Annotated in this window: 27 protein-coding genes and 6 pseudogenes; 15 read left to right on the top strand and 18 right to left on the bottom strand. The window is 63.8% G+C overall.

Annotated elements, in window-relative coordinates:
* A partial coding sequence (locus XAXN_RS22695; RefSeq protein ID WP_209018937.1) for a hypothetical protein occupies positions 1-188 on the top strand: 188 nt, incomplete at its 5' end.
* A 191-nt stretch (positions 189-379) separates the two neighbouring features.
* On the opposite strand, the pseudogene XAXN_RS06615 reads toward XAXN_RS22695, so the two are convergent.
* The 7 genes and pseudogenes from XAXN_RS06615 to XAXN_RS06580 form a co-directional block, all read right to left on the bottom strand.
* Positions 380-856 (bottom strand): annotated as a pseudogene (locus XAXN_RS06615) (endo-1,4-beta-xylanase); the annotation flags it as partial.
* A gap of 417 nt (positions 857-1,273) precedes the next feature.
* Positions 1,274-2,329, bottom strand: a complete 1,056-nt coding sequence (locus tag XAXN_RS06610; RefSeq protein WP_054318963.1) for a hypothetical protein — start codon at positions 2,327-2,329, stop codon at positions 1,274-1,276.
* A 398-nt stretch (positions 2,330-2,727) separates the two neighbouring features.
* Positions 2,728-3,773 (bottom strand): annotated as a pseudogene (locus tag XAXN_RS06600) (hypothetical protein).
* Positions 3,774-4,025: 252 nt separating this feature from the next.
* A pseudogene (gene uxaC / locus XAXN_RS06595) lies at positions 4,026-5,444 on the bottom strand (glucuronate isomerase).
* A gap of 40 nt (positions 5,445-5,484) precedes the next feature.
* Positions 5,485-6,462: an endo-1,4-beta-xylanase gene (locus XAXN_RS06590; protein WP_054318961.1), complete on the bottom strand. Its 978-nt coding sequence runs from the start codon at positions 6,460-6,462 to the stop codon at positions 5,485-5,487.
* 490 nt (positions 6,463-6,952) lie between these two features.
* Positions 6,953-7,944, bottom strand: a pseudogene (locus tag XAXN_RS06585) (endo-1,4-beta-xylanase).
* Between the two features lie 9 nt (positions 7,945-7,953).
* Positions 7,954-9,269 (bottom strand): annotated as a pseudogene (locus XAXN_RS06580) (MFS transporter).
* Between the two features lie 457 nt (positions 9,270-9,726).
* On the opposite strand from XAXN_RS06580, the gene XAXN_RS06575 reads away from it, so the two are divergent.
* The 4 genes from XAXN_RS06575 to XAXN_RS06560 all read left to right on the top strand — a co-directional run bounded on the left by XAXN_RS06575 (position 9,727) and on the right by XAXN_RS06560 (position 16,180).
* Entirely contained in the window at positions 9,727-12,651 is a 2,925-nt protein-coding gene (locus XAXN_RS06575) for a TonB-dependent receptor (RefSeq protein ID WP_054318960.1), read from the top strand.
* Positions 12,652-12,749: 98 nt separating this feature from the next.
* Positions 12,750-14,237 (top strand): MFS transporter, encoded by a 1,488-nt coding sequence (locus XAXN_RS06570; RefSeq protein ID WP_054318959.1) that lies wholly within the window; start codon positions 12,750-12,752, stop codon positions 14,235-14,237.
* Positions 14,238-14,269: 32 nt separating this feature from the next.
* Positions 14,270-15,304 (top strand): glycoside hydrolase family 43 protein, encoded by a 1,035-nt coding sequence (locus XAXN_RS06565; protein WP_054318958.1) that lies wholly within the window; start codon positions 14,270-14,272, stop codon positions 15,302-15,304.
* A gap of 342 nt (positions 15,305-15,646) precedes the next feature.
* On the top strand, positions 15,647-16,180 hold the full coding sequence (locus XAXN_RS06560; protein WP_054318957.1) for a lipocalin family protein: 534 nt from the start codon (positions 15,647-15,649) through the stop codon (positions 16,178-16,180).
* A gap of 58 nt (positions 16,181-16,238) precedes the next feature.
* On the opposite strand, the gene XAXN_RS06555 is transcribed toward XAXN_RS06560, so the two are convergent.
* Complete coding sequence (locus XAXN_RS06555) at positions 16,239-16,592, bottom strand: ribonuclease E inhibitor RraB (RefSeq protein ID WP_054318956.1); 354 nt, start codon at positions 16,590-16,592, stop codon at positions 16,239-16,241.
* A 592-nt stretch (positions 16,593-17,184) separates the two neighbouring features.
* Here XAXN_RS06555 and XAXN_RS23600 point away from each other — a divergent pair.
* Positions 17,185-17,337: an XAC0095 family protein gene (locus XAXN_RS23600; protein WP_425511773.1), complete on the top strand. Its 153-nt coding sequence runs from the start codon at positions 17,185-17,187 to the stop codon at positions 17,335-17,337.
* A gap of 116 nt (positions 17,338-17,453) precedes the next feature.
* On the opposite strand, the gene XAXN_RS20755 is transcribed toward XAXN_RS23600, so the two are convergent.
* Together XAXN_RS20755 and XAXN_RS06550 are read right to left on the bottom strand one after the other, a co-directional pair.
* Positions 17,454-17,906: a hypothetical protein gene (locus tag XAXN_RS20755; RefSeq protein WP_134980085.1), complete on the bottom strand. Its 453-nt coding sequence runs from the start codon at positions 17,904-17,906 to the stop codon at positions 17,454-17,456.
* A gap of 126 nt (positions 17,907-18,032) precedes the next feature.
* Positions 18,033-18,605, bottom strand: a complete 573-nt coding sequence (locus XAXN_RS06550; RefSeq protein WP_054318955.1) for a hypothetical protein — start codon at positions 18,603-18,605, stop codon at positions 18,033-18,035.
* 152 nt (positions 18,606-18,757) lie between these two features.
* On the opposite strand from XAXN_RS06550, the gene XAXN_RS06545 reads away from it, so the two are divergent.
* Positions 18,758-18,961 (top strand): YdcH family protein, encoded by a 204-nt coding sequence (locus XAXN_RS06545; RefSeq protein WP_042824384.1) that lies wholly within the window; start codon positions 18,758-18,760, stop codon positions 18,959-18,961.
* Positions 18,962-19,361: 400 nt separating this feature from the next.
* Here XAXN_RS06545 and XAXN_RS06540 read toward each other — a convergent pair whose 3' ends face one another.
* The 3 genes from XAXN_RS06540 to XAXN_RS06530 all read right to left on the bottom strand — a co-directional run bounded on the left by XAXN_RS06540 (position 19,362) and on the right by XAXN_RS06530 (position 24,162).
* A complete protein-coding gene (locus XAXN_RS06540) occupies positions 19,362-20,342 on the bottom strand; it encodes a zinc-binding dehydrogenase (RefSeq protein ID WP_054318954.1) in 981 nt (326 codons plus the stop codon).
* A gap of 197 nt (positions 20,343-20,539) precedes the next feature.
* A complete protein-coding gene (plsB, locus tag XAXN_RS06535) occupies positions 20,540-23,191 on the bottom strand; it encodes a glycerol-3-phosphate 1-O-acyltransferase PlsB (protein WP_054318953.1) in 2,652 nt (883 codons plus the stop codon).
* Positions 23,191-24,162 (bottom strand): hypothetical protein, encoded by a 972-nt coding sequence (locus XAXN_RS06530; RefSeq protein ID WP_054318952.1) that lies wholly within the window; start codon positions 24,160-24,162, stop codon positions 23,191-23,193. The genes plsB and XAXN_RS06530 overlap by 1 nt, the downstream gene beginning before the upstream one ends.
* A gap of 420 nt (positions 24,163-24,582) precedes the next feature.
* On the opposite strand from XAXN_RS06530, the gene XAXN_RS06525 reads away from it, so the two are divergent.
* The 4 genes and pseudogenes from XAXN_RS06525 (at position 24,583) to XAXN_RS06505 (ending at position 33,829) form a co-directional block, all read left to right on the top strand.
* The gene (locus XAXN_RS06525; protein ID WP_054318951.1) at positions 24,583-25,635 is read left to right on the top strand and encodes a LacI family DNA-binding transcriptional regulator; all 1,053 of its coding nucleotides are present in this window, start codon (positions 24,583-24,585) and stop codon (positions 25,633-25,635) included.
* A gap of 167 nt (positions 25,636-25,802) precedes the next feature.
* On the top strand, positions 25,803-28,844 hold the full coding sequence (locus XAXN_RS06520) for a TonB-dependent receptor (protein WP_054318950.1): 3,042 nt from the start codon (positions 25,803-25,805) through the stop codon (positions 28,842-28,844).
* A 323-nt stretch (positions 28,845-29,167) separates the two neighbouring features.
* Positions 29,168-32,202, top strand: a pseudogene (locus XAXN_RS06510) (TonB-dependent receptor).
* Positions 32,203-32,308: 106 nt separating this feature from the next.
* A complete protein-coding gene (locus XAXN_RS06505; protein WP_054318966.1) occupies positions 32,309-33,829 on the top strand; it encodes a tryptophan halogenase family protein in 1,521 nt (506 codons plus the stop codon).
* A 422-nt stretch (positions 33,830-34,251) separates the two neighbouring features.
* On the opposite strand, the gene pyrF is transcribed toward XAXN_RS06505, so the two are convergent.
* Together pyrF and XAXN_RS06495 are read right to left on the bottom strand one after the other, a co-directional pair.
* Positions 34,252-34,971, bottom strand: coding sequence for an orotidine-5'-phosphate decarboxylase (gene pyrF, locus XAXN_RS06500; protein ID WP_054318949.1), 720 nt, complete (start codon positions 34,969-34,971; stop codon positions 34,252-34,254).
* Entirely contained in the window at positions 34,968-35,927 is a 960-nt protein-coding gene (locus XAXN_RS06495) for a 5'-nucleotidase, lipoprotein e(P4) family (RefSeq protein ID WP_054318965.1), read from the bottom strand. Before XAXN_RS06495 ends, pyrF begins: the two co-directional genes overlap by 4 nt.
* A gap of 326 nt (positions 35,928-36,253) precedes the next feature.
* Here XAXN_RS06495 and XAXN_RS06490 point away from each other — a divergent pair, with 326 nt between their 5' ends.
* Positions 36,254-36,922 carry a YceH family protein gene (locus tag XAXN_RS06490; protein ID WP_054318948.1) on the top strand — a complete coding sequence of 223 codons (669 nt, stop codon included), beginning with the start codon at positions 36,254-36,256 and terminating at the stop codon, positions 36,920-36,922.
* A gap of 276 nt (positions 36,923-37,198) precedes the next feature.
* Here XAXN_RS06490 and XAXN_RS06485 read toward each other — a convergent pair whose 3' ends face one another.
* Positions 37,199-38,224 (bottom strand): DUF4272 domain-containing protein, encoded by a 1,026-nt coding sequence (locus XAXN_RS06485; RefSeq protein ID WP_054318947.1) that lies wholly within the window; start codon positions 38,222-38,224, stop codon positions 37,199-37,201.
* Positions 38,225-38,275: 51 nt separating this feature from the next.
* The gene (locus XAXN_RS06480) at positions 38,276-38,812 is read right to left on the bottom strand and encodes a GNAT family N-acetyltransferase (protein ID WP_134980089.1); all 537 of its coding nucleotides are present in this window, start codon (positions 38,810-38,812) and stop codon (positions 38,276-38,278) included.
* A 57-nt stretch (positions 38,813-38,869) separates the two neighbouring features.
* Here XAXN_RS06480 and XAXN_RS22415 point away from each other — a divergent pair, with 57 nt between their 5' ends.
* Complete coding sequence (locus XAXN_RS22415) at positions 38,870-39,031, top strand: hypothetical protein (protein WP_164514223.1); 162 nt, start codon at positions 38,870-38,872, stop codon at positions 39,029-39,031.
* A 342-nt stretch (positions 39,032-39,373) separates the two neighbouring features.
* On the opposite strand, the gene rep is transcribed toward XAXN_RS22415, so the two are convergent.
* Positions 39,374-41,350, bottom strand: a complete 1,977-nt coding sequence (gene rep / locus XAXN_RS06470) for a DNA helicase Rep (RefSeq protein ID WP_054318946.1) — start codon at positions 41,348-41,350, stop codon at positions 39,374-39,376.
* Between the two features lie 208 nt (positions 41,351-41,558).
* On the opposite strand from rep, the gene XAXN_RS06465 reads away from it, so the two are divergent.
* Together XAXN_RS06465 and XAXN_RS06460 are read left to right on the top strand one after the other, a co-directional pair.
* Entirely contained in the window at positions 41,559-42,188 is a 630-nt protein-coding gene (locus XAXN_RS06465; protein WP_054318945.1) for a thymidine kinase, read from the top strand.
* 63 nt (positions 42,189-42,251) lie between these two features.
* On the top strand, positions 42,252-42,436 hold a 185-nt coding region (locus XAXN_RS06460), incomplete at its 3' end, for a transposase (protein ID WP_485129894.1).

The raw sequence follows: 42,436 nt of genomic DNA, 5'->3' as shown, positions 1-42,436 counted from the left end.
TCGGCCTCGCGCAAAAAGCCAATGATTTGTTCCTCGGTAAAACGCTTCTTCACGTCCAATCTCCTTCAGGTAGGGAATTGGACTCCAAACTGGCGTGCTACTCAAAATCGGGGGGACGTCGGACGAGCCGTCAGTCCGCTCAGTTCTCGATACGAAAAGGTGGTTACGCCCTTTTCATTGAACTCTAAACTTTCAACTAGAGCATTAAGTGGAGAATCAATTGGTTTTTTAGCGAGATAACCATACAAATCAATCCTGCTCTTGAGCGGCGCAAGCTTGAAATCTGTTTCACGCGCCTGACGAGCATCCTCGCGAATAAGCTGAATCGCTTCTTCGCTTAACTTTTTCTTATTTGCCCCATCGCTCAGCCGTAGTTGCAGGCCTGCGCCTTGCCGACATAGCTTCCGGCCACCTGGGCGATATGCGCGCCCATGCGCTCCAGCTGTGCCTCCGCGGTATCGGGCCTGCCTTGCGCATCGACGAAGAACCAGTCCAGTGTCTGGTTGTGCCAAACCAGAGTGTGGCCGACCACGAACTGCCGGTGACGTTGTGCGTAAGCCACGAATGCATCGACTGCGCTGAAATCTTGCACACCACGACGCGGCGCCACCACTTCGGCCTTCATCACGTTTTCCGCGGTGACCGCGTGGAAGTGACAGGCCACCAAGACCGCGGAGGCAGCATCATGGCCGGACACGATCTCGGTATTGACGGCCGTGCCGATCAAGAAGGCATCGCCATACGCCTGCTTGAGCGTCTGCTTCGGACAGGGCGTGGCGGCAGCTGGCGATGGCGGTGATGCAGCATAGCCGCTTCCGTTTCCAACAGGGGCGCCGATCCGCGTTGAAGAACACATCTTCCGTGGTGACCTCGATCAAGCCGCGGCAGTTTGCGCATCAGTGGCAATCGCATCCGTCCGCACGACTGCATTATGTGGCACACCAATTGCTATAGCGCCTATGCGCTATCGACGGCGGAGGCGCAGCGTGGAAGGAGGCAGAGTGCCGGTTGCCAACAACACTGTCCGCACACACACGACTTGCCGCATGGTGGGCGCAGTGAATTGTGTTGTGTGAAAGCATCATGTGACGATGCCCTTCTCGAAATGGTCGAGTTGCGCAGCGTCGGGATGTTCTGTTCGAAGGTTTCGCTGAGGTTGCGTACTCAGATGGGCACTGCGCACCCGCCAACGCACGCCGCAGACAGCGATCGGTAGCCCCGGCAACAAAAAACGCCTGGGAAGACCTTGGCCTTCCCAGGCGTTGCACAGGCGTCAGTTGCTTTCGGTAAAGGTGATGGAAGGCGAGGCACCACCAGACGCGGTGCACTTGCCGAGCGTGAGGTTGTTCTGTTGCCCCGAATAACCGGCGTTGGGACCCAGGCACTTCGGAGCATTGGAGGTCCCATCTTTGACGGCCACGTTCACGGTGACATGCGAGCCCGAATTGAACAACACCAGCGGGTGGGCACTGCCGTTGCCGAATATATTGAACTCCGAGCGCCGCCAAATCCTGTTGATGTTCAGAGTGTCGGCGTTTTGACTCACGCTGTAGGCCCTGCCGTTGATCGAGAACGTCACGGTGTCCACGCCGCCCGCGGTCGCCGAAGCGCTCATCTTGATGCTGCCGATCTGCGAGATTGGAACCAGCGGCACAATCACCGCATTGCTGTTGCTATAGCACGCGTTGTAATCGAAGGTGGAGTAGGAATTCCAACCAGACGGGCAGCCCTTCGCCTCAAATTCCTCGGCATTGCCGGCATAGAACCAGTTCTCGATAAAGATGACCGGCGTGCGGCCGTTGATCGGGTCGCTGTCGTAGTCGGTGGAGTAGAAGAACTGCTGCCAGGTCCAGCACGAGGAATATCCGAACTGTGCGCAGGTGACAGCGTTCCTATCGAGATTGGTGTTGATCTGTAGCGAATAGTCCGCCACGCCAGTGGCCACGCCAGTCACGCTCGGGAATGTTCCCAACGTCGATTGGATAAGCTGGCGTGTGCCTGCAACGTAGTCGACACCGTTACCGGCGGTCAGCGCCGCATCGGTGCGCGCGGTGATGGCGCCATCCTTGTGGACAGTGATGGCCGGCGGCCTCGAGAGCAGCTTTGGCGAGGGCACGCAGGCGGTTGCCTGCCAGCCATTGTTGGGGAACGACGAACGGAAGCATCCCTCCATGGCGGGCGCGTCCTGCCGGATCGTCGTTTCCCAGGACGAGATCGCCGCGGTGCGACCCGCCGATGCGCTCGCCGCAGTTTGCCCGGTTTCCGCTGCATTAGCCGTGCTTGCGATGATGCAAGTGGCAAGCAAGAGCTTGACTCCGATATTCATCATTTGCGTTCCTGGTGATGGGTGGAGCGCTGGATCATGCTCGTCAGCGACGCGGCACGACGGCCAAGCCGGAAGCGATCTGCGCGTTGGCGAAGGCGCCGATAAGGCGGTATGTACAAGTCGGCTTCCATCACAAGCGTACTGCGATGCAGTGCAATCTGCGACCCGCTGGGTCCGGACTGCGGCACCGATATCGGAGCGATGCGGCTATCGACGGCGATAAAGGCGATAGACATGTTTCAGCAGCACCGCGCGCGAAGGCACGGCACGCGTGATCCGCAGACGTAGCGCATGCCACGGGCACAGCGCAAGCATCGCTTCATAGGGCGGCTAAAACGCATACAACGACAAACGCCCGGGAAGGCCACAGCCTTCCCGGGCGTTGAGCACGCACGCGTCCTTTAGTTGCTTTGGGTGAAGCTGATGCGCGGCGACGAACCACCCGAGGCGGTGCAGCTGCCGAGTGTCAGGTTGTTCTGCTCAGACGTGGTACCGGCGTTGCCCAGGCACGTCGGCGCATTGGTCGTGCCGTCGTTGACGGCCACGTTCACCGTGACACTCGAGCCGCGGTTGAAAGACACCACCGGATTGTCGATGCCATTGCCGAAGATATTGAACTCGGACTGCCGCCAGATCTTGTTGATGTTCAGCGTTTTGGCGTTCTGGCTGACACTGTAGGCTTGACCGTTGATCGAGAACATCACGGTGTCCACACTACCGGCGGTCGCCGAGCCGCTCAGTTGGATGCTGCCGATCTTCGAGACTGGCACCAGCGGCACCTCCACCGCATAGCTAATTGGTGTAGCAGGCGTTGTAGTCGCTGTCGGAATAGTGATTCCAGCCACCCGGGCAACCCTTTGCCTTGAATTCGGCCGCGCTGCCGGCATAGAACCAGTTCTGGATAAAGGCGATCGGCGTGCGGCCATTGCTGGGATCGGCGTCGCTATCGGTGGAATAGATGAACTGCTGCCAGGTCGCGCACGAGGTATAGCCGAACTGCACACAGGTGACGAAGTTCTTGTCGAGGTTGGTGTTGATCTGCAGCGAATAGTCCTCCACGCCGGTGGTCACGCCGTTCACCGCGGGGAACGATCCCACCGCCGAACGGGTGCGCGAGCCGGTGCGTGCGGCGTAGTCGACGCCGTTACCGACGGTCATCGTACCTTCGGTGCGCGCGGTGATGCTGCCATCCTTGCGGTGAGCGATCGCTGGCGGCCGCGAGACCACCTTCGGCGACGGCGCGCAGCGCACTGCCTGCCAACCGTTGTTTGGGAACGAAGAACGGAAGCAGCCCTCCATGGCAGGCGCGTCCTGCCGCAGCGTCGCCTCCCACGCCGACATCGCCGCCAGCGGCGTCGATCCCCGCGGACTGGGTGGCGGCCGCTGCACTGGAGACACTTCCGATAATGCATGCACCAAGCACATACTTCGATCCGAGCTTTTCCATTTGCCTGCCTCACGTGGATGGAGTGGCGAGCATCATACTCCCTGTGACAGTAACAACGCCGCCGAATCGGAAGCCGTCTCCGCCGCGGCGAAGGCACTGCTCTGACGAAAGCGCAATTCCTTTTCTCCGTCACAGTCTGATCGAACGGCTCTCGTCAGTCCCCGCACCTGCGATGGCGTGCGATGCTCCAACGCATGACGCACGCGAGCAGCGGCGAGGCAGCAACAGCGGCATGCCGTCGCTGCGCAACGCTTACAGGTTGTAGGCCTGCTTGGGTAGACGGTAAGCCAGATCGATCGCCACCTCGGTCGCCTCGTCATCTTCCAGCCGATGCTCGGCGACGAGTTTGGCGAGGAAGGCGCTATCCACGCGCCGCGCCACATCGTGGCGCGCCGGAATCGACAGGAACGCGCGGGTGTCGTCGTTGAAGCCCACAATGTTGTAGAAGCCGGCGCTGGCCAGGGTCTGCTCGCGAAAGCGCCACATGCCTTCCGGCGCATCATGGAACCACCACGCCGGGCCGAGCAGCAGGGAGGGGTAATGCCCGGCCAATGGCGCCAGCTCGCGGCTGTAGCTGGTTTCGTCCAGGGTGAAGACGATCAGGCGCAAGCGCGCATCGTTGCCATGCCGGTCCAGCAAGGGCTTCAACGCATGCACATAGTCGGTGCGCATCGGAATATCGGCGCCCTTGTCGCGTCCTTACCGCTGGAACAGCTGCCGATTGTGATTGCGAAAGCAGCCCGGATGCAGCTGCATCACCAGGCCATCGTCCAGGCTCATCGCCGCCATTTCGGTCAGCACCTGCGCACGGAACAGTTCCGCCTGCTGCGGAGTGGCCGCACCGCGCACTACCGTATCGAACAGGCGCTGCGCCTCGGCCGGCGACAGATCGGCTGTCGCGGCGCTGGGGTGCCCGTGATCGGTCGAGGTGGCGCCATGCGCGGCAAAGAACGCGCGCCGTTGCCGATGCGCACGCAGGTAGCCATGCCAGGTCAGCACGTCCTCACCGGTGAGCGCGCCGAACTGCTGCAGTGCGCCGGCAAACTGCTCGTGCTCCGGGTCCACGACCGGGTCAGGGCGATATGCCGTCACCACCCGTCCCTGCCAACCGCTGGCGGCAATGGCCGCATGATGCTGCAGCCGATCCAGCGGCGATTCGGTGGTGGCGATCACCTCGATATTGAAGCGCTCGAACAGCGCGCGCGGCAGGAAGCCCGGCGTCTGCAGCGCGGCGGTGATGTGGTCGTAATAGCGATCGGCGGTACCGGCATCGAGACGGATACGCAAATCGAAAACGTCATGGAATACATGATTGAGCCACAGCGCCGACGGCGTACCGCGCAACAACGTGTAGTGCTCGGCAAACACGCGCCATGCCGCACGCGGGTCGACTGCTGCGCGGGTTTCATCTGCACGCGGGATGCCCAGGGCATCGAGGTCGATGCCCTGGCTGTACAACATGCGGAATACATAATGGTCCGGCACCAACAACAGTTCGGTGGCGTTGGCGAACGGTGCATTGGTGGCGAACCAGGCTGGGTCGGTGTGGCCATGTGGGCTGATGATCGGCATCGTTGCAACCTGTGCGTACAGGCGGCGGGCGATCGCGCGCGTGCCGGGATCGGCCGGCAGCAAACGATCGGGATGCAAGGACAACACGGAAGAACGGATGATCGATATCAGCCCTATGGACAGTGAGCAGGAAGCCAGGTCAGGGCCTGCTGGCAACGTAGCTGCGTAGCCAGGTCAATGCCGGGCGTTCGCTGCCGTCGTAATTAATCAGATACGCACCTTCGTTGTCGCGCCACATGCCGGGACGGAAACCCCACAGGTTCACCCCACGCACGGCCGGGTGCTCCCAGAACATCGGGAAAAAGCGCTGCCAGGCTGCCAACTGCTGAGCGTCGGTACGCCCATCCAGGTCGAACTCGGTGATGTAGATCGGCAGTCCGGTGGATGCCAGCAGGTCGAGGTTGGCGCGCTGCACCAAAACTGAGGGGCCGTTGCTCGAGAGGTGCCCCTGGATACCGATCGCATCGATCAGATGTTCTTGCTGCAGCAGCTGGATGGTGTGCAGATACTGCCTGGCTTGGTCGTTGTACTCGATGACGTTGTAGTCGTTGATCATCAGCTTGGTATGCGGGAAATGCTTGCGTGCCAGGCGGAACGCCTCAAGCACCCAGTCCACGCCGGTTGCCCCGGTGCCGCCCAATGCCTGCATATAATTGCCCGAATCGCTGCGGCGATTGTCCGGCTGGTTGTGACCCGGCAGCGTCTCGTTGGCCACCTGCATCAGGTCGATGCCGGGGTAGCGCTGCGCAATCGCGGCAAACCAGTGTTCGATCGCAGCAAGCTGCTCGTTTGGCGGCAGGTTGCGCATCCACGTCGGCTGCTGCGCGCCCCAGAGACCGCAATGGAATTGAAACTGCATATGGTTGCTTTTGGCCAGCTGGTAGGCCTGGTCAAGCGGGCCCCAGTTCATCTGGCCTCGCACGGCTTCCACGCTGCCCCATTTGCCTGCATTTTCTGGAACGTCGCCATCCCAGTAATTGGTGAAATCCTTCGATTGCGACGGACTGTATTCGCTGCCCAGGACGCGCTTCTTGCCGGCAGCGATCGGCGCGGCAGCAGCGGACGCACAAGCACCCAGCAACAGCACAAGCGTGAGTGGGTAACGGAGTTTCAACATGTTTGCATCCTCGATAAGTGAGCAAAGCAGTCACGGAAAGGACGGGTGCGCTGGCGTGCGTCCGATCGACGCCAACGTGCGCAGACACCTGAAACCGCGTATAGGTCAGTTGCTCCACGCGCACCGGCTGTGTCGTGGCACCAGGCGGTGCACCACCGCCAGCGGCAGTAATGTAGGCCGCACCCACCTTGGAAAAATGTCGAAATGTAGCTGCCCATGGCCTGCAAAACGAAACCAATGAGCAGTGCGATCACCATGCCGCCCACTGCAGCAGCGATGCCGAAGACTGTTGCAGCTGCATGACAGGCAGGCAGGTCAAAACGCAGCATAAAAAGATGCGCCGACCGGCCCTGGTATGCGGCAGTAGCCGGCCCGATCAGCGCGACGACTTGCCACACGATGCAGGCGGCCGCCACGCTGAAGTGAGGGCATCGGCATAAGGTCAGGACACCGCGCAAATGTCTGTGAGCATGGCAAGCATCAGCAATTGTCATGGCGCAGTTGTACCGGGATGGGCAGCAACGTAATCGCGCAGCCACGTGAGCACGGGACGTTCGGTGCCGTCGGCGCGGATCAGATACGCAGCTTCCTTGTCGCGCCACAAGCCGGGCCGAAAGCCCCACAAGGTGATGCCGTGTACTGCCGGATGTTCCCAGAACACCAGAAACACACGCTTGTAGTCGGCCAGCTGCCGCGCATCGCTCGGGCCGTCCAGATCGAACTCGGTGATGTAGATCGGCAGGCCGGTGGCGGCCAACGCATCCAGATTGTCGCGATGCACCGACATCGCCACCTCCGACGTGATCTCAAAGGCATGCTCCTGCACGCCGATGGCATCGACCAGGTTCTCACGCTGCAGCAGCCGCAAGATCTGCAAATACTTCTGCGTTGCCTGCGCGCTGTTTGTGATGCTGTAGTCGTTGATCATCAACTTGGTGTGCGGAAAATACTGGCGCGCAAGCCGAAACGATTGCAGCACCCATTCCCAGCCGCTGTCGCCGTTGCCCCCCAGCGCCTGTAGATAATTGCCGCCGCCAGTATCGGCCTTGCTTGGCGGGTCGTTGAGCGGCTCGTTCACCACCTCCAGCAGCGCGATATCCAGGTAACGCTGCGCAACGGCGGCAAACCATTGCTCGATCTCGCGGCGCTGCTCGGCCGGCCGCAAGGTCTTGATCCATTCCGGCTGCTGGTTGCCCCACACCATGACATGCATCTGAAACGGCATCTGATTGGCCTGGGCGAACCTGTAGGCGGCATCCAGCGTGCTCCAGTCATCTGGTCGCGTACAGCCTCCACGCTGCCCCATTTGCCGCCATTTTCCGGGGTGAGCTTGTTCCAGTAGTGCGCAAATTCCGGCGCCTGCTGCGCGCCATACGCGCTTCCGAGGAACTTGGACGCCATCGCTGCGAGCGGTGCCGCATGTGCTGCCGCGGGCATGCCCGCCGCCATCAACAAGCCCAGTGTTACTGCGCGCATGTGCATAAGCTCACCTTAGGACGATGTCGGCGCTGGACCGGCAGGCAACTGCGCCGGCTCCAGCCACGGCGCCAGCGTGTGCACGACGGCCAACGCCAGCAGGTAGGCAGAGCCTGCCATCAGAAACACCGGCACATAGCTGCCGGTGGCTTGCAACAGGAAGCCAATGAAGCTGGCGATCAACATCCCGCCCACCGCACCGGCAAAGCCGCCGATGCCCACCACGGTGGCAACCGCGTGGCGTGGAAACATGTCCGAAGGCAGCGTAAACAGATTCGCCGACCAGCCCTGATGTGCGGCGGTGGCCAGCCCGATCAGCGCAACCGCCAGCCACAGGTTGTCGGCGCGCGCGGCAAAGACGATGGGCACCACCGAAATGGCGCAGATCAGCATTGCGGTCTTGCATGCGCGATTGACGCTCCAGCCACGCGCGATGAAACGCCCGGCCACCCAACCACCGGCAATGCTGCCGATGTCGGCCAGCACGAAGATCACGATCAGGGGCACGCCCAATTGCAGCAGGCTCAAGCCATATTCGGCGTGCAGGAACTTCGGCAGCCAGAACAGGAAGAACCACCAGATCGGGTCGGTGATGAACTTGCCCAGCACAAACGCCCAGGCTTGCCGATGCCGCAGCACCTGTAACCACGACAGCCGGCGCTGCACCGGCTCATGCGCATCGCTGCGGATATGCGCCAGTTCTGCGGCAGACAACTGGGGTTGTTGCTCCGGCGGGTGATAGCTGAACCACCACAACACCGCCAACCAGGTGGCACTGAGCACGCTGGTGAACAGGAACGCCGCCTGCCAGCCCCAGGCGGTGGCAATCAACGGCACCAGCAACGGCGCAACAATGGCCCCGATATTGGAGCCCGAATTGAAAATGCCGGTGGCCAACGCACGCTCACGGCGCGGGAACCATTCGGCCACCGTCTTGAGCGCTGCAGGAAAATTGCCCGATTCGCCCAGGCCCAGGAAAAACCGCGCAATCGCAAACCCCACCACGCTGGTAGCCAGGGCATGCCCCCTCGCCACCAGGCTCCAGAGCCCGATCGCCAGCGCATAGCCGAGCCGCGGCCGAAGCGGTCGATCACCGCACCGCTGCACAGCAAGCCCAGCGCATACGCTGCCTGGAACGCGCTGACGATATAGCCGTACTGGATTTCGTTCCAACCGATCTGCGTCTGCAGGAACGGCGCCAGCACGCCCAAGACCTGGCGGTCCACGTAGTTGATGGTGGTGGCGGCCAGCAGCAAGGCGCAGACCCGCCAGCGCACCCGGCCGAGCCTTGCCGATGCCGTTCCAGGCGCCGCGGTGGGCACGTCGCTCATGCGCGTTGCCTGTACAGGCGCACCAGCGCGCCGGCTTGCACGGGGTGGCTGATGTGGTGCGTGCGTGCACCTGTCAGGTGCCGGCCGGGTCCTTCGCCGCCGCGTTCTTCGGTTCGATTCATCGACCACTGCACCTGCACGAAGGTGGCCTTGCGCCGAGGATGATAGCGCTACCATTACCACGGCATCGCGATAAATCCATCGCGCAGTGCAGCACTGCGCCACCGTACGCAAGCCAGTCTGGCGCCATGACGTGGGTTGGCCCGCGGCATGCCGGCGCGTCCAGGCATCTATGCTGCCCTGCAGCGTGATGTTACGAATTTGTTAGCGCTAACATCGAAGGCATTGATTGTCCGTCTTCCCCATCGCACCATCGTCGCGCCGCGCAACGGCAGCGGCACTCCCTGCGCAGGGGCGATGCGTGGGACATCTGCTACCTGTTAGGGAAGGGATTACGGTGAAGAACAGCTACGCACGAACCGCGTTGTCCTGCGCGTTGGGATCCATCCTGCTGGGCATGTCCGGCACCGCCGCCTGGGCACAGTCCGCCGATGCCCAGGGCACGGCGCAAACCCCGCCATCTACCGCCGGCAATGCTGATGCGGTGACCCAGCTGGATACCGTCACCGTGTCCGGCTACCGACGCAGCATCCAGTTCTCCACCGACGCCAAGCGCGATTCGGTCGGCTTTGCCGACACGGTGTTTGCCGAGGACATCGGCAAGTTTCCGGACATGAATATCGCCGAGTCGCTCAACCGGATTCCCGGCGTGCAGCTGGCGCGCGACGTCAATGGCGAAGGTCTCAATATCGCCATCCGCGGCCTGGGCACCAGCTTCACCAAGACCACGCTCAACGGCGCCAGCATCGCCACCGCCTCGATCGGCCTGAATGCGCAGAACCAGAACCGCGAAGTCGATCTGAATCTGTTCCCCACCGAATTCTTCACCCAGCTCACGGTGAGCAAGACACCTACCGCGAGCATGCTCGAAGGCGGCGTTTCCGGCGTGGTGGACATGCGCAGCGCGCGCCCGTTCGACCGCCCTGGCGTGCACTTCACCTATCAAGCGCAAGCCGACTGGAACAGCACCAGCGAAAAAACCACCCCACGCGGCGCCTTCATGGGCAGCTGGACCAATGAAGCAGGCACCTTCGGCGCACTGTTTGGCGTGGCTTCGGTGCGCAGCAAGCTCGGCGTGCGCGGTTTCGAGAGCGTGGGCTGGACCAACCCCGGCCTCACCTATACCCAGTGCGGCCTCGCACCGCCGGCAGCGACGCCAGCCACCAACCAACCGGCGGCGTGCAACGTCAATGGCGGCGGCAACTGGCGCATTCCCGACACGGTGCCCGCCACTGCCGGCAGCGGCCTGACCACCGGCGAAACCATCGACGCGGCCTGGCTGCTGGCGCGCAACCCGGGCCTGAGCATCGACCAGATCAGCGACGCGCTGATCCCGCGTCTGGGCCGCAGCGTCTACATGAGTGGCGATCGCGACCGCGATGCGTCGGTGATGTCGCTGGAATGGCGCCCTTCCGACAACATGCATTTTTATCTGGACACGCTGTACTCCGAAGCCGAGCGCACCACCGAGCGGATCAGCATGAATCTGATCGGCCGCAACGGCAACATGATCCCGCTCGGGATGCAGCTGGATCAGAACAACGTGGTGACCAGCGCCACCTTCGCCAACGCGCAGTACTTCTTGGAAGCGCGCCCGTACCATGAAAAGGTGAAGTTCTGGAGCGTCAATCCCGGTGCGGAACTGCTGTTTGGCGCCGAGCAGAACATCAAGCTCAATGTGCAGGCCAATGCCACGCGTAGCTGGCTGGCGCGCGAATCGCCCAGCATCCTGGTCACCTCGCCGCTCACCACCGTGGATTACCGCAACGAAGGCGGCGACCGCCCCAGCATCACCAGCCCGCTCGATCTCAACGACCCCAATCTGGGCTGGGGCTGGACGGGCGGCCGGGTCAATATCCAGAACGAGAAGCGCCAGACCGAAACGCGTGGCGCGCGCGCCGATCTGCAGTTCGGCGAGGACAGGCGCAACGTCAAGATCGGCGCGTCCTACGACATGGCCGAGCGCACCATCCGCGGCTTCGACAACAGCACCGCCTGGGAACAGGTGGTATGCCGCGGCAACGTGTGCAATGGCGGCGCCGGCTCGGCGATCCCGAACTCGGCCCTGGCCAGCTATCTGAAACCCGGCCCAGATGGCTTCATCTCTGCCGACTTCTCCCGCTTCCTGGCCGACACCAACTACTACGCGCTGCGCGACGCCGCACCGGAGAGCAATTCGGCCAACACCGGCGCTTCGACCGGCGGCATCCGCGAAAAAAATCTGGGCTTCTACCTCGAGACCAATGCGGAAGCCGATGTCTGGAACCGCACCATGCGCTTCAACGCCGGCGTGCGCTACGTGACCACCGACCAGACCATTACCGGCCCGGTCACCATCAATGGCGTGCGCAGCGTGCAGGTGCTGGATTCGGATTACAAGGAAACCCTGCCCTCGTTCAACGTAGCCTGGGACGTGGCCGACAAGGCGGTCTTGCGCCTGTCCAGCTCGCGCACGCTGACCCGCCCCGATCCCAGCGCGATGCTGCCCAACACCAACTTCAGCGATCCCTCGGCGCAGACCGCCACGCAGGGCAATCCGAACCTCAAGCCGTATCTGTCGACCAATGTGGATTTCGGCGGCGAGTGGTACACCGGCGGCGAAGGCTATGTGGGCCTGACCCTGTTCAACAAGCGCATCACCGGCTTCACCGTCAACGGCATCCGCCGCATTCCGTTCAACGACCTGGGCGTGAACTACGACACCCTGTTGCCGATCCAGCAGGCCGGCCTGGCCCAGCGCGGCGGCCCCAATGCAGCCACCGTGGATGTGCAGACGCAGGTCAATGCCGATGGCGTGCTCAATATCCGCGGCATCGAGGCCATCTGGGTCCAGCCGCTGGACAAGCTGTTCGACGGCCTGGGCTTCAGCCTCAACTACACCCACGTCAACCAGCAGTCCGAAGGCGAAGGCGTGCCGGCGGTGGCCGGCGGTGTCGCGCCCAACCTCTGGAACGGCACCGTCTACTGGGAAAAGGATGCGGCCTCGATCCGCCTGTCCTACACCTGGAACGACGACATGGTGATCTCTGGCGCCAACCAGAACGGCATTCCGTATGCGCGCCTCAACGCCGACGCGCGCGGCCAGCTCGATATGTCGGCGAGCTACGCACTGGATTGGCTGCCGTCCAAGCCGCAGATCACGCTCAACGTCACCAACATCACCAACGAGCCGTTGCGCACGACCTTCGCCTGGCCCAACGCCACCTACGACCTGTACGAGCCCGGGCGCACCGTCATGCTCGGCATCCGCGGTACCTTTTGAGTGTTGTCGTCATCGGTCGCCGTTCTTCCCAGCGGCGACCGGTGACGCAATGCGCGCCGCGGCGTTTTCCGCAGCATTCTTCGAGTCCACCCCACCTGATGAACGATCGGTCACAGCAGCTCTCCTTGCGCGAAAAAATCGGCTACAGCCTGGGCGACCTGGCCGCCAATCTGATCTTCCAGACGCTGGTCACCTTCCTGGCGTTCTTCTACACCGATGTGTTCCGCATTCCTGCAAGCGTGGCAGCGACCTTGATCTTTGTGGTCGGCATGCTGGGCGCGTTCGTGTTTACGCCGGTCATCGGTATCCTGGCCGATCGCACCCGCACCCGCTGGGGCAAGTTCCGCCCGTGGATCCTGTGGACGGCGCTGCCCTTCGGGGCGTTGTCGCTGGCCGCCTTCAATACGCCCTCGCTCGGCGAGCAGGGCAAGATCGCCTACGCCTTTGCCACCTACACCTTGCTGATGCTGGTGTACGTGGCCAACAACCTGCCGTATTCGGCCTTGAGCGGCGTGCTTACCGGCAGCATGGAGCAGCGCAACAGCTTGTCGGCGTATCGCTTTCTGGCGGTGACCTTTGCGCAGTTCATCATCCAGGTGCTGTTGCTGCCGTTGGTCCTGATCCTGGGCAATGGCGACAAGGCGCAGGGCTTTCGCAACACCATGGCGCTGTTCGCTGCGGTCGGCACCTTGTGCTTTTTGATCACCTTTTTCACCACGCGCGAGCGGGTGCTGCCGATCAGCGAAAAACGCAACAGCGTACGCCAGGATCTGACCGATCTGGTCCGCAACAAACCCTGGCTGGTGATGCTGGCGCTCACCATCCTGGTCTTCATCAATCTGGCGATGAAGGGCGGGATGTACATCTACTACTTCAAGTACTACCTCGACGCGAATGCGTTGACGCAGTTTCTCGACCACGCAGGCTTCAACCGCTTCATCGCCGGCATCAACAGCGTACTGACTGGCGCCGGCATGAGCGCGTTGCACTGGCCACAGGACGCACCGACCTCCGCATTTAGCGTCTTCAGCGCCGGCGGCATCCTGGCGATGATCGTGGGCATCGGCTTTTCCAAACGCCTGGCCGACCGCTATGGCAAGCGCAATGTGTTCGGTGGCGCGCTGCTGATTTCCACCCTGTTTTTGCTGGCGTTCTATGTCTATCCGCCGGATGCGATCGGCTGGGTGTTCGCCTCCTACCTGTTGCACGGCTTTTTCTACGGCATCACCATCCCGTTGCTGTGGGCGATGATCGCCGATGTGGCCGATTACTCGGAGTGGAAGAACCACCGCCGCGCCACCGCGATCATCTTCTCGGCGATGTTGTGCGGCTTGAAGATCGGGCTGAGCGTAGGCGGCGCGCTGGTCGCCGGCATCCTGGCGTTTTATGGCTATGACGCCGCGCTACCGCAGCAAAGCGCAGCGGTCACCAACGGCATTCGCCTGGCCATCAGCGTGTACGCCTCGCTTCCGTTCCTGCTCGGCACCGCATTGCTGGCGCTGTACGAAATCGACAAAGCGCTGGAAACGCGCATCGAACACGAACTGGGCGTGCGCCGACATGCCGCCCCGCTCGCCACTGTCTGACCTCCCCTCCCACTTCATGCACAGGTACGGGCATGTCCGATGAACTGCAAGCCGCTAATCTGCAGGCGCTGGCGCGCACCGCCATTTCCGCACCGCTGGTGACCCACCTCTACAGCGCCGACCCGTCCGCACATGTATTTGACGGTGCGTTGTATATCTATCCCTCGCACGACCTCGATGCCGGCGTGGCCTTCAGCGACGACGGCTCGCATTTCGACATGGCCGACTACCACGTGCTGCGCATGGCGCACCCGGGTGCGGTGGTGGAAGATCTCGGGCAAGTGCTGCATGTGCGCGATGTCCCCTGGGCGCAGCGGCAGATGTGGGCACCGGATGCGGCACAACGCAGCGGCAAGACCTATCTGTACTTCCCCGCAAAACGCGCCGATGGCATGTTCCAGATCGGCGTGGCGGTGGGTGATCGCCCGGAAGGCCCGTTCGTCCCCGAGCCGCAGCCCATCGCCGGGACATACTCGATCGACCCAGCCGTGCTCGCCGCCGACGACGGCGCGCATTACCTGTACTTCGGCGGCATCTGGGGCGGCCAGCTGCAGCACTATCGCGACAATGCCTATGCGCAGACGCATCAGGAACCGGTGGGCGACGCACCCGCCCTCGGTCCACGCGTGGCGCGCCTGCACGCGCACATGATCGAACTGGCCGAACCCAGCCGCGAAGTCGTCATCCTCGACGAACACGGCGCCCCGCTGCACGCAGACGACCATGCCCGCCGCTTCTTCGAAGGTCCCTGGGTCCACCAACACGCCGGGCGGTATTACCTGTCGTATTCCACCGGCGACACCCACCAGATCTGCTACGCCACCAGCGACTCGCCCTATGGCCCGTTTACCTACCTAGGCGTGCTGCTCGCACCGGTGGTCGGCTGGACCACGCATCATTCCATCTGCTTGTTCCATGAGCAGTGGTATTTGTTCTATCACGACAGCGTACTCTCCGGCGGCCAGACGCATCTGCGCAGCATCAAGATGGCACCGCTGGAGCATGCTGCAGATGGAACGATCGCAACGATTTATCCGTATGGGGAAGAGGCGGTATCGCCTTGGTGAGTGCTGTTGGGCAACCGCCTGCCTGGACTCCAGCCAGCCCGTCATGGCGCGACCGCCGTCGCTGAACGACACGTCCTGTTACCGCTGCGCATCCAGCGCGCGTCGTAAGCGTCGCTGCGGCTGATCGTCGACCTGGCGCTCACCGCGCGGTGATCGCGTTTCCTGGCATGCGCAAGCCGTCGGCGTGGCGCTTGAACACCGCTGTGACGTACCGGACGTTACCGTCATCCCACTGGCAAGAGCCAGCGTGCGCCCAGTCCGGAACTGCATCGCATGGGGTTGCATCCAGACCCACTGCAGCGCCGTAGGCCTGTCTACGGATTCTTTCAGGCGGAGGTTGCCATGCGAGGTGGTTCGATGCTGTTGTTGCTGACCTCAGCGGTCTACGGGAGTGCAAGTGGGAGCGAGGCGCGTGCCGCCCTACCCCGCGCAGACAGCGTCGATGTACCGCGCTTCATGGGCGACTGGTACGTCATCGCACATATTCCCACCCGCCCGGAGCGCAGCGCCTACGACGCGGTGGAAAGCTACGCGCTGCGACCGGATGGCCGCATCCAGACCACCTTCACCTTTCGCAAGGGCAGCTTCCAGGCGCCGCTCAAGTCGATGCATCCGATCGGGCAGGTGGCGAAGGAGGGCAATGGCGCGCTCTGGCGCATGCAGTGCTTCTGGCCGTTCAAGGCCGAGTACGTGATTGCCTGGCGGGATGCGGGGTACACGCAGACCATCGTGGCGCGCAGCAAGCGCGACTACGTCTGGTACATGGCGCGCACCCCGCAGGTCTCGGATGCCGATTATCAGCAGGCCGTGCAACGCATCGCGGCGATGGGCTACGACGTCTCGCAGCTACGACGCGTGCCGCAGTCGGCGCGCTGATGCGCAAGCGTGCATCGGGGATCGGCACGCCGTGCGGTCCTCGAACCAGCCGAGCGCGTCAGGCGTCTTTCGCGTCCACAGAAAATTTCCATCCATCATTCAAGCCGCCCAACGGCTTGGCTTCGGTTGCCAAATCTTCCTCGAACGCCGAAATCGCCTTGTACGAGGGCACCATGGCCGGATACACCGTCACATCCATGGGAAACGCCGTATTTTCCGGGTAATGACAGCAGCGGACTTTCTGTTCGAAGCGCAGCATCTTCACCGAGAACTCAAGCGCCGATTCCTTGCTGGGGAAGACCACCGAAAAAGCGATTTCTCTAGCCTTGGAAAGATCTACCCCCTGCTGAGCGATGTGCCAAAGGGTGTCGCCATTGTCGTCTTTAGGGTACAGGTTCAGATTTCTTTGCATGGTTGGTTTGCTCCGCGACGCTTGCTGGGCCAGTGAACAAGCTTAGCGCCTCGGCTTATATGATGCCTTCCTAGTTGCGGGTATGAAGTCAAATCCCAGCTGGAAGATTTATCGCCGTAGTTTTCTGCGCTACCGATATTCATCTACGCATTAATTGAGGTATTTAATTTTCCTCCACTTCGCGGTGATCCGGAATCCATGCATCGAGACTTACACTCTTGAGGCATGGCATTGCTAACCAATAGAGCACGAAGAGTCCAGGCCTGCAGCTTGACTGCCCACATGCGTCGGTAGCACACTCCACCATGGAGCGTAGCAACTCCGCAAGCAGCGGTGCCACCCCCGTCGAGCGGTGGTTTTTTGTGCCTGATGTTCGGGCGCATGCTCGGCGTCTCCGCGCCGGGAGGGCGGCGAATACAACACCCGCAAGGGGAATAAGCCCGCCGTCTGTTTGCGGTTGCTAACCTCCCGGCATCCCGCCGCATCGTGCGGCGGGAGCCTGTCCGGAGAGTCGAGCATGGAGTAGTCATTATTCGGGTATTACCTGCTGCCGGAAGATGCGCAGCTTCGGTTACTGCAAACACGCGATCATTTGCGTTTTTTAGCGTCGCTGGTGTGCGCTAAGCACTCTGCAGACGCGTCTAGCGATCACAAGGTAACGGTGACACCGGACGCTTTGGAATTTTGCTTCGAGTTACTAGCAGAACAAATCGAAGAGGTACTGAGGCAAATCCAGCCCCCCTAATCTGCCATGCATGGAGATTGGCTCAGGTCACCAGCACAGTAAGAATCTGTTCTTACTTACGCTTTGGCGGCGGCGGCTCGTAGCCTCGAGTAGTTCTGTTGTCGTTTGCCTACCCCTTATCTCTGCGAGCTGGGGGGCGCTGGGGTTGTGGGTTGCTTGGTGGTCGGCTCGGTGGTTTTTTGTCTGTCATTTCGATTCTCTCGTTCTGTGAGGTTCGTTTTAACAAATGCTGCCATAAAGCATATTCCAAATAAAAACAAAACGGCTCCGCTCCCGTTGAGCCAACGGGTAAGCTGCGTGTAAAACCCTCCTGGTGGTTTGCAGAAAATAGTGCCATCGTCGCACTGCAATATTGCTCTGCGCAATGCAAGCCGGCTAACAAAAAAAGAACCAAGCATCGCCGACGTGCTTAGCGCCCACAATATCCAAGCTGCAACAAGCCAAGATGAGTTCTGAATCGGATTTTGGCCGACGATATCTTTGACAAATGCGAAGGAAATTCCTAACGGGCCACCAGATAAAGTAAGCACAGTCTTGTCATAGTCTTCTTGAGCTTTTTGCTCGGCCACGACAAGCCAGTGTCTGTATTCAGGATCTACCTCGTCGCGATTTGCGTCCTCTCCCGCGTTAGTCGCCATCTGTCTCACCCCAGATCGAAGTTACCTTCCTTATAAAACTTATTTGCAACTAATGCCTCACGGCACCCAGATCAGATTCATCAACTGCGGATCGGCGGTCACCTTGACCAGCTTGCCGCTGGGGCCGAACTGCACCTGGTACTCGGAGAAGCTGTCGCGCCAGTAGCGCCACAGCGAGGCGTCCAGATTGGGGTTTTCGCTGCTGATCGGGTAGCCGACCGCCATCAGCACCTGCTCGCGGGTGATGCCGCCGGTGAGCTTGCCGTCCATGATGGCATGGCGAATCTTGGGCGGATACGTGGCAAGCTTGAGCTTGGGATCGGCGGTGACGACGTAGCGGGCGGCAAAGGCGGTGTTGTCCAGGTCGCGGCTGTAGTCGTTGCCGATGGACTGCTTTTCGCCGGCAATCTTGAGGTTGACGCGGTTGCGGCCGAAGCCGGTGACGCTGACCGGGGTGCCGACCGGGAGCATGCGCTTGCCATCTTCAGCGTAGTTGCTGTCGCTGATCCAGCTGCCGTCGGTGCGCAGGTTGCAGCACAGGAAGCCGTCGTACTTGGCGACATCGGCGGCGCTGGCCAGGTTGGCGGCGGTAAACAGGCCCAGGGCCAGCAGGGAAGAATGCAGACGCATCGAAAGACTCCTTTCTCGACGGCCGTAGCCGCGCGGCAATGATGGACGGGGCGCGCCGCCGTTTCCCCGCGGCGCGCGGGCATTGTCGCAGCCCCGGGCCGCTTGGCAAGCGTGGGTGACGCGCGCAGCCCGGGGTTGTGTATGCTCGGAGGGTGGACACCCTGTCAACCGCCGAGATCGTCGAGCAGATCGCCGAGTTGCGACGCGCCCACCGCGCGTTGGACGAGGAGATTCAACGCGTGCCTGCGAACATGGACGACGAGCTGCAGATGAAGCGTTTGAAGAAGCGCAAGCTGCACCTCAAGGACTGCATTACGCGGTTGGAAATGGAACTGGTGCCCGACGAGCCGGCGTGAGGCCATGCCTGCGGTTGCGTTCGCTTGCTGGCGCCCGTGCGCTGATCGCCGCGTCTGCCTGCGCCGGGTGCCAAACCCCTGCGTAGAAGCGCACCTGGGCGCGATGAGGCGTTACCTGCAAGGCCAGGCGCGCTCAGGCGCGCTCCTACATTGGCGGTGAGCAGATTGACTGGCGGGACGGCGAACGCGTGACATGTGAGTGGCGATGGGGTGCGCGGCATGCCATGGTTGGTTGAGCAAGCGTGGCGGTGGCGTGGCGCGCACGTGAGCGCCTGACTGGGCGTCCGCAGACGTTGACCAACTGCCGCTGCGTCTGCCCCATTCGCCCTTTGGGCACCTTCCCCCGCAAGCGGGAGAAGGACGCGCCAGGGCGAGACCATCAGACTCCTACGTGCAGCGTTCAGCCGGCGCGCAACAGGATCTTGCCGCGACGTCCCGCTTCGGCACTGGTGGCCGCCGCCTTGGCGGCATCGGCCAGATCGAACACCGCTTCCACCGGCAGTGCCAGGCTGCCGTCGAGCGCGGCCTTCAACAGCTCGCCGATCATGCGGCGCTTGTCCTCGGACTTGGTGGCCTGCATGACCTTGCTGCCCCAGAAGCCGCGCACGGTGGCCTGCTTGAAGATCACATCGCCACTGGCAATCTCCAGCGGTTCCCCAGTCATCGAGCCGAACGAGATCAGCTCGCCGCCTTCGGCAAGCAACCCCATCAGCTCGCCTGCCGCCTTGCCGGCGACCGAGTCGATCGCGCGCACGATCGGCGCATCGCCGGCCAGCGCGCGTACCCTGTCTTGCCAACCGTCTTGCGCGGTCGACACTGCATTGCCAATGCCCAGCGCCTTGAGTTCGTCCACGCCGGCATCGCGACGCACCAGATTGATGGCATTGATGCCGCGTGCCGCCGCGAGCATGGCGACGGTCTTGCCGACCGCGCCATTGGCCGTGTTCTGCACAATCCAATCGCCCTTGTTGACCCGCAGGAATTCGATCAGCATCAATGCGCTCAACGGCATGGCGATGAGCTGGCAACCGCGGTGGTCATCCAGTGCATCGGGCAGCGGGACGACACCGGTTGCCTCGGCCAGAAAGTACTCGGCCCAGCTCTCGTGCACGCCGGCAGCAACCACACGCTGGCCGACCTGCAGGCCCTCGACACCTTCGCCCAGCGCATCGATCACGCCCGACCCTTCGCTGCCGCCGACCGCCGGCAACGTGGGCTTGTAGCCGTAGTTGCCGCGCACGGTCCACAGGTCATGGTTATGGATGGGCGAGCGCCGCATCGCGATGCGGACCTGGCCCTTGCCGGGTTGCGGTGTGGGACGTTCGCCAAGTTCGAGCACCTTGGACGGGTCGCCGAACTGGGTGTGGATGGCTGCGCGCATGCAAGTCTCCTGTCGGCGACGCCGGTGGTGCAACGCAGCCGATCACAGTGCAAAGAGGCTGCGATGCTAACGGGAGTGCTGCAAGCGCCCGATGAAGCGAACGGAACCGTTGTGTGAAGGCGGTCGGCGCCTCGTCCACAGACATCTCGCCAGGCGCCCAACGCGTGCCACAGGACTTGCAGGCGTTCGCCAACGGTTTACTGCGGCGGCACCACCACGTCCGGCTTGGCCGCCGCCGGGCTGACGCGTTCGATGGTGTGGCGCAGTTCGCGGCCGAGAATGAACTTGGCGTCCTTGGCCCAGGCATCCAGGCGCTCGTCGAACATCAGCTTGCTGTTTTCGTCCGGCCACACCAGGCGCAACTCGCGCAATTTCTGGATGAAGCCGCGGAACAGGGCCTTGTCGAAGAACTCCGGCGCGGCCGGTGCGTACAGCAGGCTCAAACGCTGCGCGGCCTGTTGGCACAGGCTTTCCAGTTCGCCGGCACCGAGCACGCCAGGACCGTTTTTCACCAGCACCGAAATGGCGATGTAATAGCGCTCGAAGGCCTGTTGCAGCGAATGGCCGATCGCACGCAGGCGAAACACTTCGTCGGTCTGCCCGGTGTTGCGTGCCAGGATGCCGCCATCGTCGTCGGTGACGTTGAGCAACAGCCCTTCGCGCACGAACATGTCGATGATCTGCTCGATGCGCTCGGCAAAACGGTCTTCGCTCCACGGCAGGAACAACTCCGCCTGCAGGAACGGATACACGGTGCGGCCCAGGCGCAACAGACCGGCGCGGCTCATGCGGCGGTTGTTCTGGAAGCAGCACGCCACCCACGAGGACGCGGTGAACAGGTGCAGCACGTTATTGCGGAAGTAGCTCAGCAACACCGCGGTATCGCCGCTGACGCTGAGCACATCGCCCAGCGGATGCGACACGCGCGTGAGCACGTTGATCTCTTCGGCGTGGGTGATGATGCGCGCCGGGGTGTGCGGGGTGACGGTGACGCGGTCCGAGTACGGCATTTCGGCCAGCAGCTTCTTGCATAGCTCGATCTGCGCGATCAGGTCGGCCTCGCCCATCGCGTGCTTGGGCGTGGACAGCAAGGCCAGCGCCAGCAGGTTGATCGGATTGACGTCGGCGGCGCAGTTGATGCGGGTCTGGATCTGCGTGGACAGCATGTCCACCGCCGGCGCCAGCCAGGTGGGTTTTTCGTCTTCCGGCAGCGGCTGACCGTCCCAATCGGGCGCGTGCTTGGCCAGCACGTCGTTGAGCGCGATCGGCTCGCCGAAGTTCACCACCACCTGCCCGTAGTTCTGCTTGAGCACCTTGGGGATGGACCACAGCAGGCCCCAGATGGATTCCTTTTCCTTCGGCCGGCCGGTGAGCTCGTCGAGGTAGCTGTTGCCTTCCATCAGCTTTTCGTAGCCGATATACACCGGCTGGAACAGCACCGGCTTGCGCGGCTGGCGCAGGTACGCGCGCAGGGTCATGGCGATCATGCCGCCCTTGGGCTGCAGCAAACGCCCGGTGCGCGAACGCCCGCCCTCGACGAAATATTCGATGGAATAGCCGCCGGCCACCAGCTGCGCGACATATTCGCTCAGCACCGCCGAATACAACGCATTGCCCTTGATCGAGCGGCGGATGAAGAACGCGCCACCCTTGCGCAGCAGCGTGCCGACCACCGGCAGGTTGAGGTTGATGCCGGCCACGATGTGCGGCGGCACGATGCCGCGTTCGTACAGCAGGTAGCTCAGCAGCAGGTAGTCCATGTGGCTGCGGTGGCTGGGCACGTACACCACTTCGTGCCCAGGCGCGGCCTGTTTGAGCTTGTCCAGGTGATGCACCAGCACGCCGGCGTAGATCCGGTTCCACACGTGGGTCAGCAGGAAGCTGGCCGAGCGCACTACCGGGCTGGAATAGTCGGCGGCGATTTCCCACGCATAGGCATGCGCCTTGCGCCAGGCGTCGACCGGCTTGGAATTGTCGCGCTTGGCCTGGATGGCGATGGCTTCGCGTACCGATTCGGCGGCCAGCACCTGGTCCACCAGCAAACGGCGGGTAGACAGGTCCGGCCCGATCACCGCTTCGCGGATGCGCCGGAAGTGCGTGCGCAACACGCGCTGCAACTTGCGCAAGGTGCGCTCGGGCGGCAGCCCTTCGGCCATGGTCTGGCGCAGCGAAATCGGCGGGGCGAAGCGCACAATGGTGGTGCGGCCGTTGAGCAATACCGAGAGCAGGCGGCGGAAGCGGCCAACCAGCGCCCAGTTTTCGGAGAACAGCACCGCAAACCAGCCGCTCTGCTTGTCCGGCGCGCGGCCGACGAAGATCGATACCGGCACCAGGTGCACGTCCAGGTCCGCGCGCACGCGGTGCGCCTGCAGCAGCTTGGCCAGCGAATCGGAATGGGTCTTGCCGCCGCGCTGCTCGGGAATCAGCGAATTGCTGCTGCTGCGCCGTGAGAGCGCCAGGTAGGCGCGCTTGCGCTCCAGCGGGTCGCCCGGCAACGGCACCAACGGCGACGGCAGGCCGACTTCGCGACAGGCCTTGTCCAGAATCAGCGCATTGGACATGCCGTAGTCTTCCAGCACGTACACCACCGGGCGGCCGTCGTCGTAACGGCCGGGCTGGTCCGGCTCGATGGTCAGGCTCAGCCAGGGGTCTGCCAGGCGGCCGAGCAGGCGCGCCCACCAGGGGCGCTTGGCGCTGCGCGCAGCGGCAACGCCGGGGGCGATCGATGGCGCAACCGCTGGCGGTACCGGCTCGGCAAGCGGCAATGACGCCGTGGTGGCGCCGGTGTCGGCAGTGCTGGGCGGGCCGTCCGGGAACGGCAGGGGATTCTGTTCCGGCATCACGGTCATTATCGCCCAGCCGGGCGTTGCCCGGTGTCGGCAGGCTTCGCCGGCGCGGCCGCTGCGGTGTCGGGCGCTGCAGTGGCGCCGGGTAAGGGCGCGGCCTGCGCATCGAGCAGGGCCTGCACTTCGTTCTGGGTCTGCAGCTGATACCAGTGGCCCTCGCGCTTGATCAGCGCAACGTTCAGATCGATATCGTGGGCGGCCAGCGGATAGCGCAGCCGTACCTGGGCGGTGTCGGCAGCCTGCTTGATCAACCCGGTCCGCAACGCGTCCAGGCTGCTGTCGATCGACAGGTCGTAACGCTCCAGCACCTGCTTGCAGGTTCCCCAGAAGGGACCGAGCCGGCGCAGGCTTTCTTCCATGCCCAGCCGCTGCAGGTCGGCATCGGAGGTGATGCCGGTGGCGCTCGCGGCGGTCACCAGGTCGGCGATGCTGGCCTTGGCGCGGGGGCGATCGGCCAGCGGCGCGGTGGCAGCCCACGCGCTCAAAGCATTGACCAACTGCACGTAATGGGCACGCTGCTCGGGCTGGTAGTCGTTGCGGCTACACAGGTATTGCACGCCGAACTGGCCCAGCGATTGCGCCGCCTGCGCGATGCCCTGGGCCTGGCCGGCCAGCTGCGCATCGAAGGCCTGCTGCAGCCGGCGTTCGGCATCGGGCGCCGACAACGACCCGAGCAGCGCGCCGACTTCATTCGGCAGCGGCAGTTCGGTCAGCGGCCAGCGGCTGGCACCGCTGCGCCATGCCGCTTCCAGCTGGGTGTATTGCGCAGGCGTGACCCGGATGCGTGCGTACGCCACCAGATCATTGCGACGCAGCGGCAGGGTCATCGCCTGCATCGCTGCGGCCGGCTCGGCCTTGGCGCCGGGCAGTGCTGGCGCGGTCTGGTTGCGCTGGCAGCCACTCACGCACAGCGCGGCCAGCAGCAGCCACGCGGCGGAGTGGAACCGCCCTGCACGGACGGTAGGTATCGACATGCGCACGATGTTCCCCCTGATCGATCGGCGCATCTTGCTGTCTGGAGGCATTGGCGGCAAGGCGAGCCCGTACCATGCGCCGCGGTATGGTGCGCAGATGTTACGTTTTCGTCGTTCCTGGCATGTTGTCGACCAGTGTCCAACGTTGGCTGCTGATGTCTTAATTCGGACAAACTTGTCCCGCGATCGGGCGCAAGCCCTTGCGCCGCTTGCGATTGGCCCAATGCTGCGACGCATCATGTAAGCGCTTGCAGTTCCTGCTAGCGTGCGCTGCATCTCGCTTGGGGGTCACCATCAGATGGGGCTGATGTCATTCTTGTGCCTGTGTGACACGGGCGCTCGGTGCCAGCGGTGCCAGCAGGCCGTGCGCCTCACCACGGCGCGCTGCGCCACGCGCGTTGACTTGGAGAACGCCACAGCATGAGTCGGCCACGGTCCGAAGGCGGCAGCGTCACCATCAAGGACGTTGCGCGCGAAGCGCAGGTGTCGGTGGCGACGGTCTCGCGCACCATGAACGGGCATCAGCACGTGGCCGAGTCGGTACGCGAGCGTGTCTTGCAGGTGGCGCGTGCGCTCAATTACATCCCGCACCACGCCGCGCGCAGTCTCAGCAGCCGGCGCACCCACACCATCGGGGTGGTGCTGCCGGACCTGCATGGCGAATTCTTTTCCGAATTGATCCGTGGCATCGACCAGGTGGCGTGCGAGCAGGGCTACCACCTGCTGGTGTCCAGCTCGCACGGCGACCCGCAGGCGCATCGCCGTGCACTGGAGCGGCTGCCCGGGCGCGTGGACGGGGTGGTGGTGATGTCGCCGTCGCTGGGCGATTCAGACGTGCATGAAGACGCGCTGCCCGGCGGCCTGCCGGCGGTGCTGCTCAATTGCGCGGGTAGCGCCAGCCAGCGCCCGGTGCTCAATGTGGACAACTACGGCGGCGCGCGGGTCATGACCCGGCATCTGCGCGACAGTGGCCACCGCCGCATCGCCTTCATTGCCGGGCCGGACGACAACTTCGATGCGCATGAGCGCCTGCGCGGGTATCGCGACGAACTGGCGCTGGACCCGGCCGCGCAGCCGTGCGTCTTGCCCGGCAACTTCGACGAAGAATCCGGTTATCGCGCCGGCCAGGCGCTGGCGCAGCAGGACCGCCCGGACGCGGTGTTCGCCGCCAACGACATGATGGCCTTGGGCTGCCTGTTCGCGCTCGGCCATGCCGGGCTCAAGGTGCCACAGGACATTGCGCTGGCCGGATTCGACGACGTGCCGATGGCGCGCTATGTGCTGCCTGCGCTGACCACGATGCGGGTGGATACCGCCGGCCTGGGCGCGCGCGCGTTGCAGTTGTTGCTGGGCCAGCAGTTGGTCGATGCGCCTGCACCGCCTGCCGATGCTGCACCGCCGGCGTTTTCTCAGATGGTTCCGGAGCTGATCGTGCGTGCCTCCAGCGCTGCCCTGGGCACACCAGGCCATTGATGTCCATGCACTACGTCGCATCTTCACTAATTCGTTACGGTTTCTTATGTTTTTTATAACGCCATTGTTGCCGCTACCGCTGCTTGTTCGTCCCTGAAATAACGCGTCACCCTGCGCCACGCCGACCACGCTGCCGGTACGCGCCTGACCCCTGGGAGGGGGAAGTCATGAAGACCTACTACCGTACCGTCTCCACCCTGCCGGCGCGCAGCTTGCTGTGCTGCGCCCTTGCCGCTTCGTTGCTGGCCGCCAGCCCGGCCATGGCCCAGTCCAGTAATGCCACCCTGCGCGGGCAGGTCGCCGCATCCCAGACAGGCACCTTGGTGACCGCCACCAATGTCGCCACGGGCACCACGCGACGCGTGGCGACCGGGCCGGACGGCAGCTATGCCCTGGTTGGCCTTCCGCCGGGTACCTACAAGGTGAATGCCGGCCCTGGCACCGAGAAGACGGTGACCCTGTCGGTGGCTTCCTCGGTGAGCCTGAATCTGGGCACTGGCGGCGAGGCGACAACGCCCGCCGATGGCGCCACCACCACCCTGGACACGGTCAAGGTCATCGCCACCTCGCTGCAGGAGGTCAAGACCTCCGAAGTGGGCACCAATGTGTCGCTCAAGCAGATCAACACGGTGCCGCAGCTGACGCGCAACTTCCTGGAGTTCGCCGACACCGTTCCGGGCATGCAGTTCGAGACCGACCCGAACGGCAACAGCCGCATCCGCGGTGGCGCGCAGGCCAGCTCGGCGGTCAACGTCTACATCGACGGCGTGGGCCAGAAGAGCTATCTGTTCGGCGGCGTCTCCGGCCAGGAGCAGAGCGCGGGCAACCCGTTCCCGCAGCTGGCGATCGGCGAGTACAAGGTCATTACCTCCAACTACAAGGCCGAGTTCGACCAGGTGGGGTCGGCGGCGATCGTGGCCTCCACCAAGTCCGGCGGCAACGAGTTCCACGGCGAGATCTTCGGGCGCACCACCAATACCGATTTCCGCGCGCGTCAGGCCGACGAGCGCGCCGGTGCGCCCAATGCCGACGGCAGCAAGCGCCAGACCCACCAGGACGAATACGGCATGGCCTTCAGCGGGCCGATCGTCAAGGACAAGGCGCATTTCTTCGTCAGCTACGAAGGCAAGGGCTTCGAGGTGTCGGCCAATCCGGTCTCGGTGCCGGACAGCTTCAGCGCCCTGAGCGACGACCTGCCAGCCGGCGTGCAAAGCCGCCTGGGTTCGGTCACCCGTCCGTTCAAGGAAGACCTGTACTTCGGCAAGATCGACTGGGACGTGGGCGAGAACGACCGCCTGGAGTTGACCGCCAAGTACCGCGACGAGAAGAGCCGCGACGACGTGGGCGACCGCAACACCGCCATCGCCGGCAAGAACAACCTCAATACCGAAGAGCGCTACGACCTGCGCTGGCAGCATTTTGGCGAACGCTACGTCAACGAGGCGCGTGTCTCCTACGAGGACGTGCTGTTCAACCCCAATGCCTTCACCCTGGGCAACCAGAATATCTATACCCGCGGCGTGGCCGAAGACGATGTGCTGATCCGCGACAACGCCACCAGCGGCCTGGCCATCCAGCGCAAGGGACAGAAAGGCCCAAGCTTCCAGAACGACCTGACCTTCAACAGCATCGACTGGCACGGTAGCCACGTCATCAAGATGGGCGTGAAGTACAAGGAAGTGGAGCTGACCCAGAGCGAAAACTCGACGGTCAATCCTTCGTTCTACTACGCGGTGGCCGATGGCCTGGGAACCTCGGCGATTCCTTACCAGGTGAAGTTCAATCTGCCGTTTGCCGGTGCGGCGCCGTCGGTGACGACCAAGAGCAAGCAGCTGGGCCTGTACATCCAGGACGATTGGGACGTCAACGACAAGCTGCAGTTGAACCTGGGCGTGCGCTGGGATGGCGAGAAGATTCCCTCGTATCTGGATAACGTGACCCCGCCGGAAGTGGTGGCGGCCTTGAACGGCCCCGGCACCGACCCGACGGTGAGCGCCACCTACGCCGAGCAACTGGCCAAGGGCGGCGTCAACATCAACGACTACATCAGCAACGGCCATAACCGTAAGCAGGACAACAACAACTTCGCCCCGCGCCTGGGCTTCTCATACGATTTCCGCGGCGATGAATCGCTGGTGTTGTTCGGCGGTGCCGGGCGCAGCTACGACCGCAACCTGTTCGACATCCTGGGGCTGGAGCAAGTCAAGTCGGCGCTGGCGCAGTACACGCTGCGCTTTGCCGAAGCCGCGCCCGGCTGCACGCCGGCGCCGGGCACCTGCGTCAACTGGAACCCGGCGTACCTGAGCGATCCGTCAAGCCTCGGCAGCCTGGTCAACTCGGGCGTGCGCAACGGCGAGATCGACCTGCTCAACAACGACGTGAAAACGCCTTATTCCGACCAGTATTCGCTGGGCCTGCGCACGCGGCTGGGCGAGTGGAACACCTCGGCCACGCTGTCCTACATCCATAGCAAGGACGGTCTGATCCTCACCTTGGGTAACCGCTACCCCAATGGCGATTTCTTCCAGAATGGCGGCCAGCCGTGGAACGAGAATCCGCCGGGCTTCGGTTCGCTGCTGATCGGCAACAACGGCGTGGAAACCAAGACCGGCCAGCTGCTGCTGTCGGCCGACAAGCCCTATACACAGGAAAGCGGCTGGGGGCTGACCGCGGCCTACACGTTCTCGCGCGCACGCGGCAACCGCGGCAACGATGAGCGCTACGGGTTCGATGCGGCCACCATCGCCGACTACCCGTTCCTTGATCTGAACGCAGTGCCGCGCCATCGCCTGGTGCTGACCGGCATCTACGATTTGTTCTGGGGCATCAGCGCCTCGGCCAAGCTGACCCTGGCCACAGTGCCGCCGCGCAACGAGGCGGTGTCCTACGACCAGTACGGCGGCCAGCCGTCGGAGAACATCCGCATCGTCTCGGTGGATGCACCGGGCGGCAAGTTCATCGCCGGCGGCGGCATCTTCGGCACCCGGCAGCTGGATCTGTCGCTGTCCAAGGACATGCATGTCACCGAGGCATTGACGGTGCAGGTGCGCGGGGATCTGATCAATGCGCTCAACTTCCGCAACTACGACCAGTACGCCATCGACTGGGGCCAGGACGGCGTCTACAACCCGCGCGCCAGCATCAACCAGTACGGCGCGCTGTCCACCTCGCCGCGGACGCTGTTCCTGAGCGCACGCATCATCTGGTAAGTCGCTAGAAACGCCAGCGTCGCCAACGATGTCAGCACAGGGGTGCCGCCTGTGCTGGCGTCTGCGCACGGCACCTGCTCTGATGCATCGTTGGTTTGCATTGCCCGGTGCTTGCCGATGCGCCGTATCGGCCACGCGCCGCCATTGCCTCGCCCGTCTCGACCCGTGCCTGAAGGAGCAAGCACCGTCACCGCAGACCCTTGTTGTTCTTGCAGCCATTGCGGCTATTGTTGCCTGTTGTCCCTGTGTTCCACACCAAAGCACCAACCCAACGCGCCAGTCACTGCACTGCGTCGCGCTTTACCCCTGGGAGGGGGAAAGTCTTGAAGAATCACCGCACCGTCTCCACCCTGCCGGCGCGTAGCCTGTTGTGCTGCGCCCTGGCCGCCTCGTTGTTCGCCACCACACCGGCCATGGCCCAGTCCAGCAACGCCACGTTGCGCGGCCAGGTCGCTTCCGCGCAGAGCGGCAGCGAGGTCGTCGTCACCAATCTCGCCACCGGCTCGGTGCGACGTGCGCCGGTCAATGCGAACGGCAACTACACCATCGTCGGGCTGCAGCCGGACACCTACAAGGTCGAATCCAACGGCATCAGCCGCACGGTGACCCTGTCGGTGGCCTCCAGCGCCATCGTCGATCTGGGTACCGAGACGACTGCGGCGCCGGTCGGCGATGCGACCACGCTGGATACGGTGACGGTCAGCGCGCCGATGATCCGCGACGTCAAGACCTCGGAGGTGGGCAACACCATCAGCGCGCACCAGATCCAGCAATTGCCGCAGGCCACGCGCAACTTCCTGGAGTTTGCCGATACCGTGCCGGGCATGGTGTTTCAGGTCGATGGCAACGGCAACACCAAGCTGCGCGGCGGTGCGTCCAACGCCAGCGCCGGCAATCTCTATATCGATGGCGTGGGCCAGAAGAGCTACGTGCGCAGCGGTGGCGTTGCCGGTCAAAGCGATACGCAGGGCAACCCGTTCCCGCAGCTCGCCATTGGCGAGTACAAGGTGATCACGTCCAACTACAAGGCCGAATACGGCCAGATCAGCGGCGCGGCGATTACCGCAGCCACCAAGTCGGGCACCAACGAGTTCCACGGCGAAGCGTTCTATCGCTACACCGATCAGGATCTACGCGACAAGCGGCCCGACGAAGAAGCCAACGGCAAGATCGATTCGCAGACCAAGGAATACGGTTTTGCGCTGGGCGGGCCCATCATCCAGCACCGCATGCATTTCTTCGTTGCCTACGAAGGCAAGGAAAACGTGGCGCCCAAGAGCGTGCAGCCCAGTTCCGAGGCGGCGGCCTTCGTCAGCCAGCTGCCGGCCAACCTGTCCAGCCAGTACGGCCCGGCCAACATGCCGTTCGAAGAAGACCTGTTGTTCGGCAAGATCGACTTCGAGCCCACCGATCGCGACCGCATCGAACTGAGCACGATCTACCGCGACGAGACGCAGACCGCCAACGTCGGCGGTACCAACACGCTTGCCCAAGCCACCGACAAGATCAACAAGGACAAGCGCACCAACCTGCGTTGGCAGCACAGTGCCGACAACTGGTTCAACGAGGTCATCGTCGGCACCGAAAATTCGGAGAACAACCCGACCCCGCGCACCCTGGGCAACGGCATCGTCTACACCTATTTCCAGCCGCGCTCCGGTTCCACCGATATCGATGAGCGCACGTTCCTCACCACCGGTTCGGCTGGCGGCAAGAACGCGCAGCGCAAGAGCCAGAAGGGCTGGTTCATCCAGAACGATCTGACGTTCACCAGCTTCCAGTGGCATGGCGAACACACCATCAAGATGGGTGTGAACTACAAGGACATCGAGCTCACCTCGCAGGATTCGGCGGCGTTGAATCCGCAGTTTAGCTATCGCGTCAGCAATGGCAGCATTGACCCAACGCCGTACCGGGTTGACTTCATCGCGCCCTACACCACGCCAGGCCAGCGCGCCACCGTGGTCTCGCCGTCCAAGCAGTACGGCATCTATCTGCAGGACGACTGGGCCGCTACCGACAAGTTGATGATCAACATCGGCGTGCGCTGGGATTACGAAGACACCCCGGCCTACACCAACTTCGTCACCTCGCAGGCCTTCGTCGACGCGCTCTATGCCAACGACGCGGAAAATCCCGGCCAGCCGTGGGCCAATCGTCTGCTGCCCAGCGGCATCAACGTGGCCGACTACATCAGCACCGGCAACAACCGCAAGAACTTCAAGGATGCCTGGGCGCCGCGCTTCGGCTTCTCGTATGACATCTTCGGCGACGAAGCGGCCATTGTGCATGGTGGTGCCGCGCGCTCGTACGATCGCAACCTGTTCGAACAGTTGGCGCTGGAAACCAGCAAGGCGGCGTTGTCGCCAGTGGCGGTGTATTTCGAAAATCCGGCAACCCAGCAGTGCTATCGCGCCGACCGTACCTGCGTGGCGTTCGACCCGCGGTATCTCAACGGCATCGATCAGCTCAACACCATTCCCGGTGTGTCCGGCAGCGCCGAGCTCTTCATGTTCAACAACAAGCTCAAGACGCCGTACAGCGACCAGTACAGCATCGGCATCACCAACCAGATAGGCGACTGGCTGACCGATGTGACCTTCCAGCGCATCCTGAGCTACGACGGCTTTGCGATGGGCCTGATCAACCGCTATCCGGATGGCGCCTATTTCCAGAACGGCAACGTGCCGTGGGGCGAGCCGGTGCCGGGCTACCAGAACACCATCCTGGGCAGCAACGGCCTGGAGCAGCGCAACAGCCAGGTGCTGTTGTCAGCCGACAAGCCCTACACCAAGGAATCCGGTTGGGGCCTGACCTTGTCCTACACCCACACCAGCGCGCGCCAGAATCGCAATATCGATGAGCCCTACGGCTTCGACAAGGCCACGATCCACGACTACCCGTTCGTCAAATCCGACGCGGTGGCCGCGCATCGCTTCGTCGCTTCCGGCTCGATCGACGGCCCGTGGGGGGTGACCTTCGGTGCGAAGCTGGTGTTGGCCACGCCCGAGTCGATCAACACGATCGCCTGCTTCGGCTTCACCGACCCGATGGCGCCACCTGCCAGCAAGTCGGCGTCACCCCGCCAGGCAGCGGCAAGTTCCTGGTGGGCGGCGATATCTGGGGCTACCGCACGGTGGACTTCCAGGCCACAAAGGAGTTCACCGTGGCCGGCGACTTCAAGCTCAATGCACGTGTAAACCTGCTCAACGCGTTCAACTTCAAGAACTACAGCGCGTACGCCTACAACGGCTTCGGCAGCAATGGTCAGTTCGCTCCGGACATCGCCATCAACACCAGTGGCGAGATCAACTACGTGCCACGCAGTGTCGTGCTGGAGATCGGCGCCAAGTTCTGATGCGTGCCTTGCCACATGCGCCGGGACGGGCATGTGGCCTGTCGAACGGGGCCAATTGGCCCCGTTCGCGTATTCGTCCGCTGTCTTTGCTCAGGAATGCATCCGCATGATTCCCGCTCCACCTCGCAACATCGTCATTGTCGGCGGCAGCACCGCCGGCTGGATGGCGGCCGCCGCGTTTGCGCGCGTGCTTGGGCCCACCTTCAAGGTGCAGCTGATCGAGTCCGAACAGCTTGGCACCGTCGGTGTGGGCGAAGCCACCGTGCCGCACATCAAGGCCTTCAATAACCTGCTCGGCATCGATGAGGCCGAGTTCGTGCGCCAGACCCAGGGCAGCTTCAAACTCGGTATCGAGTTCGTCGACTGGCAACGCCCCGGCCGTAAGTACATGCATGGTTTCGGCACCCAGATCGGGCACCCGCTGGGGCTATTGCCGTTCCACCAATACTGGATCAAACAACACGCCCGCGGCAAAGCGCAGCCGCTGGGGGCGTACACGCTCAACACCGTGGCGGCCACGCGCGGCAAATTCATGACCTCGGCCGGCGACGTGCCGGCCAACTCGCCGCTGGCCAACATCGCCTACGCCTACCACTTCGATGCCACGCAGTACGCGCATTTTCTACGTCTCTATTCGGAGCAACGCGGCGTTACCCGCATCGAAGGGTTGGTCGAGCAGGTGCAGCTGCATCCGGAAAGCGGCCATGTGCAATCGTTGCAGCTGGCCTCCGGGCAGGTGATCAAAGGCGACCTGTTCATCGATTGCTCCAGCTTCCGTGGGCTGCTGATCGAAGACGCGCTGCACACGGGCTATCACGATTTCACCCATTGGCTGCCCTGCGATCGCGCGCTGGCGGTGCCCTGCGAAAAAGTGGGCCCACCCACGCCGTACACGCGCTCCACCGCGCGCGCGGCCGGCTGGCAGTGGCGCATTCCGCTGCAACACCGCACCGGCAACGGCTACGTGTATTGCAGCGCGCACATCAGCGACGACGAAGCCGCCGCCACGCTGCTCGCCAATCTGGACGGCAAGCCGCTGGCCGACCCGCGCCCGCTGCGCTTCACTACCGGCCGGCGCAAGCAATGCTGGAACCGCAATGTCGTCGCGCTGGGCCTGGCCAGCGGATTTCTGGAGCCACTGGAATCGACCAGCATCCATCTGATCCAGTCCGGCATTTCCAAATTGCTGGAGCTGTTCCCGCGCGAGGGCATCAGCCCGGTGCTGGTGCAGCGCTACAACGACCGGCTGGCATTCGAGTTCGACCGCATCCGCGATTTTCTGCTGCTGCACTACCACGCCACCGGACGCGACGACAGCGCGTTCTGGCGGCATTGCCGCCACATGCCGATCACCTCGGAGCTACAGAGCACCTTGGATCTTTTCCGCGACAGCGGGCGCTTCTATCGCAATGCCGAAGAAATGTTTGCCGAGATCAGCTGGGTGCAGGTGATGGTGGGCCAGGGCATCCTGCCGCAGGGGTATCACCCGCTGGTGGACCAGGTGCCCGACCGCGACGCCGAAGGCTTCCTGACCAGCGTGGCGCAGACCATTTCGCACTGCGTGGATGTGATGCCCAGCCACCAGCAATTCATCGACCGCTATTGCAAGGCAGCGGCGCTGCCGTAGGTACGTTGGTTGGCACTGCGGCTTGAGCTGATGTCCAGAGTGGTGGCAGTTGCGGTTGGCCGATCCGGATGCAGAGATCCAAGCATGCAGTACCGGCGCAGTCCGCTTGGGCGTCCAGGCGATGCATGCTCGCTGGTGCAGCGGGCAACGCACCATCGACTGCCATCAGGCGGCCAGCCACCGCCGCCGGTCACCGCGACATGCACGACGTGCCGGCCAAAAAAAAGGGATCGGGCACAAGGCGCGATCCCTTCGAAAGCCGGGACAAGCCCGGTGGACAATGAGTGACACAGCTTCCGACTGACATCGGACGCCGGCATGTTAACGAGACTTTTACGTTAAAGCAATGCTTTAATTATTGTTGTCTAAGAAGTTGATTTAATTGAATTTCTAGCAGCGCTCGCGGCTGCTCAGCGGCATTACTAAGCCAGTGCTGCGCGGATCTCCGCCTGGATGGCGGTGGCAGCCGCTGCAGGGTCGCTCGCCAGGCGGATCGGGCGGCCAACGACAATCGCGTCGGCCCCGTCGTTCAATGCTTGCGCCACGCCCACCGTGCGTTGCTGGTCGTCGCCGACCGGACCGCCGGGGCGGATGCCGGGGCAGACGATCGAAAACGCCGGACCGGTGGCACGGCGGATCGGGCCCGCTTCCTGGCCGGAGGCGATGACGCCATCGATACCGGCGGCCTGCGCAGCCAGCGCGCGCTCCACCACCACCTCCACCGGTTCGCGGCCGATGCCCATTGCCGCCAGGTCTGCGCGGCCCATCGAGGTCAGCACCGTGACCGCCAGCAGGCGCATATCGCCGTGGTTGGCGTCGGCGGCAGCCTGCAGCATGCCGGCGTGCCAGCCGTGCACGGTGCAATAGCTCACCGGCCACTGCGCCAGGCGGCGGATGGTGCCGGCCACGGTGGCAGGAATGTCGAAGAACTTGAGGTCCACAAACACGCGCTTGTCGCGCTTGGCCAGCGCGTCGAGCACGTGGAAGTACTCGCCCGATGCCAGCAACTCCATGCCGATCTTGTAGAACGACACCGAATCGCCGAGCCGGTCCACCCAGGCGATCGCTTCGTCGTGGCCGGGCACATCCAGCGCGAAGATCAGCCGCTCATGCGCGGCCAGCGGCAAGGGCGTGCGGCTCATCGGGCCACCTCCAGCGCAGCGCGCTTGGCATCGTGGCGCTTTTGCCAGGGTTGCGCGTAATCGTTATTGAACTGCGCCGGCTCCCAGCCGCTGTAGCTGGGGTGGGGCAGCATCCACCAGCGTTCACCAAACCAGTCATGGTACTGCTGCAGCAACGCGCCACGCGCCTGGCCGGTGTTGGCGGTGACCTGCACGAAGTCGCCCAGCTGGTCGCCGAACTGCATCAGCACGCGGTACTTCTGTCCGGCCAACTGGCGGCGGCAGTTCTTTTCGCTGCCGTTCTGCTCGCAGCCGGGCACCACCGTGCCCAGGCCGAGAAAGACGCTGTCGTCGGCCACCGGCAAGGCCACGCTGCGCAGATTGGCCAAGGTGGCGTCCTTCAGGTGCACCGCACGATTGGAAATGTAGATCAGGGTGATGCCGCGGGCGTTGGCGGCCTTGGCGAAATCCACCACGCCGGGGATCGGCTTGGCCTTCTTCTCGGCCACCCACTGGTCCCAGCTCAGCTCGTCGTATTCCTTGCCATCGCGCAGCAGGCGCGCCTGGTAGGGCGAGTTGTCCAGCACGGTCTCGTCCACATCCAGCACCACCGCCGGCTTCAAGCCGGTGGCGGCATTGCCGTGTTCTTCCGGCACCAGCGCGTCCCAATTGGGCTGCTTGAGCGCGTTATCGAGCTTGTCGGCAGCGGCGCGGTAGGTCTGCTCGGCCACGGCGCGGTATTCCTCCGAGCGCTGCATCCACAGCACCGCATTGAGGTTGTCGTCCCCGGCCGGTGCGGTGGTGGACGACGTCGCGGCCTTGCCGGCCGCAGCGCTGGCGTCGGCATTGGCAGTTGCGGCGGCTTCCTGCGCCTGCGGGGCTGGCTGCGTGTCGGCGGGCTTGCAGGCGCTCAGGGCCAGCGCGGTGCAGGCGATAAGGGACAACGGAGCGTAAAGCGAGGAGCGCATGGCATCCACCGTGACAGGGATCGGCAATAAAGCCTGCGATTTTAGCCGGTTCGCGCCGCATCGCTCGCGCTGGCCGAGGCAGCGCCGTTGGTTGACACAGGCGCACGGCTGACGCTCGCCGCGATGCCGGTCGTCATACACGCTGGGCTGCATCGGTCTTCCACACGATTGCGGGCATGTGCCCATGCCTGGATGCCCAGACCGGTTGCCAGCGCACGACGCCCACATGCGCGATACCGTCAATGTCGTCGGCCACCTGGCATAGCGTCGCAGCGGAAGAACGCCGGCAGCGGATCGGCATATCCTTGTGCGCTGATTGCCTACCGGAGTCATCCATGACAGAGACCTCGCCCCCGCTCGTCCTCGACACCGCCCAGGCCCGCGTGCTCGGCTGTTTGATCGAAAAAGAGGCCACCACGCCGAACACGTACCCGCTCACCGTCAACGCTGCGCAGGTGGCCGCGAATCAGAAGACCACGCGCGAGCCGGTGCTGAACCTGCAGACCGGTGTGGTGCACCACGCGCTGCGCCAGCTGGAAAGCCTGGGCCTGGTGCGCCAGCAGTTTTCTTCGCGTGCCGAGCGTTACGAACACCGCCTGGGCAGCGTGCTGGATCTGACCCGCCAGCAGGTCGCACTGATCGGCCTGCTGCTGTTGCGCGGCCCGCAGACGCTGGGCGAGCTGTACGCGCGCAGCGAACGGCTGGCGCGTTTCAACGATGCCGAAGACGTGCGCCATCACCTGGAGCGGCTGATCCAGCGTGGTCTGGCCGCACAGCTGCCGCGCGCCAGCGGTCAGCGCGAAGACCGCTACGCGCATCTGCTCAGCGGCGACCTCGATGTGGAGGCGCTGCAGGCTGCCGCCGCGCGTGCGGCCCCCAGCGCGCGCAGCGGCAGCGACACCAGCGACCTGGAAGCGCGCGTGCAGACACTGGAAGCGACGATCGTCGAACTGCAGGAAGCGCTCGCGGCGGTACAGGCGCGGCTGGACGCGGCTGGCGCCTGATCGTCGGCGGTACCCCGCCGACGGCTGCAGCGGCGGCGCGGCAGGTGTGCCGCAGCATCGGCGCCTGTTGCATCGGGTGATCAGGCAGTTGCCGGATCCGATACCCATCACGGCGCGCAGAGGCATGCGGCATCGCCCACAAGACCCGCACTGCCTTGTCGCCCGGCTGCACTCTGTCAGTCTGCGCACGTGCCGGATGGAGGCACCGGCCCGTCCTGCCGCGGCAGTGCAGCCGCACTGCCCGCGCTTGAGCGCCAGGGCCGGGGCACGCCAACCTCAGGTCGACGTGTCCACCTCGTCCCACTCGGCATCTTCGAAGTGCAGTAGCCAGTTGAGCGCGTAATGCCGCTCATACACCACGCCCGGCATGATGCCGGCAGGCACCGGCTGACCGGATTGGCCGGCCTGGCGGACCGCCCAGTGCAGGCGCAGGTGGCGGTCCAGCGTGTCCAGCAGCTCGGGGAGCGGGCGTAGCGCCAGCGTCGGGCGCTCAGCGGCTTGCGCGTTGTCCAGCGCGCCCTGTGCGGCCAGGGGCACATCGCACAGGGCGGTGGGCTCCGGCAATGTGTCGGCCAACCCCAAGGCCCATTGCAGCACGGCCAGGGCTTCGTAGCGCCAGCCGAAGTTGGCCAGCACCTGCGCGTCCTCGGCGAAGAAGGCGCGCTCCTGCGGCGACAGCGCCGCGGCCACGCCGGGAAGGCGCGTTTCCACCTCGTCCAGCGACGGCGGCGTATCGCCGGCGGCCAGGATTTCTGCCCGCAGCGCCACCGCAAACAACGCCAGCATGCGCTGACTGACGACTGCCGCATCGCGTACGCGTGCTTCGACCTGGCCGGGCACCGGCGGCAGGCTGGGCGGCACGCGGATGCCTTGCACGGTCAGCAGGGAAAGTTGCTGCGCGCGCCGCTGCAACGCATCGGGAGGATACGGCACCTGCGCATCGTCGTTGATCGCCGGCTCGCCCTGGCTGATCAGCACCCGGCCCTGCGGGTCGCGCACGCTGCCATCGGCCAGGAAACACACTGCATTGGCCTGCTCGGCCCACTGCGCCAGCGCGCCGAAGTCCGCATCGTCGACCTCGAAACTGAAGTGCTGGCGCACCCGTTGCACATGCCGCATCAGGTGATAGCGCGATTGCGTCATCTGCCCATCGCCGGCCTGATTCACGTAGCCGACGAAGCCATGCACGTGATCTGTCAGCTCCGGATCGGCATGGTCGCGGTGCTGCACGGCCGCCTGCGGCAGAAAGTCCGGCCACAGCGGCGCGCACAGCGTGGAATAGGCGTTGACCAACAGTGCCATGCAGGCATCCCTGCGCAGTGGAAAACAACCGGCAGGGTGACGTAGCGCCGCTCAGCTGTCCACGCCACCAGGGCCGAGGTCGATCGTGTAGTACGCCACGGCCTCGGTGCCGGGACTCAGCACCCGCAGGCTGTCGTAGCGCAGCCCCAGCGCTTCCAGTGCGCGGATCGACTCCGCATTGCCTGGCGAAACGATCGCGCACATCTGGGTCAATCCCAGTCCCTGGCGTGCATGCTCCAGCACCGCACGCCCGGCCTCGGTCACATAGCCCTTGCCGCGATACGCGGGCAACAACGCGAAACCGATATGCGGCACCGGCAAGGTCTCGCGGCACAACGGGCCCAAGGTGCCCATGAAGGTGCTTCCGTCGCGCGTTTCCAGCGCCCAGTGCGCGAAGCCGTGTTGTTGCTGATGCGCCTGCGCCCATTCGCGCACATGCTCGCGCGCCTGCTCGCGGGTGCGGATGCCGCGATCGTTGATGCCGGCGATGAACGCAGGATCGTTGACCAGCGCCAGCATCGCCTCGGCAGCGCGCTCGGGGTCGAGCAGACGCAAGCGCACGCGTGCGGTTTCGAGGATGACGGTCACGGCGCACTCCGTTGGCGGGAGCCTCAGACCGCCGTGCGGCAGTGGCACTGACAAGCCATGACGATCGCACGCATGGCCACGCTGCTCGACGCGCAAGGTCGGCGATGTCACGCGGGTTGGGTGGTGCAACTGGCGCGCACCACCGGTGCGTCGTGCCGGCCATCGGCGCGTTGCCGGCTTGCATCGTTGGCCGGCAGCGCTTCGGCTTGGGACGGCTAACTTCAGCGCTAGCCATCATGCCGCGCCTGCATGCCAGCTGCTCCGCTTCTGTGGCGGGCCGCATGCCTCAGCGCGTAGTGCGCACGTCAAGCGCCGTCACTGGGCCTTGATGGACTTCTCTCTGCCAACATTGCAGGTCATTCCACGATGCGCTCCGTCCTTGCGCACGTGGTGCCGTGCAGTGCAGCCGGCTCAGGAGGCTAAGCGCCAGGCACGCTTCGCAACCGATGTGTGCCACGCACGCACCAGCAGTGCCTCCGGCACACGCCCAGCGCCGTCTTGCGTGCCAGGCTCAGCTCTTGATGCATGTGGCACAAAGCTGCCCGCGCGGCTCAGTGGAACTCAGTCGAACAACGCCTGGATCGCTGCCAATCCCGCACTGGCGCGTTCCTTCTTGCGCTCGGCGTCGGCCACCGGATCGGCGCCATCGCGCTGCAGTTCTTCGGCCGGAATCTCATCGAAAAACCGGCTCGGCTTCAGTCGCACATGCTCGCCGAACTTGCGCGTCAGCTTGCTGTGACTCATCCACAACTGCTCCTTGGCGCGGGTGATGCCCACGTACAGCAGGCGACGCTCTTCCTGCAAATTGCCTTCTTCCAGGCTCACTTCGTGCGGCAGCACGCCGTCCTCGCAGCCGACGATGAAGACATAGCGAAATTCCAGTCCCTTGGACGCATGCATGGTCATCATGCGCACCTGGTTGCCGCCATCGTCCTTGTCGTTGCGCGACAGCAACGCCAACTGCGCAGCCAGATCGCTGGCGCTTGCACCGCGCGGGCCACCTTCGAACCACTCGGCCAGCTCGTCCAGATTGCGCTTACGCCGCTGGAAGCCGGTCTCGTCCTTGGACTGATTGCGCAGGTCGTTGAGCAGGCCGGACTTGTCGGCCAGCATGCGCACCAGCTCGCCGGCCGGCATGCTGGACGAGTGCTCGCGCATATCGCGCAGGATGTCGGTAAACGCACTCAAACCGTTGGCTGCACGCGGCGGCAAATGCTGCAGGGCACCCATCGACTCGGCCGCACGCGACATCGGCACCGACTTGGCGCTGGCCAGCTCGGCCAGACGCGCCAGCGAGGTCGCACCGACTTCGCGCTTGGGCGACTGCACGGCACGCAAGAACGCCGCGTCGTCGTCCGGGTTGACGATCAACCGCAACCACGACAGCAGATCCTTGACCTCCTGCCGCTCCAGAAACGCGGTACCGCCGGTGAGGTGATACGGCACGCGCAACAGCTGCAGCGCTTTTTCAAGCGGCCGCGACTGGAAGTTGCCACGGAACAGGATGCAGAAATCGCTCCACGGCACCTGCTTGGCAGTGCCCAGGAACGAGATCTCCGCAGCGACCTTTTCGGCCTCGTGCTCGCTGTCGCGACATTCCCACACGCGGATGCGCTCGCCGTCGGCCTGGTCGCTCCACAAGGTCTTCAAGTGTTCGTGCGGGTTATGCGCGATCAACGCGTTGGCCGCGCGCAGCACGCGGTTGGAGCAGCGGTAGTTCTGCTCCAGCTTGATGATTTCCAGCGCCGGATAATCGCGCGCCATCTGCTGCAGGTTTTCCGGATTGGCGCCGCGCCAGGCATAGATGCTCTGGTCGTCGTCGCCCACGCAGGTGAAGTTGCCGCGCGGCCCGGCCAGCATCTTCAGCAGCCGGTACTGCGCATCGTTGGTGTCCTGGCACTCGTCCACCAGCAGGTAGCCGATGCGCTCGCGCCAGCCCATCACGATGTCTTCGTTGGCTTTCAGGATCTGCACCGGCAGGCGGATCAGGTCGTCGAAATCCACTGCGTTGAAGTTGGTCAACCGCGCCTGGTAGCGCTCGTACAAACTGGCCGCTTCCTTCTCGCGGGTGCTGCGTGCCGCCGCCATCGCCTGCTCCGGCGACAGCCCGGCGTTCTTGGCGCGCGAGATTAGGTTCTTGGCGTCCTCGATGGCATCGGGCTTGGCACCATGCATCAGGTCCTTGATCTGCGCGGCGGCATCGTCCGAATCGAAGATCGAAAAGCCGCCCTTCAAACCGGCGGCGGCATGCTCGATCTGCAGGAACTTCAGCCCCAGCGCGTGGAAGGTGCAGATGGTCAGGCCGTCGGCACCATCGCCGCGGATGCGTTTGGCCACACGCTCGCGCATTTCCTTGGCCGATTTGTTGGTGAAGGTGATCGCGGCGATGCGCTTGGCCGGATAGCGGCCGATGGCGATCAGATGCGCGATCTTTTCCACGATCACACGCGTCTTGCCGCTGCCGGCGCCGGCCAGCACCAACAAGGGACCTTCGCAGTGCAGCACCGCGGCGCTTTGCGGGGGATTGAGACCGTACATAGAGGCTTCCGACAGAGCGCGCCATTGTACCGGGGCTGCTTGCGGCTGGCCGGCACGATGGATTCATGTCTCCCGTGCCGCTAGCCCTTGCCCATCACCGGAGGCTGCGCTCCCCTCCGCTCGACGGCAGGCGTTGCCCCCATCCGGCCACGCCATCGCCGCACCCACAGGCGCCGCATCCGGCCGCCCGGCCCGGTAAAATCGCCCGATGGCCAAGCTCTATTTCTACTATTCGGCGATGAATGCCGGCAAGACCACCACCTTGCTGCAGTCCGCGCACAATTACCGCGAGCGTGGCATGCGCACGCTGATCCTCACGCCCAAGCTCGATCACCGCGCCGGCAGCGGCGTGGTCGCCTCGCGCATCGGCCTGCGCGCGGATGGGCGTATCTTCGAGCGCGACACCGAGTTGCAACAGCTGGTCGAACGCGACATCCACAACGACGGCGCGTTGCACTGCGTGTTGGTGGACGAAGCGCAATTCCTCAACCGTGCGCAGGTCTGGCAGTTGAGCGAGGTGGTCGACCGTCTGCGGATTCCGGTGCTGTGTTACGGCTTGCGTACCGATTTTCGCGGCGAGTTGTTCGAAGGCAGCCAATTCCTGCTGGCCTGGGCCGACGAGCTGGAAGAGATCAAGACCATCTGCCACAGCGGCAGCAAGGCGACCATGACCGTCCGTGTGGATGCACACGGGCACGCGGTGCAGGACGGACCGCAGGTGGAGATCGGCGGCAACGAGCGCTATGTGTCGGTCAGCCGCGCCGAGTTCAAGAAGATCATGCGCGGCGAGGGCCGCATCGATCCGCTGCAGATCGCCTTGCCGCTGCCGGTTGCCTAGGGAACCTCTGAACAACGCGCCAAAAAAGCGCGACACTATCGTTTCGGAGTGAGGAGACATCACATGCAACTGACGTTCGGTGACGCTGAGGGCCTGGGCAAGCGCAAGCAAACCCGTCGCGAGATTTTCCTGGCCGAGATGGAGCAGGTCGTTCCGTGGCAGCAACTGCTTGCCCTGATCGCGCCGCACTATCCGGTATCGGGGCGGCCCGGTCGGCAGCCGTACGCACTGGCGACGAGGTTGCGGAT

Origin of the sequence: Xanthomonas axonopodis, from assembly GCF_001304695.1 — a bacterium.
GTDB lineage: Bacteria > Pseudomonadota > Gammaproteobacteria > Xanthomonadales > Xanthomonadaceae > Xanthomonas > Xanthomonas axonopodis.
This window is presented reverse-complemented; position numbering and strand designations above follow the sequence as displayed.

Excerpts from the sequence above, each read along its gene's own strand:
- XAXN_RS06610 (WP_054318963.1), bottom strand. The coding sequence starts at position 2,329 with ATGATGAATATCGGAGTCAAGCTCTTGCTTGCCACTTGCATCATCGCA.
- pyrF (WP_054318949.1), bottom strand. The coding sequence starts at position 34,971 with ATGAGCCGCACGCCCTTGCCGCTGGCCGCGCATGAGCGGCTGATCTTC.
- XAXN_RS06520 (WP_054318950.1), top strand. The coding sequence starts at position 25,803 with ATGAAGACCTACTACCGTACCGTCTCCACCCTGCCGGCGCGCAGCTTG.
- XAXN_RS06465 (WP_054318945.1), top strand. The coding sequence starts at position 41,559 with ATGGCCAAGCTCTATTTCTACTATTCGGCGATGAATGCCGGCAAGACC.
- plsB (WP_054318953.1), bottom strand. The coding sequence starts at position 23,191 with ATGACCGTGATGCCGGAACAGAATCCCCTGCCGTTCCCGGACGGCCCG.
- XAXN_RS06555 (WP_054318956.1), bottom strand. The coding sequence starts at position 16,592 with ATGCAAAGAAATCTGAACCTGTACCCTAAAGACGACAATGGCGACACC.
- XAXN_RS06570 (WP_054318959.1), top strand. The coding sequence starts at position 12,750 with ATGAACGATCGGTCACAGCAGCTCTCCTTGCGCGAAAAAATCGGCTAC.
- XAXN_RS06560 (WP_054318957.1), top strand. The coding sequence starts at position 15,647 with ATGCGAGGTGGTTCGATGCTGTTGTTGCTGACCTCAGCGGTCTACGGG.
- XAXN_RS22415 (WP_164514223.1), top strand. The coding sequence starts at position 38,870 with ATGACGATCGCACGCATGGCCACGCTGCTCGACGCGCAAGGTCGGCGA.
- XAXN_RS06505 (WP_054318966.1), top strand. The coding sequence starts at position 32,309 with ATGATTCCCGCTCCACCTCGCAACATCGTCATTGTCGGCGGCAGCACC.
- rep (WP_054318946.1), bottom strand. The coding sequence starts at position 41,350 with ATGTACGGTCTCAATCCCCCGCAAAGCGCCGCGGTGCTGCACTGCGAA.
- XAXN_RS06550 (WP_054318955.1), bottom strand. The coding sequence starts at position 18,605 with ATGCGTCTGCATTCTTCCCTGCTGGCCCTGGGCCTGTTTACCGCCGCC.
- XAXN_RS06525 (WP_054318951.1), top strand. The coding sequence starts at position 24,583 with ATGAGTCGGCCACGGTCCGAAGGCGGCAGCGTCACCATCAAGGACGTT.
- XAXN_RS06485 (WP_054318947.1), bottom strand. The coding sequence starts at position 38,224 with ATGGCACTGTTGGTCAACGCCTATTCCACGCTGTGCGCGCCGCTGTGG.
- XAXN_RS06530 (WP_054318952.1), bottom strand. The coding sequence starts at position 24,162 with ATGTCGATACCTACCGTCCGTGCAGGGCGGTTCCACTCCGCCGCGTGG.
- XAXN_RS06490 (WP_054318948.1), top strand. The coding sequence starts at position 36,254 with ATGACAGAGACCTCGCCCCCGCTCGTCCTCGACACCGCCCAGGCCCGC.
- XAXN_RS06590 (WP_054318961.1), bottom strand. The coding sequence starts at position 6,462 with ATGTTGAAACTCCGTTACCCACTCACGCTTGTGCTGTTGCTGGGTGCT.
- XAXN_RS06565 (WP_054318958.1), top strand. The coding sequence starts at position 14,270 with ATGTCCGATGAACTGCAAGCCGCTAATCTGCAGGCGCTGGCGCGCACC.
- XAXN_RS06540 (WP_054318954.1), bottom strand. The coding sequence starts at position 20,342 with ATGCGCGCAGCCATCCACACCCAGTTCGGCGACCCGTCCAAGGTGCTC.